This window comes from Bacillus sp. FSL R7-0685 (assembly GCF_038002425.1).
Taxonomy (GTDB): domain Bacteria; phylum Bacillota; class Bacilli; order Bacillales; family Bacillaceae; genus Bacillus; species Bacillus subtilis.
In genome coordinates this window covers 1-53,565 of sequence record NZ_JBBOCN010000002.1, presented here as the reverse complement: position 1 = coordinate 53,565, position 53,565 = coordinate 1, and the positions used below count along the sequence as shown (strand labels likewise).

General features: G+C 47.0%; 74 protein-coding genes (1 of these 74 only partly in view). 6 read left to right on the top strand and 68 right to left on the bottom strand.

Going from position 1 to position 53,565, the window contains the following annotated elements; genetic code table 11:
* The 19 genes from MKY50_RS21610 to terL all read right to left on the bottom strand — a co-directional run.
* Positions 1–27: the 5' portion of a BppU family phage baseplate upper protein gene (locus MKY50_RS21610; RefSeq protein ID WP_341117485.1), read on the bottom strand. The gene continues 1,197 nt to the left of window position 1, outside the view; the window shows 27 of its 1,224 coding nt (coding positions 1–27); its start codon is at positions 25–27; its stop codon lies beyond the left edge, outside the window.
* Between the two features lie 35 nt (positions 28–62).
* Entirely contained in the window at positions 63–1,640 is a 1,578-nt protein-coding gene (locus MKY50_RS21605; protein ID WP_341117484.1) for a hypothetical protein, read from the bottom strand.
* 11 nt (positions 1,641–1,651) lie between these two features.
* A complete protein-coding gene (locus tag MKY50_RS21600) occupies positions 1,652–3,025 on the bottom strand; it encodes a phage tail protein (protein WP_341117482.1) in 1,374 nt (457 codons plus the stop codon).
* A gap of 12 nt (positions 3,026–3,037) precedes the next feature.
* Positions 3,038–3,850 carry a phage tail family protein gene (locus tag MKY50_RS21595; RefSeq protein ID WP_259607589.1) on the bottom strand — a complete coding sequence of 271 codons (813 nt, stop codon included), beginning with the start codon at positions 3,848–3,850 and terminating at the stop codon, positions 3,038–3,040.
* A gap of 5 nt (positions 3,851–3,855) precedes the next feature.
* A complete protein-coding gene (locus MKY50_RS21590) occupies positions 3,856–6,987 on the bottom strand; it encodes a phage tail tape measure protein (protein WP_341117480.1) in 3,132 nt (1,043 codons plus the stop codon).
* A 15-nt stretch (positions 6,988–7,002) separates the two neighbouring features.
* Positions 7,003–7,176, bottom strand: coding sequence for a hypothetical protein (locus MKY50_RS21585; RefSeq protein WP_341117479.1), 174 nt, complete (start codon positions 7,174–7,176; stop codon positions 7,003–7,005).
* Positions 7,177–7,304: 128 nt separating this feature from the next.
* Positions 7,305–7,670 (bottom strand): tail assembly chaperone, encoded by a 366-nt coding sequence (locus MKY50_RS21580; RefSeq protein WP_168781820.1) that lies wholly within the window; start codon positions 7,668–7,670, stop codon positions 7,305–7,307.
* A gap of 62 nt (positions 7,671–7,732) precedes the next feature.
* Complete coding sequence (locus tag MKY50_RS21575) at positions 7,733–8,218, bottom strand: phage major tail protein, TP901-1 family (protein WP_341117477.1); 486 nt, start codon at positions 8,216–8,218, stop codon at positions 7,733–7,735.
* 17 nt (positions 8,219–8,235) lie between these two features.
* Entirely contained in the window at positions 8,236–8,664 is a 429-nt protein-coding gene (locus tag MKY50_RS21570; protein ID WP_341117476.1) for a hypothetical protein, read from the bottom strand.
* Positions 8,661–9,017: a hypothetical protein gene (locus MKY50_RS21565; protein ID WP_259607578.1), complete on the bottom strand. Its 357-nt coding sequence runs from the start codon at positions 9,015–9,017 to the stop codon at positions 8,661–8,663. The genes MKY50_RS21570 and MKY50_RS21565 overlap by 4 nt, the downstream gene beginning before the upstream one ends.
* On the bottom strand, positions 9,014–9,409 hold the full coding sequence (locus tag MKY50_RS21560) for a hypothetical protein (protein ID WP_259607576.1): 396 nt from the start codon (positions 9,407–9,409) through the stop codon (positions 9,014–9,016). The genes MKY50_RS21565 and MKY50_RS21560 overlap by 4 nt, the downstream gene beginning before the upstream one ends.
* Positions 9,410–9,420: 11 nt before the next feature.
* Positions 9,421–9,999, bottom strand: coding sequence for a hypothetical protein (locus MKY50_RS21555; protein ID WP_341117475.1), 579 nt, complete (start codon positions 9,997–9,999; stop codon positions 9,421–9,423).
* Positions 10,000–10,226: 227 nt separating this feature from the next.
* Positions 10,227–10,565 carry a hypothetical protein gene (locus MKY50_RS21550; protein WP_041056717.1) on the bottom strand — a complete coding sequence of 113 codons (339 nt, stop codon included), beginning with the start codon at positions 10,563–10,565 and terminating at the stop codon, positions 10,227–10,229.
* Between the two features lie 14 nt (positions 10,566–10,579).
* Positions 10,580–10,768 carry a hypothetical protein gene (locus MKY50_RS21545; RefSeq protein WP_341117473.1) on the bottom strand — a complete coding sequence of 63 codons (189 nt, stop codon included), beginning with the start codon at positions 10,766–10,768 and terminating at the stop codon, positions 10,580–10,582.
* Positions 10,768–11,106 carry a head fiber protein gene (locus MKY50_RS21540; protein ID WP_445662047.1) on the bottom strand — a complete coding sequence of 113 codons (339 nt, stop codon included), beginning with the start codon at positions 11,104–11,106 and terminating at the stop codon, positions 10,768–10,770. The genes MKY50_RS21545 and MKY50_RS21540 overlap by 1 nt, the downstream gene beginning before the upstream one ends.
* A 54-nt stretch (positions 11,107–11,160) precedes the next feature.
* Positions 11,161–12,282, bottom strand: coding sequence for an SU10 major capsid protein (locus MKY50_RS21535; protein ID WP_341117472.1), 1,122 nt, complete (start codon positions 12,280–12,282; stop codon positions 11,161–11,163).
* 57 nt (positions 12,283–12,339) lie between these two features.
* Positions 12,340–13,071, bottom strand: a complete 732-nt coding sequence (locus MKY50_RS21530; protein ID WP_341117471.1) for a phage scaffolding protein — start codon at positions 13,069–13,071, stop codon at positions 12,340–12,342.
* Between the two features lie 88 nt (positions 13,072–13,159).
* Positions 13,160–14,734, bottom strand: a complete 1,575-nt coding sequence (locus tag MKY50_RS21525; RefSeq protein ID WP_341117507.1) for a phage portal protein — start codon at positions 14,732–14,734, stop codon at positions 13,160–13,162.
* Between the two features lie 19 nt (positions 14,735–14,753).
* A complete protein-coding gene (gene terL, locus MKY50_RS21520) occupies positions 14,754–16,580 on the bottom strand; it encodes a phage terminase large subunit (protein WP_341117469.1) in 1,827 nt (608 codons plus the stop codon).
* A 26-nt stretch (positions 16,581–16,606) separates the two neighbouring features.
* Between terL and MKY50_RS21515 the strand changes: the two genes are divergently transcribed.
* Positions 16,607–17,158, top strand: a complete 552-nt coding sequence (locus tag MKY50_RS21515; RefSeq protein ID WP_059336177.1) for a tyrosine-type recombinase/integrase — start codon at positions 16,607–16,609, stop codon at positions 17,156–17,158.
* Here the strand turns inward: MKY50_RS21515 and MKY50_RS21510 are convergent.
* The 8 genes from MKY50_RS21510 to MKY50_RS21475 all read right to left on the bottom strand — a co-directional run bounded on the left by MKY50_RS21510 (position 17,155) and on the right by MKY50_RS21475 (position 21,314).
* Positions 17,155–17,403, bottom strand: a complete 249-nt coding sequence (locus MKY50_RS21510) for a hypothetical protein (protein ID WP_341117467.1) — start codon at positions 17,401–17,403, stop codon at positions 17,155–17,157. The genes MKY50_RS21515 and MKY50_RS21510 overlap by 4 nt on opposite strands.
* Positions 17,404–17,477: 74 nt before the next feature.
* Positions 17,478–17,810 (bottom strand): hypothetical protein, encoded by a 333-nt coding sequence (locus MKY50_RS21505; RefSeq protein WP_341117466.1) that lies wholly within the window; start codon positions 17,808–17,810, stop codon positions 17,478–17,480.
* Between the two features lie 212 nt (positions 17,811–18,022).
* Positions 18,023–18,160: a hypothetical protein gene (locus tag MKY50_RS21500; RefSeq protein WP_268273546.1), complete on the bottom strand. Its 138-nt coding sequence runs from the start codon at positions 18,158–18,160 to the stop codon at positions 18,023–18,025.
* A 114-nt stretch (positions 18,161–18,274) separates the two neighbouring features.
* Complete coding sequence (locus MKY50_RS21495) at positions 18,275–18,553, bottom strand: hypothetical protein (RefSeq protein WP_341117463.1); 279 nt, start codon at positions 18,551–18,553, stop codon at positions 18,275–18,277.
* Between the two features lie 5 nt (positions 18,554–18,558).
* Positions 18,559–18,717: a hypothetical protein gene (locus tag MKY50_RS21490; RefSeq protein WP_278071997.1), complete on the bottom strand. Its 159-nt coding sequence runs from the start codon at positions 18,715–18,717 to the stop codon at positions 18,559–18,561.
* Between the two features lie 439 nt (positions 18,718–19,156).
* Complete coding sequence (locus MKY50_RS21485; protein ID WP_341117462.1) at positions 19,157–19,543, bottom strand: phBC6A51 family helix-turn-helix protein; 387 nt, start codon at positions 19,541–19,543, stop codon at positions 19,157–19,159.
* Positions 19,544–19,976: 433 nt separating this feature from the next.
* Positions 19,977–20,984: a glycosyltransferase family 2 protein gene (locus tag MKY50_RS21480; RefSeq protein WP_341117505.1), complete on the bottom strand. Its 1,008-nt coding sequence runs from the start codon at positions 20,982–20,984 to the stop codon at positions 19,977–19,979.
* 108 nt (positions 20,985–21,092) lie between these two features.
* Entirely contained in the window at positions 21,093–21,314 is a 222-nt protein-coding gene (locus MKY50_RS21475; RefSeq protein ID WP_341117461.1) for an XRE family transcriptional regulator, read from the bottom strand.
* Positions 21,315–21,728: 414 nt separating this feature from the next.
* On the opposite strand from MKY50_RS21475, the gene MKY50_RS21470 reads away from it, so the two are divergent.
* Complete coding sequence (locus tag MKY50_RS21470; RefSeq protein ID WP_129092604.1) at positions 21,729–21,932, top strand: hypothetical protein; 204 nt, start codon at positions 21,729–21,731, stop codon at positions 21,930–21,932.
* A 105-nt stretch (positions 21,933–22,037) separates the two neighbouring features.
* A complete protein-coding gene (locus MKY50_RS21465) occupies positions 22,038–22,475 on the top strand; it encodes a hypothetical protein (RefSeq protein ID WP_341117459.1) in 438 nt (145 codons plus the stop codon).
* A gap of 41 nt (positions 22,476–22,516) precedes the next feature.
* Here MKY50_RS21465 and MKY50_RS21460 read toward each other — a convergent pair whose 3' ends face one another.
* The 3 genes from MKY50_RS21460 to MKY50_RS21450 are packed head-to-tail and all read right to left on the bottom strand — an operon-like array spanning position 22,517 to position 24,258.
* Positions 22,517–23,320: a hypothetical protein gene (locus tag MKY50_RS21460; RefSeq protein WP_341117458.1), complete on the bottom strand. Its 804-nt coding sequence runs from the start codon at positions 23,318–23,320 to the stop codon at positions 22,517–22,519.
* A gap of 49 nt (positions 23,321–23,369) precedes the next feature.
* On the bottom strand, positions 23,370–23,855 hold the full coding sequence (locus tag MKY50_RS21455) for a hypothetical protein (protein WP_341117456.1): 486 nt from the start codon (positions 23,853–23,855) through the stop codon (positions 23,370–23,372).
* 28 nt (positions 23,856–23,883) lie between these two features.
* The gene (locus MKY50_RS21450; protein WP_341117455.1) at positions 23,884–24,258 is read right to left on the bottom strand and encodes a sigma-70 family RNA polymerase sigma factor; all 375 of its coding nucleotides are present in this window, start codon (positions 24,256–24,258) and stop codon (positions 23,884–23,886) included.
* A gap of 95 nt (positions 24,259–24,353) precedes the next feature.
* Between MKY50_RS21450 and MKY50_RS21445 the strand changes: the two genes are divergently transcribed.
* The gene (locus MKY50_RS21445; RefSeq protein WP_341117454.1) at positions 24,354–24,734 is read left to right on the top strand and encodes a hypothetical protein; all 381 of its coding nucleotides are present in this window, start codon (positions 24,354–24,356) and stop codon (positions 24,732–24,734) included.
* Here the strand turns inward: MKY50_RS21445 and MKY50_RS21440 are convergent.
* The 28 genes from MKY50_RS21440 to MKY50_RS21305 all read right to left on the bottom strand — a co-directional run bounded on the left by MKY50_RS21440 (position 24,707) and on the right by MKY50_RS21305 (position 44,950).
* A complete protein-coding gene (locus tag MKY50_RS21440) occupies positions 24,707–25,669 on the bottom strand; it encodes a DNA cytosine methyltransferase (RefSeq protein WP_341117452.1) in 963 nt (320 codons plus the stop codon). The genes MKY50_RS21445 and MKY50_RS21440 overlap by 28 nt on opposite strands.
* A 37-nt stretch (positions 25,670–25,706) precedes the next feature.
* Positions 25,707–26,276, bottom strand: coding sequence for a dephospho-CoA kinase (locus MKY50_RS21435; RefSeq protein ID WP_341117451.1), 570 nt, complete (start codon positions 26,274–26,276; stop codon positions 25,707–25,709).
* Positions 26,273–27,094: a hypothetical protein gene (locus tag MKY50_RS21430; protein ID WP_341117449.1), complete on the bottom strand. Its 822-nt coding sequence runs from the start codon at positions 27,092–27,094 to the stop codon at positions 26,273–26,275. The genes MKY50_RS21435 and MKY50_RS21430 overlap by 4 nt, the downstream gene beginning before the upstream one ends.
* The gene (locus MKY50_RS21425; protein WP_341117448.1) at positions 27,095–27,241 is read right to left on the bottom strand and encodes a hypothetical protein; all 147 of its coding nucleotides are present in this window, start codon (positions 27,239–27,241) and stop codon (positions 27,095–27,097) included.
* A 15-nt stretch (positions 27,242–27,256) separates the two neighbouring features.
* Positions 27,257–27,820: a 3D domain-containing protein gene (locus MKY50_RS21420; RefSeq protein WP_341117447.1), complete on the bottom strand. Its 564-nt coding sequence runs from the start codon at positions 27,818–27,820 to the stop codon at positions 27,257–27,259.
* A 39-nt stretch (positions 27,821–27,859) separates the two neighbouring features.
* Entirely contained in the window at positions 27,860–28,690 is an 831-nt protein-coding gene (locus MKY50_RS21415) for a thymidylate synthase (protein WP_341117446.1), read from the bottom strand.
* On the bottom strand, positions 28,691–28,912 hold the full coding sequence (locus tag MKY50_RS21410; protein WP_326132359.1) for a hypothetical protein: 222 nt from the start codon (positions 28,910–28,912) through the stop codon (positions 28,691–28,693).
* Entirely contained in the window at positions 28,913–29,536 is a 624-nt protein-coding gene (locus MKY50_RS21405) for a dUTP diphosphatase (protein WP_418910712.1), read from the bottom strand.
* Positions 29,537–29,641: 105 nt separating this feature from the next.
* Complete coding sequence (nrdF, locus tag MKY50_RS21400; protein WP_341117504.1) at positions 29,642–30,607, bottom strand: class 1b ribonucleoside-diphosphate reductase subunit beta; 966 nt, start codon at positions 30,605–30,607, stop codon at positions 29,642–29,644.
* An 18-nt stretch (positions 30,608–30,625) separates the two neighbouring features.
* Entirely contained in the window at positions 30,626–30,832 is a 207-nt protein-coding gene (locus MKY50_RS21395) for a hypothetical protein (protein ID WP_341117445.1), read from the bottom strand.
* A gap of 19 nt (positions 30,833–30,851) precedes the next feature.
* Positions 30,852–32,945, bottom strand: coding sequence for a class 1b ribonucleoside-diphosphate reductase subunit alpha (nrdE, locus tag MKY50_RS21390; RefSeq protein WP_341117444.1), 2,094 nt, complete (start codon positions 32,943–32,945; stop codon positions 30,852–30,854).
* A complete protein-coding gene (nrdI, locus tag MKY50_RS21385) occupies positions 32,917–33,285 on the bottom strand; it encodes a class Ib ribonucleoside-diphosphate reductase assembly flavoprotein NrdI (RefSeq protein ID WP_341117442.1) in 369 nt (122 codons plus the stop codon). The genes nrdE and nrdI overlap by 29 nt, the downstream gene beginning before the upstream one ends.
* Positions 33,286–33,289: 4 nt before the next feature.
* A complete protein-coding gene (locus MKY50_RS21380; protein WP_046341161.1) occupies positions 33,290–33,475 on the bottom strand; it encodes a hypothetical protein in 186 nt (61 codons plus the stop codon).
* Between the two features lie 5 nt (positions 33,476–33,480).
* Complete coding sequence (locus tag MKY50_RS21375; protein WP_341117439.1) at positions 33,481–33,843, bottom strand: hypothetical protein; 363 nt, start codon at positions 33,841–33,843, stop codon at positions 33,481–33,483.
* The gene (locus MKY50_RS21370; protein WP_341117437.1) at positions 33,843–34,040 is read right to left on the bottom strand and encodes a hypothetical protein; all 198 of its coding nucleotides are present in this window, start codon (positions 34,038–34,040) and stop codon (positions 33,843–33,845) included. Before MKY50_RS21370 ends, MKY50_RS21375 begins: the two co-directional genes overlap by 1 nt.
* A complete protein-coding gene (locus MKY50_RS21365) occupies positions 34,041–34,556 on the bottom strand; it encodes a hypothetical protein (protein ID WP_341117436.1) in 516 nt (171 codons plus the stop codon). It lies immediately after the preceding gene.
* Between the two features lie 41 nt (positions 34,557–34,597).
* Positions 34,598–34,795 (bottom strand): hypothetical protein, encoded by a 198-nt coding sequence (locus tag MKY50_RS21360; RefSeq protein WP_341117433.1) that lies wholly within the window; start codon positions 34,793–34,795, stop codon positions 34,598–34,600.
* Positions 34,795–35,856, bottom strand: a complete 1,062-nt coding sequence (locus tag MKY50_RS21355) for a hypothetical protein (RefSeq protein ID WP_341117431.1) — start codon at positions 35,854–35,856, stop codon at positions 34,795–34,797. The genes MKY50_RS21360 and MKY50_RS21355 overlap by 1 nt, the downstream gene beginning before the upstream one ends.
* Complete coding sequence (locus tag MKY50_RS21350) at positions 35,857–36,564, bottom strand: 3'-5' exonuclease (protein ID WP_341117428.1); 708 nt, start codon at positions 36,562–36,564, stop codon at positions 35,857–35,859.
* Positions 36,564–38,849, bottom strand: coding sequence for a DNA polymerase (locus tag MKY50_RS21345; RefSeq protein WP_341117427.1), 2,286 nt, complete (start codon positions 38,847–38,849; stop codon positions 36,564–36,566). The genes MKY50_RS21350 and MKY50_RS21345 overlap by 1 nt, the downstream gene beginning before the upstream one ends.
* Before the next feature lie 34 nt (positions 38,850–38,883).
* Complete coding sequence (locus tag MKY50_RS21340) at positions 38,884–39,039, bottom strand: hypothetical protein (RefSeq protein WP_341117425.1); 156 nt, start codon at positions 39,037–39,039, stop codon at positions 38,884–38,886.
* A 165-nt stretch (positions 39,040–39,204) separates the two neighbouring features.
* On the bottom strand, positions 39,205–40,497 hold the full coding sequence (locus tag MKY50_RS21335) for a hypothetical protein (RefSeq protein ID WP_341117422.1): 1,293 nt from the start codon (positions 40,495–40,497) through the stop codon (positions 39,205–39,207).
* Positions 40,497–40,934, bottom strand: coding sequence for a hypothetical protein (locus MKY50_RS21330; protein WP_276353214.1), 438 nt, complete (start codon positions 40,932–40,934; stop codon positions 40,497–40,499). Before MKY50_RS21330 ends, MKY50_RS21335 begins: the two co-directional genes overlap by 1 nt.
* A 39-nt stretch (positions 40,935–40,973) precedes the next feature.
* On the bottom strand, positions 40,974–41,756 hold the full coding sequence (locus MKY50_RS21325) for a hypothetical protein (protein ID WP_341117416.1): 783 nt from the start codon (positions 41,754–41,756) through the stop codon (positions 40,974–40,976).
* Between the two features lie 244 nt (positions 41,757–42,000).
* Positions 42,001–42,519 carry a hypothetical protein gene (locus tag MKY50_RS21320; RefSeq protein ID WP_341117413.1) on the bottom strand — a complete coding sequence of 173 codons (519 nt, stop codon included), beginning with the start codon at positions 42,517–42,519 and terminating at the stop codon, positions 42,001–42,003.
* On the bottom strand, positions 42,516–42,671 hold the full coding sequence (locus tag MKY50_RS21315; RefSeq protein WP_164972495.1) for a hypothetical protein: 156 nt from the start codon (positions 42,669–42,671) through the stop codon (positions 42,516–42,518). Before MKY50_RS21315 ends, MKY50_RS21320 begins: the two co-directional genes overlap by 4 nt.
* A gap of 143 nt (positions 42,672–42,814) precedes the next feature.
* Positions 42,815–43,450 (bottom strand): hypothetical protein, encoded by a 636-nt coding sequence (locus MKY50_RS21310; RefSeq protein ID WP_341117410.1) that lies wholly within the window; start codon positions 43,448–43,450, stop codon positions 42,815–42,817.
* Between the two features lie 270 nt (positions 43,451–43,720).
* Positions 43,721–44,950 (bottom strand): AimR family lysis-lysogeny pheromone receptor, encoded by a 1,230-nt coding sequence (locus MKY50_RS21305; RefSeq protein WP_341117408.1) that lies wholly within the window; start codon positions 44,948–44,950, stop codon positions 43,721–43,723.
* A gap of 113 nt (positions 44,951–45,063) precedes the next feature.
* On the opposite strand from MKY50_RS21305, the gene MKY50_RS21300 reads away from it, so the two are divergent.
* Both MKY50_RS21300 and MKY50_RS21295 read left to right on the top strand, forming a co-directional pair.
* A complete protein-coding gene (locus tag MKY50_RS21300; RefSeq protein ID WP_129110688.1) occupies positions 45,064–45,273 on the top strand; it encodes a helix-turn-helix domain-containing protein in 210 nt (69 codons plus the stop codon).
* 52 nt (positions 45,274–45,325) lie between these two features.
* The gene (locus MKY50_RS21295) at positions 45,326–45,571 is read left to right on the top strand and encodes a helix-turn-helix transcriptional regulator (RefSeq protein WP_041056610.1); all 246 of its coding nucleotides are present in this window, start codon (positions 45,326–45,328) and stop codon (positions 45,569–45,571) included.
* Here the strand turns inward: MKY50_RS21295 and MKY50_RS21290 are convergent.
* The 10 genes from MKY50_RS21290 to MKY50_RS21245 all read right to left on the bottom strand — a co-directional run bounded on the left by MKY50_RS21290 (position 45,568) and on the right by MKY50_RS21245 (position 53,261).
* Entirely contained in the window at positions 45,568–46,581 is a 1,014-nt protein-coding gene (locus MKY50_RS21290) for a toprim domain-containing protein (protein ID WP_341117405.1), read from the bottom strand. The two genes, MKY50_RS21295 and MKY50_RS21290, sit on opposite strands and share 4 nt — an antisense overlap.
* Before the next feature lie 110 nt (positions 46,582–46,691).
* Positions 46,692–48,086 (bottom strand): DnaB-like helicase C-terminal domain-containing protein, encoded by a 1,395-nt coding sequence (locus MKY50_RS21285; RefSeq protein ID WP_341117403.1) that lies wholly within the window; start codon positions 48,084–48,086, stop codon positions 46,692–46,694.
* A gap of 265 nt (positions 48,087–48,351) precedes the next feature.
* A complete protein-coding gene (locus MKY50_RS21280; protein WP_341117401.1) occupies positions 48,352–48,747 on the bottom strand; it encodes a hypothetical protein in 396 nt (131 codons plus the stop codon).
* A gap of 128 nt (positions 48,748–48,875) precedes the next feature.
* Positions 48,876–49,676: an ATP-binding protein gene (locus MKY50_RS21275; protein ID WP_341117398.1), complete on the bottom strand. Its 801-nt coding sequence runs from the start codon at positions 49,674–49,676 to the stop codon at positions 48,876–48,878.
* Positions 49,677–49,838: 162 nt separating this feature from the next.
* On the bottom strand, positions 49,839–50,573 hold the full coding sequence (locus MKY50_RS21270) for a hypothetical protein (RefSeq protein WP_341117397.1): 735 nt from the start codon (positions 50,571–50,573) through the stop codon (positions 49,839–49,841).
* A 38-nt stretch (positions 50,574–50,611) separates the two neighbouring features.
* Positions 50,612–50,884: a hypothetical protein gene (locus tag MKY50_RS21265; RefSeq protein WP_341117396.1), complete on the bottom strand. Its 273-nt coding sequence runs from the start codon at positions 50,882–50,884 to the stop codon at positions 50,612–50,614.
* A 91-nt stretch (positions 50,885–50,975) separates the two neighbouring features.
* A complete protein-coding gene (locus tag MKY50_RS21260; RefSeq protein ID WP_341117395.1) occupies positions 50,976–51,203 on the bottom strand; it encodes a hypothetical protein in 228 nt (75 codons plus the stop codon).
* 140 nt (positions 51,204–51,343) lie between these two features.
* Entirely contained in the window at positions 51,344–51,547 is a 204-nt protein-coding gene (locus tag MKY50_RS21255) for a hypothetical protein (RefSeq protein WP_148981574.1), read from the bottom strand.
* A 317-nt stretch (positions 51,548–51,864) separates the two neighbouring features.
* Positions 51,865–52,317 carry a hypothetical protein gene (locus tag MKY50_RS21250; RefSeq protein ID WP_341117393.1) on the bottom strand — a complete coding sequence of 151 codons (453 nt, stop codon included), beginning with the start codon at positions 52,315–52,317 and terminating at the stop codon, positions 51,865–51,867.
* Positions 52,314–53,261: a hypothetical protein gene (locus MKY50_RS21245; protein ID WP_341117392.1), complete on the bottom strand. Its 948-nt coding sequence runs from the start codon at positions 53,259–53,261 to the stop codon at positions 52,314–52,316. Before MKY50_RS21245 ends, MKY50_RS21250 begins: the two co-directional genes overlap by 4 nt.
* Positions 53,262–53,565 lie beyond the last annotated feature (304 nt).

Below are 53,565 nucleotides of genomic sequence, written 5' to 3'. Positions count from 1 at the left end.
GTAAGAGCCATTTTTATAAATAGTCAATTTCGTTACCTCCCTTTAAATAGTCGCCGCGTGAATTAATTCAAATACCACTCAAAGACAATTGGGTACCAGGAATTCACATCAGGACTAGGGTGTCTTGTGGATAATATTTTAACTTTTCCGTTCGGTTGGATTTGACAAACTGCATTGTACCCTCCTGATGTTGGAATCGTAAAGGCCAACACTCTATCAGGCGACCACTCAGGATAGTAGCTTATATACTCTGTGTCCATAGTCGTTATGCCTTTTAGTTCGGCCTCTAGACGTATTTTATTTCCTATTCTTCGTATTCTTGGTAGGCGTTCTAGAGAGTAGGCAGTTGCCCCATTTAATAATTCTGTGCCCATCCATCCCGTATCTTTGCGAGATTGGTTTACGTTTACATCCAAGGAATACCCCAGCATTCGATTATGCCGTACAAGAACAACGTCGGCGTTATTCACGACCTGAACTGCAACTAAATCTCCTTTGTACACACAGCACGATTCATTTTCAAAGTTATAGTTGTAAATATTCGGAATGAAGTTAGAAAACTTTTTATTGATCGCACTAGCGAGTGAGTCTTTTGTGTAAATATAGTAATTCAAAAGCTCCCCAGTTAGGTTGTACACGGATATAGCCGGCCTCCCGTTGCTTTTACCGTGTGACATGAATAGGAACCCATCATTTAGGGTTATGCCTTGTACCTTCTCCAAGTTAGGAATATAGTCTACAGTAAAATCGGTGTATAGAACGGGATTCCCCATCTTTATCGATTCCCAAGTGTACACATAAGCATGAATGCTGGATTGATTTACGGTTATCGAAGCAAAATAATATTTGTTAGCCGCGTATTTACTACTTACATCAGCTATAATTAAATCCGAGAGCTCTCCTGTATCGTAATTAAAAATGTTATATCCAGACCTTTTTGAAGCTTTAACGATAAAGCATAAGTTACCTTGGTCATTATAAAAAAATGACAGCCCCTCAGTGTATGCGCCAGATTCTATAGGGATTGATTTTCTTTCTTTGAAACTCCCGGTATCAAGATCGCGAATTTCAATTCTCAGTTCTGTTCCTTCATTTTCTTGGGAAGCAACATAGATTTCATTTGTCAGCTCGTTTATATTTGCAGATTGCGGCCAAAATAAAGCTTCTTCCCGCGCCTTAAATGTAGTCATTGCTTCCACATTATTCAAATAGCTTAAAGCATCCTGCGAATTGGTTATTAATTCAACCGTCTTGTACATTTCTGCTAGTTGGTTCTTATTTGCTTCCAGTTGAGTCTTAATTTCTCCCTTATCTGCATCCAATCTTTCTTTCAATACAGGATACACAAAACCATCATCGTCTACGCGTGCATCCACAACCTCTTTTATGTTGGTTCCGTCAGCATTTAAAATTAAATTGTTTATTCGGTTTTTCGCTTTCTCAATTTCGTCTGAGACTGTTAATCCGTCAAAATGGATTATTTGCTCGGACGTATGGGCTGCAGGACCTTTAATGTGAGCCCTTAGATCGCCATATGCTCCGCTAATGTCTTCCGCAATATCTTCTAGATTGTCATTATAGCTGTTTCTAAAATTACGATCGAAAGCGCTGCCCGCTTTTTTGTAAGGGTAATTCGGCATTTGTCTCCTCCTTATACCTGCCCTCCGACTTCCTGTTCGAGCGCTGTCAATCTATCTAAAATCGACTGCATGTCGACTTCGCCCGAAATCGGCATCTTTATCCGTTTTAACTTTGTGAAATCTTCCGCACTCATTAACCCGTCGGTGTTGTCTGAAGCTAACGCGACTACTACTTGACCATCCGGACCGACAAGAATATTCGCCAGTTTTATGAAATCAACCGAACTCATCAACCCGTCTGAATTTGCCGATGCCAGCCCGTATTGAGGAATGTTGAGTTTCGTCGGATCGTATCCCGGATCGAATACAGTATTTCCACCGATTTTTATAGAACCTTCTCGAATCTTTCCCGTCGATGAATCAATGATTTTCGATATAGTCTTTTGAGTGCGCCTAAAATCGGAAACAATATCGGTGGACTTACGCATAATTGTTCCGAGAGTATATTTCGGAGACTTTCCTGTATCCGAATAGTCCTCCACCTCAACGACGCGGATACGTAAGTCAATATCGAAGGGCTCAATGATGCACCATACGTAATCACCTTTGCGTATATCCTGAATTCCCTGCGCAAGTAACTCGACGTATGTCAGGGAAATCGAAATATCTATACGATCGTGAAGCTCCGACTTTATCTGCGCTAGCAGGCTCGACTCATCGGTATATCTTTCGTCTCGTACCGGATCTGCATGACGTACACCAAATACATCGGCCAACGGGCTTTTATACTCCGCAGTAGCAACGTAAGTTCCGTCTTCTTTCTTTTTACCAAACCCGCGAATGTACGTTTTAAGCGAGTTTGTGTCGATATCTTTAGATGGGTTATTGATATTGAACGAGTACCGAAGTTGATTGTCGGTGTACCTTGCGATCTCTTTTGCGATGTATATTTTTTTGTTCATGCATTCATATTCCACTCCGAATTTCTCGGCGATTGAATTAAGTAATGAGAGTGATTTTGAGTCTCCGAAGTTCTCAACGGTAGTCGACTTTGCAATATCGGCGGTATCTACTTCGTAAGTGTATCCCGTACCTTTAAGTGCGAAAGCAAGCATCGTTTCAATCGAAAGGGCCTTCTCACCTTTGATGACATCGTAGATGTACATATCGGAAAGGTCGACAAACATTCGATGGATTGCAGTTGCGTCAGCTTTCAGAACGTTACCGATAGGTTTGATAGTGGAAGTTTTGATGACGTACTCCTCTTCGCCGTAGATCAAGTAATTCTCGTTTTGTACCAAAGGAAAGGCGTGCTTGTTACGATCTGTTAGAACGCCGTTCACATTGATTGTTTTCTCGTTGTTAATCGCGTTTTGTCTGACAACGTCAAAATCCGTTAACATTTCGAATTGGCCGGCAAGGCTCCGTATGAATAAATCTTTCACGCAACCACCGCCCTACAAATAGTAAAAGCGAAAGTCGAATGATATCTCGAAGCTTTCGCTTGTACCTGATAATTTAAAGTCGTTCCAACCAGGCGCTATCGTAAGTAGCTTTCGATTAGTAGCACCGAATATGCTAACGTTGTTTTTCGTTGCTCGTACTCCATTAAGAATGATCGTATCTCCCGCCGCCGTTGATCCGGAGTATTTCCAGACGTCACCCGTCGTCTTGTTTGTAATCGTCAGGTTATTAGACGCGCCCTTATACACGATGACTAACGGAAACTGGCGAGGAGTAATCGTTTCGGTTCCCGCGTTAAAAATTTCAAACGCGGTTGTTTTGTGCTTATACGTTGGAGTCTCATCAATCATACCTCCGCCGATCTGCCAGAGATTCGAGTCGAAAGTAAACGAATCTAGCGTCGTACCAATCGACTCGGCAAACGGGCTGAACGCAACAAGATCGACATCAAACATGCCGTAAATCCACTGCTGATCGATCGAATATTCAGCATTTGTTTTCACGAGCCATCGCTTACCTGGATTATATGATTCCGTAATGTAAAACGGCTGCCTCGAATCGAACAGTTTGAAAACTTCGTCACGCATTAAATAGTAGTCAGGGACATCGGCCGCTTTTAAATAGAACGAACATTTTATAATACGTGCGTCGTATGTTGTTCCGCAATCGACAAGCCCGTGCACGCCGGTAACCTGCTCCGCTTCATTGCGAGGCGAGGGGGATGACGGATTAAATTCACGGGTTGTAATTCCGATCTTTTCTAAATCATAGACTGTACCGCTTATCGTTGTGATAATCGTATTCATCCCATTCACCCCTGCATCAGATTTTTAATCGAAATTTTCCGTCCTTGTTCCGCACTTACAACACGCTCGGTTCTGCGTCCGATCTCTTCGCTATCCATCACGGTTACAAGCTCGATGTGCATCGGCTGCCCCTCGTCTGGTTTCGCCACCGACGCTTCGAAGGCGTGTTTAACCTTCGCCATCTTGCCGCCTGTCAACGCCATTGACGGATTATACGCGTAGTCCTGTGCGTCGATCATGGCCGCATTTGCCATTGCGTCTGCCGCCGACTGAACAGCTCCGATATTACGTTCGATACCGACCGCTAAACCTAGCGGTAAGAACTTACCGACTTCGTCACGGAATACACGAGAAGGCGAGTGAATACCGAAGAAGCTTTTGATTCCCTCCGTAATGCTGTCGGCAAAGTCGCCGATTTTCCCGAGAATCCAGTCCTTCACGGAGTTAATACCGTCCCATAAGCCTTTAATCAAATCGGCCCCTGCGTCGAACACTTTGCTTACGTTATCACCGATTGCGCCCGCTAAGTCCATAACTATTTCGAGACCCATTTCTAAGAGATCCGGAATTGCCTTCGCTAAACCATCGATTAGCGCAAACAACAACTGCAGACCTAAATCGATTAGATCGGGTATGAATTTTATGATAGTAGCGATAAGCTCGCCTAAAAGCGTAATCGCGGCCGAAACCAATTGCGGTAGTGCCTTAATCAATCCGTCGACTAGCGCAATAATCAAATTAACGCCTGCTTCGATGATTTTCGGTAAATTGTCAATCAGCGCCTGGACCAAGCTGACGATTAAGAACAGCGCCATTTCGATTAGCTTCGGAAGCATCGTAATAATTCCGTCGACCAAGGACGTTAAAATTTGGATGCCAGCTTCGAGTATTAACGGTAGATTCGTTGTGATCGCCTCAATTAGCGCCATAATAAGCTGGAGCGCCGCCTCGATTAATTGTGGAAGAACCTGGATGATTCCGTTAATCAGCGCATTCAAAATCTGGATGCCGGCCTCGATGATCATCGGCAGTAACGTAACAATTGTCGTAATCAACATCGTTAGTAATTGCGTTGCCGCCGTAATAATTGCCGGAAGCGCAGAAACAATTCCTTGAATCAGCGACGTGATGATTAAGATGCCCGCACCTAGAAGCATCGGCAAAAGCGTTGTGATCGATTGGACCAACGTCGTTATGACCTGCGTAATGGCCGTTAGAATATTCGGAAGCGCCTGCGTAAGTCCGGATAGAAGTCCTGTTATAATCTGAACGCCTGCCTGCGCGAGCTTCGGTAGATTCGTAGTGATCGCGTTTACGACAGAAGTTACGAGATTAACGAATCCGTTTAGGAACGTCGGCAGGTACGTCTGCAGCCCTTGCTCGATTGCCGGCAAGAATCGCATTCCTGCGATAATTAGGCCGGGAAGTCCTCCAACCAGCATACCTACGATTGTCGGAATGTATTGCGCGATAGAACTGAAGTCGCCCTGAAACGCTTTATTGACAGCGCTTATCAAATTCGTAATCGCGTTCTGTACGGCCGTAGCGCCTGCGATGATTAACTGAACGACTGATTCCGGTAATATCTGACGCAACTTATCGGCTCCGCTTGCGAAGTCGCCCGTTAAAACCGTTGCTAGTCCGCTAAATAGTGTCTTCAGTGTCGCAAGAGCCGGTGCTAGCTTTGCGCCGATCGTGTTCGCCAAGGCTTCTAGCTTAGTGCGGATGGCTTCGTTGTTTTTGATTAACAACGCGATGGCTGCGATTGCCGCGACGATGGCTCCTACTACCATTCCGATATGAGCGATAATTAGGAGCAATACCGAACTCGTAACGCCTAATTCGACAGCTACCCAACCGAATGCCGCTGCGAGCGTTCCCACTGCGGAAACGACCGATCCTATGAAGATTAAAATTGCGCCAAAAACAGCGACTAAGCCGGTAATGACTGTGACGGCCGCGCCAGCGTACGCTATAAATTTTTGCATACCCGGAGAGAGCTTGTTAAAGCCGTCGACTAGGAACTGCGCAATACTAACGAGTTTAGACAACGCCGGCAGTAACGCATTACCAACGGAGATTTGTGCCGTTTCAAAGGCTCCACTGAGCTCCTCGATCTGGCCTCTAAGGTTGTTCATCTTCTCCGCCGCAACTTCTGCCGCAGTGACCTTAGACATTTCCTTCCACATTTCCTCGGCGCCTTTTGCGCCTTCTTTCATCATGATGTTTGCAGCCCGGATAGCGTCAGTACCAAACATCGTTTTTAGCGCAGCCTGTTGTTGTTGCGACGTAAGCCCTTTAAGTTTATCCTGAAGAACTTGCGATATTTCTGCGAACGACTTAACGTTACCTTCAGCGTCATAGAACGCATTAGCACCGTCGTCCGTAGCTAATCCGAGCTCTTTCATTGTCTCGAAAGCTTCGTTTGAGCTTGGCGTTAGATTCAATAGCATCGTTTTAAGTGACGTACCGGCATCCGAACCTTTGAGTCCGTTTTGCGCGAATATAGCGAGTGCTGTAGACGTATCTTTGAACGACATCCCGACGCCTGAAGCAACCGCCGATACCATAGATAGGCCGTACTTTAATTCGTGAACGTCCGTCGCTGATGCGTTAGCCGCGCCCGCCAACATATTCGCCGCCTGCGTAACTGAAAGGCCGTCTTTCTTAAATGCGTTTAGCGCAGTCGAAGCGATTTCGGCCGCCTCTCCGAGATCTAACTCGCCGGCAACCGCCAAATCGAGCGCACCCGCTAGACCGCCGCCCATGATGTCCTCTAACGAAACGCCGGCTTTAATAAGTTCCTCAATACCTTGGCCGGCTTCTAACGAACTGAATTTCGTCTTCGCGCCCATATCGATTGCTAAATCCGTAAGTTTTTCCATCGTCTCGCCGGTTGCGCCAGATACCGCCTTAACGTTAGACATCTGCGCCTCGAAGTCCATCGCTTTGTTAACCGCAGATCCTAACCCGGCGCCTACGCCTGCCGCGACTGCTCCGAATCCTAACGCAATAGATTGGCCCATACTTTGAAGTTGCGAACCGAAGTCTCTAAGCGAGTTCTGCGATCGTTGCAATTCCGTAGTTAGGTTGGAAATATCGGCGCCAATCCGGACGATAATCGATTGATCCGCCATATAGCCCCTCCTTCCTTATTTGATGTCAAATTGCGATAGCCATTCGGAGGCCTGTTGCTGTTTTGCAATAACTTCTTGCGGGATATCGACCTCATCATCCGCTGTTTTAGGACGCTTGAATAAATCGGATTGCTTAATGCTTTTCTTGGCTGAACGAACTTTTCCGATCATCATCGCGAGTGAAGCCAAGTCGTCGTATTGATCGAACTTTTTGTCTTGCTGCGCCTGGATTAAGATGTAATACTCCCGCGGTGTAAGTGCGTAAACTTCGTCAGGCTTTAACGATAAATACCGCCAGGCATCGCGCAGTACTTGATCTATTCCAAAATCCCCGCCAGCATTTCCGCCGCTTTCGGATCTTTCTTCAGAAGCTTTTCCGCTGTTTTCTTGTAGAAAAAACTGTTCGATACAACCTCGTTCGTGATCTTAAGAATCGTATCCATATCGAGATCTTCTTTCTCGACTCCTTCTTCGATAGCTGCCCTAACCTTAGAAATCGAAATATTCTTACCGGTGTGAAAAAGCCCCGCATGTACAACGTTTACAAACGTCTCCAAATCCCCGACAAGCGCTTTACCGATTAATTCGAACGAGCCTCCTTTGTATAAACCATCAAGATGTTTAACGCTCTTGAACGTTAGCTTTAATTCGTACTCTTCTCCTTCGATTTCAAAACGTGCCATATAATCGTCTCCTTCTCGTTTTTATTCGTTAAGTAAAAAAGACACCGCGATTAAGCGATGCCTTAAGGTGTAGTCGTTCCTGTGCCTGTATCTCCGCTAGCTGGCGCTGATGAAGACGGTGCTCCTGCCGGAATTTCCGTTAGAGTTTCCTCCGTAACGTCTCCGTTCAATGCGCCTTCAAGTGAATACGTTGCGAAATCTCCGTTTCCAAATTCGCGTTCGAACGAAGAAATCATATACATACCACTTTCCGCCTCTTTAGTCCGAGTATCGATTTCGTAAATTTTGACGAACTCTTTATTTCGGATTTTCTTTTTCATCGCCTTAATAAACGGATCGCCTTCTGTAATAACGCCCTCAAGCGAGACTGATTGCGTTACCTTTCCGTAGTCACTTCCGGTTTTATCTTTCGTATCCAAGTCGATCGAGTCAGCTTCGATACTTGTTGTTCCGCTCGTTTGGTTAAACGGACGGATCATCTTTTCGCCCGCATCCGTTTCGATTACCGCTGCGTATAAAATCTCTTCTCCGCGATATTCTACCGCCAAATTAAGTCCCCCTTTTGTTATGCGTTCAATGTCGTATCTATCTCGATGTCAAAATAAACGCGATGATACTGCGTCTTATCCGCTACTTCCTCCGCAGGCAATGGAACCTCCGCCGTTAAATTGACATAAAAAAGACCGAGCGTTTGGCTCGGTTCATTTGCGTTAATAAGCGCTATTTTATCGAATAAGAATATCCGATTAAGCTGCTCCTGTACGGTTGCTCGTTCTATTGCGGTGTTTGTGTGAAGTCCGATTTGGAATCGGTAAACCATTCGCACAGATTCCCGTTGTTTCGAAACAACTGTCGGAGTGTTCTGCCTCTGCTGGACCGTAATAAACGGCTTGGTCTCCGGTAATACAACGCCATCATAGACCCACACGACCTCAAATCCGGTTTTCTTAGCGAGATGTTGGATGATCGAATATTGAACATCGATTTGCCTCATCGGCCTAACTCCCGTACTAAGCGAAGTATTTTCCCTCTAAAGACACGTTCGTTTCTCCATACAACATTCCGAATAAATCCGCTTTGAGTTTTGTGTGTGTATTCTTGGATCTTCGCATAATCTACGTCCGATCCATACTCCCACAGCGCAGTCGCAACCTTTTCCGGACTGGCTATAATACTGTTTCGAAGTTTCCCTGTTTTCACAGGAGCCTCCTCAGCTGATTCGTTTGCCATCAAAAGTGTTTGTGCTTCAGTTTCTTCGTCAACTTCTTGTACGAATTGCGTTGCGTCAAGACCACGCACAACTCGATTAAGGCCTTCGACTGAAATACGTACCTGGGATCGACTCATCTTCTCAGCCTCCCAACGATCTCGGCGCGGTTTCTTGCTCCGATTCCTTTTTTATCTACGGATAATATCTCGTAGGTCTTTCCGTCATAGATTACGCTTTTAAGAGACTCGTAAATATCTTCGATCAGTTCGATAGCAATCGAGAACCAAATATCGCCGGATTGAACTTCGATCCCATCCGCTAGATACTTATCGATCTTAACCTGCGAACTTATTTCGGTGACTACGGAGGGAACAATCCGTTTTGGCGGTTCTTGTTGTGGTAAGGGCTCGTTTGTTATCGGATCTCTTACGACTTCTCCTTCGTAAAATAAAACAACATCATGAGTTCGTCCTTGAACGACTTCTTTTCGCGCATGCTTCATAAACGCGATGTCTTCCGGTGTTATCACGCAGTCACCTCCTATTTGTATTTGTCGTATAGTTCATACGTTAAATAGCCGGTACAATTTATGTGCATCATATAAATTTCCGGATCATCCGGTTTGTACAGTCCGGCGCCCATTCCGTAACGGTCTTCGAGTTCAAGCTGTGTGCATCGGTGATCTGGCCGATTAGCCTTACCGCGATGAACACGCATTGCTTTAACGACTTGGCTTTGCTGTCCGGTGTAAGACGCCGCTACTCTATGCGCCGTATTCCCTTCGGTTACGACCAACCGCCTGATTTTCCATGCGTCGTTTTCGTATACTTTACGTACATTAGCGCTAATCTCACTAACGGATTGACCCGTTATAATTCCCGTCCGAATAGCTTTCGAAAGCTCGTCGCGCAGATCACCAGCAAATCGCCATACGCGGTCGGACAATACTAAACCATCGTCGCCTACTCGATTTACAATGTAACGAACAACGTTTTTATTGATCTTATCGAAAGCAACTCCGGATATAGCTGCGGTGCCTACCGAATCTACAAACGCCGTTTTTACTGCGTCTGAAGTCGTCGAGGCTGTATCGTCAAATATTTTCTCGAAGGCGCTCATACCGGTAGTTCGCACGAGCTTTTCAATCGTATCTAACTCGCGAAGTAGTTTGTTCAAGCGCTGCCTTTTAATTTTTCCGTCGCTGCCGCTGTACTCCGTAAGTAAGTCAACGATCTCAAGTCGGATTCGTCCAATCTCCTTTATCGCGTACTCTTGTTGGCTCGCGTTCAACTTGCGATATTGCATCGAAACCTTTTTAAGCTGGCGATCTAATTCCGTTTGGTTACTCATCGATCATCAGCTCGCTTCGGATGCATCTGGCCGCCGCTTCTCCGATAAGCTTTGCGATAATCTTTTCGGGCGTCTTTTCCGAGTTGCATATAATTAGCGAAAATGTTCGTTTTGTCTACCGATTCTTCTCCGTCTTGGAAACTAAAAAACCTTGCCGCATCACTCGCGATAGTTTCATATGCGATTGCCAGCGCCAAAAATAGGACTGCATTTTCGTTTTCTTCCGCAGTTAGACCGGACTCAGCTTCGGCTTCGGCGATCCATGCGGCAATATCGTCCGCTGTGACGCCTTCCACTCTACTTAATCGCGTTGCTAGTCGACTTGATACCGCCACATGACTCACCTCCGTTATTTTTTCGCTTTAGCAGCTTTAGGTTTAGGGTCCGGCTCATCTACGCGCTGAATAAACGGTGAAGCCGCATCAAGCGCTTTGATTTCCTTCTCGACATTCGTTTTATATACGCCGTATCCGTTAAAAACGAGATGCAAACCGTCTCTCATAAATTCGTAGTTTGGTAACGTCTTGTATTCTGCCATTACGCCATCAACCCAGCCGCTTTTAATTTAGCAAGCAACGCATTAAAGTCCGTTACAAGACCGGCAACGTCTGTCGCTGTGCTGTTCGCTTGAGCCGCCGCTTTTGATGCGGTCAATTTACCGTCCAGTGTAGTCTGTAAATTCGTGACATTCGCGATTGTATGCGTATGAGATGATGGTGGGAAAGTCGAAGGTTTTCCGGTGACGTCCGCCCATTTGACTTCTACAGTTGCGCCCGAACTTGCTTCTAATTTCGCTAATAGGTCGCCGAGTTTAAGGTCATTCGCAACCGGCATCGACATGTTAAGGCGTTGTACATCCTCTTTACTTAAAGCCATTTACGGCCTCACTCCTTTCAAATTATAATAGGGGCCATAAAAGGCCCCGTCATATTAGGAAACAGATTTAGAGATGCCGGAAAGGATTGCAACTGATTCTTTCGCGTTCTTGATCTCGAATCCAAGTTCGCCACGAATTACACGAGAGAAATAATCTGCGCCGTTTGGTGTAGCGTCTTGGTCGTATACAGGAGTTAGATAACGAGCTTTGATGTTATCGAGATCGAGTAAAACAGCGCGGTCCTTCGGCATGTTTTGGTCAACAACAACTTGAGAAACTGCGCCGCCAGGTAGGTCGCTCATGAATGACATGATTTGATAACCGACTTGACCTTCTCCGCGAGTAGTACGAATAGTGTCACCTGCAAGCTTTGTAATCTGGCGAGAAACGTTTGGAGCGCAAAGAATTGTATTAACTCGTCCGCCACGCTTAAAAGTCTCTTCGATAACGTCGTTTAAGCCTTTGGCTGTGATTTCTTTTCCGCCGAAGTCTTGATTTTTCGATCCTTGTTCTTGCGCAAAAGCGAATAATCCGCCTGTAGAGCGAGGCTGAGCCGCTGACCCTTGGTATTTTCGTCCATAAATAAGGGAGTTGTTCATCTCTCGAACCATTTCTTGAAGACGAAGGTTGACTTGATAATCGAGTTCGTCAGAAACTCCGTACGTATTAACTTGCTGCTGTGTACGAGACACGGAAGCGTAACGAGAGAAGATCTGCGAGTAGTTGAACGATACAATACGATCGTTAATCTCGTTCTTTCTAAATACGTCCTCGCCTTCTGGACGTGGACGAGAAATTACCTTTAATTCTCCGTTAGATTCAACGGCTTCTGGAGTAGTCGCATCATACCCACGTTGAACAGTGATTTTGTCGGCAGCTTCATCGACTGCTGTTACGCGTAACACTTCAAGACCGTTTTGCACGAGTGCATTTTCAGTAAATTTACGCGCATCTCCTTCAGCCAACTCGATTTCAGTTGCGTCCGCTGCGGCCGCTGCTTTAGCGACGCCAGTGTCGCTGTTCAAATAATCGTTCTGCCATTCGAATTTAGTTTGTGTAAGCCCTTCCCCTGTGCCGATAAGCCCAAAAAGAACCGGAGCCTTCGTTAAAATTAAATCTACGTTCGCTTGCATTTGGCGAACCTGTTGCTGGAAATCATAGCTAGTTGCTACCATGTGTTAATCCCCCTAATATTTTTTGTAATTAAAAAAGCCGCCATAAAGGCGACTGAATTACCGTTTGTTTTTTAAACTTAAAAGCTCATTGAATATCCGGGTTACTGTTCCGGAGTACCTACTATCCTTAAGAGCTTTTTGTTTAGCCTCTTCGAGTTCTTTTTCTTTCGCAACAATCTCCGTTTGAGTGTTGTTAGTCGAAGGATTGCTTCCGCCCATTGCGTCGGCTCCGATCGGTTGCTTAAACATCCACGGACTGGACGCCTTAAACGCCACGACTGCTTCTTCGGCTCCAACAACGTTACCTTCTTCGTCAATCTGGACCGCTGACTTATCGAGTAGCGCGAGAACTTGATTCGGATCGTTTGCGTTAAGTGACCGAGCGATAGCGCGAAGCTCCGTGTTAATAATCCGTTGATTAGCCGCTTCTTGAGCTTTTTTAGCTGCTTCCGTAGCCTCTTCCGCTTTCTTGGCCGCTTCTTCTTTTTCGACTCTTAAGCGTTCAGCTTCGGACATTTCTGCCTTTTTGCGTTCTTCTTCCGCTTCCTCATATGCTTTTAATCGTTTAAGCTGCTCTTCCACTTCCGTCTGCTTCTTTTTCTCGCGTTCAAGCCGTTTATTTAAAATCTCGTCAAGTTCGGCCTGCGTGAACGTCTTTTCCGGTTGTTGTGTTTGCTCAGTCGGTGTTGATTCCGGCTCCCCAGCCGTAGTTTGAGCGTTAGTTTCTTCCGGTTCCTGTTCCGCGAAAAATTGTAGGTTTAAACGTAATAACTTTCGTTGTACATCCATTCGTATACCTCCGTTTAAAGCCCGTCGGCTATGGATTACGCAAAACAACAACCGATAGTTTAACGACATATCGTAGGTCAAGCGTTGTTTATGCGTTAGGATCTTCGTCGTCTTCTTCTGTTTCATCTTCCGGCGATCCGTTCGCAGAATCACCGTAAGGGTCTTGCGATTGCATCTTAAGATTACGCTCTTGCAAGATCTCCATAAATTTAGCTTCCGGATTTTCTTTTCCGCTTCGAGCGATTGCGCCCTTTACGGATTCCATTTCGTTAGAAATTTCTTCGCCTAACTGCGTAATTAACGCCGCTTGATCTTCCGGTAAAGGAAGTCCGAAGATAATTTTGTTATCGTAATACTCATCGACTTGCGATAGAAGCTTACTGTCGTATTTGAATCGCGGATGTTCTTGGCGTGCTTTCATATAACGCAAGATATATTCGTTCAACGTTTGTAAACGGGACTGCCAAACGATCCAAGCCCGCTGCGTTTTCGAAATGATCGAGCCATATAACAGCTTCAGCGCCATATCGTTAATACCACCGGTATTCATGTCGGCCGTATTGACCATCGGAACTTCGCTGATTTCGTGGAGCCGCTTCTGCATCCGGTCAAGGTACGCTTCAATCGCCTCTTTAAATTTAAATCCGCTTTCAAGCTTCTTCGCGTCCGGCGTTCCTCCGTCTTGTCCCGATTCACCTAGATCCCAAATCGCGCTAGGCGAGACTTGAAACGGCTTTGTCGGATCGTATTCTACGTCAGTTAGCAACGTAATCGCGAACATTTCAAACCGAAGCGCATCTGAGTAATCCGATATTTTGCGGTCAATTTCGTCGGCCGTATCGATCAGTTTCTCGATCTCACTGTAACCTTCGCTGTGTCCCGTAAGTTTGTCCGTTGGGATATGAACAACCGGGATAAAATCGAGCCCCATCGATTTTCTTTTGACTCTCTGATCGCGCAAGGACAATCCGTCGTCATAAACGGCTTCCTCAATCTCGCAATCATAGACGCCGGTTTCTTCATCGCCTTTCCATACGAGATAGTACGAAAGTTTCCAAAGACGCGTCTGATCTTCGTCAAGCCACGCTACAAAATGAACAGCGTCTAATTGGTCGGCATCCCACTCGTTATGAACTGCGATAACTTCCGTCGAAGGATGCCACAAAATTTTAATTTCGCCGCGACGTGTATCGTAGTGCAATCGGGCGTATACGCCGGTACGGCTGATAGCGCGATCTTTAGCCGCAGCCAATAGCTTTTCATGCATCCGGTTGTCGTCCCAAACCCACTTTAATAGCCGCTCTTTCGCTTTAGCACGACTATTCTCCGCTTGCTGTTCCGCACTTGGCTCGTAACCCGGTTGCATCATTTGCGCTGGATCGTCGATTACATCAGGGGGTACTGATACTTTCGGCTCTTTCTCGAATTGCCAAGCCGCCATAGTATCGATCAACTTTCGCGGGTAGTTCATCGAAAGTGTAGTCGGTTCATATGCGATATTGTCCGGCTTAATATAGTCGGACCAAACGTTTAGGCTGCCTTCATAGCGCCGGTAAAGCTTAATCTCATCGCAAATACGTTGGAATTCGCGCGAACCGATTGCTTCTTCTACAGGTATCACGAATTGAAACGGGTTAATAAAATTCCGATCTACAATTACGATTTAAAACGCCTCCTTTCGTTTAGTAACGGTAATTACCGACATTGCCGCCTTTGCGTCTACGCGATTTAGCCGCAGCAGAAACCGCCATTTCTAACGCATCGATAACGTCATCGTGTGCTCCGGTGCCATACTGTTCGAATTGCTCCAGCAATAGCGCATGTCTCCGGTCAAACTGGATTGTTCCGTTCTCGATTGAAGGCAATAACGCTTCGATACGGAGCTCTTTACGACTACGGTGTTTTATTTTCTTAACGCGAGTATCTGCCGGATAACCGGCTTTCGTTAACTGCTTCTTAAGCTCATCGACGAAAAACTCTTGCGCTGCCTGCGCTTCGGCCGCAATTACAGTCGGCTGGTACTGAACGACCTTCTCAACGATGACTTTCATAAACTCGTCCGGCTTCAAACGCTGACCGAACGCATCAATAACGTAAATAGAGCCGCTAATCTTATCGATAGCGACCGTCGTAATTGCAGAGTAGTCTCCGCGCTCTTTCCCCATCGCGAAATCCACCGCAAGGGAAACATCATATTTCATGTAATCGATATTGCCGTTGTGGTACGTGAACTTTTCCGGATTAAAAATCATCGATTCCTCGTCGATTGGATGGTTCATGTACTCGGTATTGAACGCTTTGGAGCCGTTATCCCACTTCCAGCGCATTAATTTAAACAGCGGCTGGACTTCCGGCCATAAAACTTGGCTACCACGCAATAATTCGGCTTCATTTTCTTTATAAAACCGTTCTGCGTCGGCTAATCGGTTCGGATTTTCGCGATCAATATAAATAAGCCGGCACTTTTCCCAAAGATCGAGACGTTCCGGCTGTTTGATAATGGCGCGGTAAACTTTCGTAACAAAGTCCGACCGCTTATATAGAACGTGCATCAAAAGCGCATCCATGTGGACCGTCGTTCCCATGTAAACGAAGGCCGTCCGCTTTCCTTTCGGATCTCCTAACGGCATGACCGTCTGTGAGAACCAGTTCCGGAGACTATTTCGCTGCTCTGGCGTACTGGCGTTTCCTCCTGGGCGCGCATCCTCTAAATCGTCGCAGATAATAAGATCCGGCCGCGTACCGTTCCAGTTACGTCCACGCAACGCCTGACCTGTAGAGGCCGCTTGGACTAGCGCGAGCTGCTTTCGGCTATCTCCGTCTGGATGCCACGCGATGAACGATTCGGAGTTATCGATGATATTCGCTTGGTCTTGCGGCGACAATAATGGCCCGAAGTCGGCGCGTAATTTCTTGTTAAACTTAAGCTGATTCCGAATCCATTCCATATTCGCTTTCGATACCGAAGGCGTTTCCGAAATAATGATCGTGTATTTCCGGCGCCGATAAACGATTTCGTGAACCGGAAAGGCTTTCGATAAGTAAGTCGATTTTGCATGCGAACGTGGCGCCGCTGCCGCTATCTTTTCGTTAACCTTTTCGGAAGACACGACGTTCATAATGTCGCATATCTCTACGTGGAAATCAGGCGCTTCACTAACGTCTGTTATATCGAAGCCATCCCAGTTACCGTCATTATCCGGGTTGCGTGCGTCCGAGAAATATTCGATTGAGAACTCGAGCAGATTACCTTCGCATCGATGAATCCGTTTAAGCCGCTCAAGCTCGGTCGCTTTTTCGTAATAATCGGCGATCTCTGACGCAGGAATGTCGTCGCCGTACGTTTCATCTAACGCGTCTAAGTATTCAGTTAGAACGTTGATTAATTCAGCGCGTTCAGCCGGTTTGAACCAGCGTCCGTCAACCCATGCGATAAAGATCGCCTCCTTTTCGTTTAATTTCGTTTGACTTTCGTCATCATTTTCGCTATCATGAGTGTAACAAAACAAAAATTAAGTTACGGAGAGTGAGCGAAATGGCTAACGAAGTATTCCCGATTAAATCTAAGCGCGATTTTAATAAACTGAAGAACGCCCTAAACGGTCGCAACCGTCTGTTATTGACGCTCGGAACCGCTTTTGGGCTGCGTATCAGCGACTTATTAACGCTTAAGGTCGGGGATCTTCGCGGCCAAGATTCGCTGGTCATTACGGAGCAAAAACGTAAGAAAAAGCGTAAGATTACGTTTAGTTCGTCCGTGTTGCGCGAAATCAAAACGTATCTAAGTGACGCTGACGATAAAGACTACGTATTTGCCAGCCGGCAAGGAGGCGGCAAGCCGATTAGTCGCGTTCAAGCGTACCGGATACTCAACGACGCTGCCGAACGGGCCGGCATTGCGGATAAAATCGGCGCGATAGGAACGCATTCGCTACGTAAGACGTTTGGCTATCGGCTACACGAAAACGGCGTTGATATTACGCGCATTATGTCTATACTCGGACATTCGAGCGAGCGCGAAACGTTGAGATACATCGGAATAACGGCCGATGAAATATCGGAAGCTTACGAAAGCATCGAGGTTTAAACCTGCGGTGCTTTTTCGTTGTTCATCAGAATCCACACGAACCTAATCGCCAAAGCTCCGACATTTTCATGCAAGAAGCGAAAAACGGATTCTCTATCCAAACCGGCCGTATCCCGTTTTACTTTCGAAATGAAAGCCGCGATACTTTGACAACCTTCGAAATAAGAACGATGTAGTAATGCTCGAAGGGAGGCCGTTGCTTCAATGTAGCCCATCTGATCGCCTGCTTTTTCGATGTACCACATCGCTTCCTCCTTGCGAATCCCTTTCGCGATACACGTTAGCCCAACGCATGACCATGCGAAATCCTTACTCATTTCTAACGCTCGCCTCTATTGATTTCATCGAGAAGTTTTCGCATAGACTCACCGGCTTCTTGCGCACTAACACGACAAACTGCGGTAGGTATGAACACCCGGAGAGCCTCTTTTAGCTGCGATACATCCACATCCACGTTAGAATTTTCGAGAGATTTTTCGAGAGTACGTGCCGCCTCAGCAACGCTAATCTCCACCTGCTCCTCCCGCAATTCAGCCAACGCCTTTGTCGCCGCCTTTGCTTCGCGCTGAAGCGCTTTGAGGCCGGTAATAGCTTCGGATACCTCTACGTTTACTTTTACGTTGATCTCGTCTGATACGCGTTTGTCCGCCATTCACATCGTCTCCTTTTCGTTTCTTATTCGCTCGCGTACCGGAAGGCTCGGAAGCCTATTCCGGTCGGCCCGTAGGCTAACGCAAGCACAAAAAGACCGCCGCCGTAGGGTGCGGAAGCCTCGTTCTGATTGCGTCTATTTATCGTCTAGGCTTGCGAAAGGAAACAATTCATCCGTGCATCTCCGTAACTCTTGACCGATCTCTTCAAGCGTCACCACTCCGCATCTACGCCCGCCAAATCCATAAGCTTCTGAAATGCCACGTTGTCCAATAACGGGCCTGCCTCGCATTCATATCCGCAATCCTTTAGCTGCTCGACGATTTCTTTTAACGTTTTAAATTCGTCCATCCTTTCGTCCTCCCTTCGAAATCACACGAAATTAGCGTTTCTAACGTTTACCCTACCGAATACCCTCCGGCTGGATTAAAACGGCTGTGGCGCTTTAATTTCGTGGTAGAATCGTTATCTATTACGTAATTGTTCGATAGCCCACTCCGCTCCTCTTAAGAAATCGCTTGTCACTCCGAAATAAGGTGCGTCTGTTAGCGATATCCCTAGCGCATCTAGCGCTTCCTTTGGCGGATTGGTACCGCCGACTACTGCGATTTCAGACTCCGGAAGCTTTTCGGAAAACTTAACCGCGATAAAATAGCCGTCTGTTGTCAGGCGATCGCTTACCGTTACGTCTTCGCCTTTGAATTCCGATAAATCAGCGATAATGCTTTCGATTCCTCGTTGCATGACGATCACCTCCGTTTTGAATCGCCGATGACTACGCAAAGGTATGACGCTATTCTGGACTCTGTTTTAACGCGATGGTTATAGTCCTCGTAAGCATCTTCGTACGATTCGAATAACATCGGGTCAGCATCGGGACCGTAATCGGTAAATACTGCGTACTTCATTTTGCGAACACCTCCGTTTAGTCAAAGTGAATTTTTGGAATGCGCGTTTAAAATGTGCCTGGCGCCCGGGCTTTTCGTTTTTCCTCCCCCGCCCCTTTTCGTTTTTCATACGGTATGCACCGTTTTGCATATCGAGTGTAACATTATCGGATTAAGTTACAGTGGGTGGGCGGTGTGGTCGTTGATATGACGGCATTCATTCGTGTTTGTATTGCGTTATGTATTACGTTTTATTTATGCATCGTATGAACCGCGATATATCAACGTTTATATATATGGTAGTGATGGCGCGATATGTATAAGATATTGCATAAACGGACGGGCTTTCGTCAAAGTGATCGAGGGGTCGCGCGCCAAGGAGCCTCGGCTGATAAAATAAAAGCGCCCGTCAAACGGTGTAACCTACCGCTATCGGAACGCTTCATATATTACTGTCCGCCTATTCTTCCGTTTTACGTTGCGCCCTCAGACGCTCTATTTCCGCCTTGATATCGGCTATGTTATTACCGTCATTCTTAACGTCCACTTCCGTTCTCTCCGTCAGCATATCGTGCCACTGCATATACGTCCGTAGCATTGCGGCATTCCCATCGTTAATAATATGATCGGGTATTGACGCTATGATATCCGGCATTCTTTCGGCCGATTGCTTCTTAATTCTGCGTTTTAATTCTTCGTAAAAGTCATCGCTGTTTCGCCAGTTATGCAACGTCTGTCTTGTAACGCCTACTTCATCGGCAATCTGATCGTAAGTCATTCCGCCTCTGTTCGGCTGCGATAAAAATTCGATAGCAGCGATTTGTTTTTCGCTAAGTTTCCGAGCCATTTCCGCCCTCCTTTCCGTTAAGTTTTACGTAGCTTTACGTCCTCTATAATACATAGATAACTAACGGGGGAAATTATACGGTATTATCGTTAAGTTAACGCAATCTTTTCCGTATGTATTTAAACATAGCGCTAATTCCGGTCACTTCGTTCCCTACATACGCGCAGATATTAATTAACAATTACTTGATCGCGATAATACTGGACGAAGGCGCAGCCGAAGTTCCAGAGGCTTGTGATTCACAAGACTAAGAAGTGATTGAGCGCCTAAAATCGCTGTATCCCTTGCGGCTCTAAGCGCGAACCCACTTTTCGGTTGTGCGAATAAAGTCGTGTTTTTCGCCGATTTGTGCGAATAAAGTCGTGTTCATTATCAATTAGTTTTCCGTAATTGAGAATCGGACCATACGAAAAAAGATGACGCTAACTCAACGTCATCTCATCGATAGTATTTTCCCCGCCAAGAACAACCCGAATACCGCCTTCCGTTTTAGCATCGCCAGGTAAATCCGTCGCGCCCAGCTTTCCTCGTGCTGCAACGCTAACTCCACCGCCTTACCTACGTTCGGATGCTCGACTATTCGCTCAATCAACGCTAGCTTTTCGCGCAGCCCTTTATCGCAGCCCGGCTTAAATTCGTTCTGTATACACCCGTTCACTGCGATATAACACTTCCGTCGCGCAAGATCAACCGAAACCTTTTCGTCATACAAACCCCACCGTTTCGCGTACGTTTCTAGCGTATTGCCGTTTATGTACGAATCGAATAGCTGCGGGTTATATTTGCGCATCAAACTCTCGTCGTTTATTTGCCGGTAATGGTACAACGGTATATCGATATAGTAAGCCGTCCGGCAGTACGTAAACGCGTCCATATTAAACAACCAATCTTCGCCGAGATACTTACCGTCAGGGAACGCTAAACCATACGTATCTATTAAACTTTTGCGGATTACCTTCCATACGCCGCCATAAGAGCCGTTATATAAAAAGTCCGTCAATATTTCCGCCTTTATTTCGTCCCTATCTAACGGCGTATTTGCTTTTGCGCAATAACTTTTCGTATAGCTTTTCGTTGTGTCTTCGTAATCCCAGCATACATCTGTAAATACGATATCGGCGTTATTTTCGACGGCGTCTTCGTACATTGTTGCGTATGTTTCTCGTTCGATCCAATCGTCAGCGTCGATAAACGCAACGTATTCGCCTCGCGCTTGTTTAAGCGCATTATTGCGTGCCGTGGCCGGTCCTTGATTCGCTTGGTAGATAGGCTTAACCCGTTCGTCGATGGCTTCGTAATAACGTAATATAGTCCGCGTTGAATCGGATGAACCGTCGTCTACGATCAAAACTTCGATATTCTTCAGAGTCTGTCCGAGCACGCTATCTAAACAGTCGCGTAGGTACTTTTCGCCGTTGTATACCGGTATAATAACGCTCATTTTCGGAGTCATTTCGTCCACCCTTTCGGTTCGGGAATTCCCGAACCGGTATCGATAGGATAATTATACCAACTCGCACCTGAATTTCAAGACGAAAAAAGACGCCGATTATTCAGCGTCCTCTTCCGTTTCTTTTACTTCGAATAATTCTTCGTATTTGGCTCCGGTTGCTTTCATTATCGATGCGACATGCCAATCGTAATGCCTTTCGGAATGATCAAACCGAGATATCGACGCCTGTGGAACGCCGGATCTGCGCGATAATTCGGATTGCGACCAATCTAGCTGCGAAAGAACCGCACCAAGACGAGGTTTTACCGTAAGTTTCATTTCGATCACCTCGCGTTAATTATACGCCAGAGAATATTTTTCCGCAATTACTGTTGACGTAGTCTATACGCTAGCGTATAATAGAATTATAGAAAGGAGGGAAAACCGAATTGAACGCGGAAACGGTACTAATTATAACGGCGATAGTAAACTTCGTCATTGCGCTAACGAATTTGGCAACAGCCTGCGTTAACGCAAAAAACGCTAATCGCAAAAACGACTAGCGCCAGAAACGTTGATACGGGGATAGATGTGAGAGTCCTCCCCGTGTCTCCTATAGTACCGTATCAAAAACGAAAACACAAGGAGGCGAGCGCGCCATGTTAACGGCTTTATCAATCGTAATTACGGCGGCGGCCCTGATCGTTGCAATCGCGGGCCTGGTCGTCGCACTCAAACGGAGGCGATAACGGTATGCAGCAGCTTATGATTCGCAAAATATGGTCGGATACACCGGCACTTACACCGCAGCAGGAAGCGCAGATCCTCGATCTATACGAGCGCCCCGCCGCCAATTTCGGTCGATGTGGGCGCGCTTACCAAATTGGGATCAATTCGATGCTACAATATTTCGGCTATCGGATCGAAGTCGAAACGGAGGCTATGAACGATGATTGAATACGCTTGTAACGAATGTAATTACGCAAGGCTTGACGTAGAAATTAAACCTGACGCGTGCTGCCCTGCGTGTGGAGCGCGCCTGCAGGTCGAGGAGGAAATCGTATGAAACGTTTATTTAAATCAATCGTAATCACCGCGGCTTTGATCGCGAGTACTATCGCTTTGGCGCCGCAAGCAGACGCAGCCTGGTCGGGCTGGCAGACGGAAAATTTCGGGCATAAAGCTCGCGTATATACGGATGCGACTACGTATACAAGCAACGCAAAGTCGGTCGATTGGAAGGCCGAAAAGAAAGGCGCGGCCACGCTTTATTACACGGCCGGCGTTTATAAAAAGCGCTCAGGTGGCGGGCTGACCGATACGGGTTTGGCGCAGCGCGGAAGCTTTAAGACCGCTACGCCAATGAAGTCGTTTAGTGTGAAGTCGATTCGCGGTAAAACTGGCGCTGGAAGCTACGTGATCCAGATCGATTGTTATACGGATTCAGGCAAGCGCCATTATATCGGGACTTTCGAGTCAGCGCGTTTTAACGTGAAATAAGCGCAAAAATAAAGACGCCTTAACGGGCGTCCTTTTTCGTTTTATACCTTCTTAACGTTAAACAGCGCAATCAACGTTTTGTCCGGCGTCTTAGATTGTCGATAGAAAACGTTAGGGTTAAACGTAAAGCGCTCCGGCTCTGTACCGACTTTAATACGCGCAACAACGTACTCACCATCGAATTTCATCTGCTTAAGACGGCGTCCGAGCGTGTCTGGCGTTACTCCGATAGCCTCCGCAAGTTCCTTCCTATTAAACCACCGGATACGCTTCGGATTCTTTTCGAAAGGATTTTCGCAAAGTGCGTTCGTTTCGAAGTGAATGAACGGTAGCATACGATAAATAAGACCGATGTCTGTCGCCTTAACTTCGCTATACACGCGTTTAATTTTCGCAGTATACAGCTTAACAACGTACTGGCTACCGAAGTTTCCTTTGAAGTGGTAGCGTTCATTTACGCTATAACCGTCGTCGGCTTCCCGTATAATGTCGCGTTCAATGCATGCGGCTAAGAAATCGTAAAATGTCCGAGGCTTCTTGCTGAGCTGCAGTACGCCCATCATGTCGGATGTTGACATCGGTGTTTTGTTGCGGCTAGATTTAACGAGAACACCGTTATAGTCGACGTAGCACTGGAGAAGCATTAAATACCCGCACTGCGCCGTCGTAAGAGCGCTATAGACTTCGTGAATATTAGACATATTCGCGTTAGAGAAGTCGCGACGATCGGCCGTCTTTTCCTGCTGCTGGCGGAAGGCTTCGTCTTGGTTTCGGTGACGCAGCGTATAGCTTTCCGATAAGTCCTCCCCGGTTTCCGTGTTCACAACTCGCAATTTCTTACTCATACAATCGTCCCCTTTTCAGTAAAATAAAAAGCGCTATATAAGCGCCTAATCAATGATAAGTTTTTTCGCCAGTGGCGATATTTACGGTGAATTGTCCCGGCGCTTTTCCACTTATGAACTTGCGATACTTTCTTCGCCTGCTCTTGTTCTTCGAAAGAGACGCCTTATTCACATACGCGGACTCTCTCTCACTTCTCTGCCTTCTAACTGGGTACGAGTGGTTTTTCCCGTCCGTTCCGAAATTCTGACCGATTGACAATGGAACCTCTATACGTGGGTTATCATTTTTCTTGCGGTGCTTCCCCTCCTTTCGTCTAGCTAGCTGCTCGTCACTCATAATCGGGTATTCATTTCGCGTAACTTTATCCGGGTGTGAATCGGAAAGCTCCTCGTAAATTATGAGATTAGCCATTCGGCCAAGCGCGGTAGCGTCCGGCTGTTCTCCGGTAGAGTCATAGTAAGCGTTTACTAACGCTATAGTTTCTTCGATACGTTCCTGGCGCGCCAGCTTTCCGGCCTTAGTTCGTTGGTACATTTCCGTAACTGTTTCGTGCAACAACGCTTTATCCATCGATTCGCCCTCCTATCGTGTACCCTTCGTTATGGCTCGCCCAGTAGTAGTAAATATCCGCAATCTTTTCAACTGATCGATCTAGCGTCTCGTTAACATTCTTTTGCGTAATGCCCATCCGTTCGCCCGCCTCGGCTTGCGTTAGTTCACCGAAGTAAACGAGCTCGATCGCTTGGCGTTGGCGGTCCGTTAAATTCGCTAAATCAAGCGCCTTGTGAATATCTATAAGAATCGTAGCCGCGTCGTAATCTCCGCAACGCTTCCGGCTGACGAACTTCTGATAATCGGCGAGCAACAGCTTAACGCCTTCTGCGTTATCGAGCGCATAGGCTGCGTCGAATTCGCGTTCCTTTCGGTGTAGATCCACTTTGACCGTTCCTATAACAATCGCCCCCTTATCGTTTGACTTTCGCCCTAAAAGCGAATATAATTTCCGTATAATGTATAATCGAGGTGGTTTCCGTGGCAATTAATTGGATATCAGCGCAGAATAACGACGCATATATAACGCTTGATTCGCAAAGAAGAATTTACGTATCGTCTGGCGCTCGTAATATTATCGGCCTTCCTAACAAAGCGCCGTTTTATTTAACGCTTGGATACGACGAGGAAGCACGCCGTCTTGTTTGCGCAAAGCCTGAGAACGTAAAAGCTGACGTCGAACCGTTCAAGTTCGATAAGCGTTCGTATAACAAGTCCGCCAGTAAGGTACTACAAACCGCAGGATTCCGCGAAGAAGACTTACCGTTGCGTTTCTATATGGTCGGCGAAGGTGAAGCCGCTAAACAGACGTACATGGCGTATCCTGAAGGCGTTTATGCTTTCGAGTTAAGCCGCAGTTGATCAGCAAGCGCCCGTCCGATATACCACGCAACGCGCGAAGCAATTCCGTTTCCGACAATCCGATACTGCGCCGATAAAGAAATATCGTCTGGCAGGACGTAAGTATCTGGCGCAGATTGGATTCGAAGGCATTCACGAACGGTGAAACGTCGTGAGGCTTTCGGGTGTATTTCAGCGTGGTCCAACCTACTTGCTGTCACCGTTCTTGCGGCCTCTTTAAAATCCGCTTTATATGAACGCTGATTTGATAGAGAGTGCTCCGGTTTTATCGTAGTCGCTCTTGTTTGTACATGCGCATTTGTGCCCGTATTTACTTCCGGCAAATCCCCGATAACATCCCGCAATACTCGCGTCTGATAATCGCCTTCTAACGGCTTCGGAAACTCGAAAGTGAATCCAAGGTCTTTTCGAATTCCGACGATAAACACGCGCTCACGCTTCTGTGCTACCCCGTAATGCCACGCGTTTATTACTTTCCAACTAATCTCGTAACCTATTTCGTTAAACTTCCTGATAAGCGCATCGAATGTGGGACGGTGGCGCTTCGTTATCAACCCTTTTACGTTTTCAAACACGAAGGCTTTCGGTTGCTTGCGTTCAATGATTTCAAGATATCGCCATACGAGTTTACCGCGCTCACCGTCAGCGCCGGCGCCTTTGCCTGCGACCGAGAAGTCCTGACACGGAGGGCCTCCGAATATAACGTCTGTGTTCGGTAAGCTGTCGACATCTACTGCGTTAATATCCGCCTGTGCAACGTGATCGCCGAAGTTGTGACGGTATGCTTTAACGGCATTCTTATCGAAGTCTAGCGCCTTAACAATGTCGTAGCCGGCCGCCTTGAAGCCGATTGCGCCGAGCCCGCCTCCGCAGAATAGTTCGAGTACCGTAAGTCCGTTTGCCGGCTGTTGTGGCGTTAAGTTAAAATCGCCCATATATTCGCTCCTTTCGGTTCGTGATTCGGTATATTCGTCAAATCAACACCTCCGCCATCAACGCGTCCAGTTTCGCGTATAATTCATCGATCGTGCCGTCGTTTGCAATTTCGTAATCAACTTCGAAATCTAACAACGCAAGCTCGGTCGGATGCTTCAGCGCCGCCAAGTCGAAGTCATCGCCGGCTTTTCTCGCGCGTTCAATCCGTAAAGCTTCCGGCGCCGTAATGCGTATTAGCGTAAAACCTTCGGCGCGCAGTCGGGCGTATTCGTTTGGCTGCCGGCAATCCTCGACAAGCACGCGGTTTTTAAGCATCGGCGCTAGGCCGGCGCCACAACCGCAACCATGCCGCTCCAGGTAAGCGTCCACCTTCGTCATGGTTGCGTTAACCCAAACGTCCTCACCGAAAGCTTCTCGCGCCCACTGTCCGAACTTCTGATAATACGCGCGCGGCTTCGGCTTTTCAGGTACGGAAGGGAAAGCGTGATGGAAGGCGGCTTTGAGTTCGTCGCCGAATGCGAACGGATGGAAATCGTAATGCAGCGACAAATACCCGGCGGCCTCCGACTTACCTGCGCGTAGTGGCGCGGTTAGGGCGATCTTCATGGGCGCATCAACAACCTTTCGATAATTGCCGCCAATTCGTCCGCGGTAAATAACTTTTCGCCTTTAACTCCGGTTGTACTTTCCTTCAACCGAGCCAATTCCTCGCCGAGCGTCCGATTGTCTTTGTGCAGCGTGTCGATTTCGTCTTTTAGCGCTAAGTACCTGCGAGCGTTTTCGGATCGGATTTTCATATCTTCGTCCAAAGCCGCGCGTAGTTTTTTATTCTCGCGCTCTAAGTCCGCAACACGCGTCGCCAGATTAGATACGACGTCGATTATGTCGGCTGGCTGCGGTTCATCGGCTTCGGCTTCGACCGGGACGAGTACACGGTATTCCTCAATCGTACGATCAAAGAATGTTGAGCCCGTCACGCCGTCAGACAATTCAACCGTCCCATCGTCAAAACTCGTGTAATAATACGCTACTGAATCGGTATGACCTACCGGAAAAGTATCGCTCTTTGTGACAATAACCTTCTCGCCCACTCCCGCCTTGCGATCGGTTAATTCGTAGCGTTGCGTACCAATGTGGACGATGTCAGTCGGTTCGAGTACGCGGTATTCTTCGCGATAGATAAGCCCGCTACTGTTCGTGTCGGATGAAGCCCCGTCACTTTCTACGTCTCCGTCTGCGGGACGATACTCGCGGTCTACCGTAAAAACATCGCCGTTTTTATACCACTCCTCGCCATCAGCTTTCGTAACAATTACGATCTTATCGCCAACCTCCGCCTTCCGATCGACCTCTACGTATTCGCGCTTGATGCCGCCAAGTGTTTCGTCAGCCAGTACGTGAATCTTAGCGTTAGTTTCCGTCATTTATTCCGCCTCCTTATATTGCGATACGTTTAGGTAACTTTCGATGTCTTCGCATTCTATCCGCATTCCATTATCGAAAACTATTAAATGATCGCTCGCCTCAACAACTTTCGCGCCAATGATCGCTGCTAGTCCGTCATAAACCATCCGATCGCCCTCCCGTTAATTTATTACGCGAACCTGAACCGACTGCCGTCCGAACTGTACCGCGTCGGTTTCATTCGCAACTAATACGTCAATCTTGGCGCCCTTAATTGCGCCTCCAGTATCGAGCGCCACAGCTTCAAACGTCGTGCCGTCCGCCTGCTTTATTTCGACCGTCGAGCCCAACGCAATCACTGACGGATCGACCGCTATGATGCGCTTGCCGGCGTGGTAGATCGTTCCGGTTACGTCTATGCCGGTCGCTGTTATTCCGCTGCAACCTTCGGGGCAATCCGCCGTATAAGCCGAAGCCTCGAACGTTTGCCATACGCTTTGCTTTGCGGGTCCCTTCGCGTTTGGCTTTTCGTTAACACTTTCGTTAGGTCGCGTCTTATGTTTCGCTTTGACTTCCGCCTTCAACGTCTCCACTTCGTTCTCAAGCGCCTGTATGCGTTCGTCTTTCTTTTCCGCATCAGCTTCCGCCTTTTGCAGCGCCGCCTCTTCTTCGGTAATGCGAGGCGGGTCTGGCGGTGGAGGCTCCGGCGGCTTGGCGGTCGGGTTCGTAAGTAATTGCGTTGACATCGCTAGATTCGTTAGTATACCGATAAAATCAGTCCTTTCTTATACCGCTACTTTTCCGGTTAATTTAGGGTGCGGCTCGTATCCGATAATCTCAAAATCTTCGAACGTAAAGTCGTCGATATCCGTGACTTTTCTTTTAATACGCAACTCTGGAAGACTTCGCGGCTCTCTTGTCAGTTGCGTTTTTATTTGAGCGATATGATTCGTGTATATATGCGCATCACCAATCGTGTGAACAAATTCGCCAACTTCTAGATCGGTAACGTGCGCGATCATGTGCGTTAGCAGCGAGTAGCTAGCGATATTGAACGGAACGCCGAGGAATACGTCGCCGGATCGCTGGTATAGCTGGCATGACAGGCGTTCATTTGCTACGTAGAATTGAAATGCGAAATGACAAGGCGGTAAAGCCATATGCGGTAAGTCAGCGACATTCCAAGCGTTAACTAGTAACCTACGGCTATCTGGATTCGTTTTAATTTGCTTTATAACATCGGCAATTTGATCGGTCGATAACTCAACAAAACTATTATCGATACAATCTAGCCGATATTGCGACTCCCAATTACGCCACTGTTGTCCATATACCGGACCTAAGTCACCATTTTCGTCAGCCCATTCGTTCCATATTCGTACGCCGTTATCCGTTAAATATTTCGTATTTGTATCCCCGCTTAGAAACCACAGCAGCTCATGCGCGATTGACGGCCAGTGCAGCTTCTTTGCTGTAAGCAACGGAAAGCCTTCGCGAAGATTAAAGCGCATCTGATAACCGAACGTCGACAGCGTGCCCGTTCCGGTTCTATCGGACTTCTCAACGCCGTTCTCTAATATGTGTCGCGCTAAGTCTAAGTACTGTTTATCCGCCATTTATTCGTCCTCCAATCGTTTTAATGCTTCGCCGTTTTCGTAGATAGTTTCGTTAATTAATAATCTGCGAGCTTTCTCCTTCGTAGTTATTCGGAATGTGCAATCGTCTTTTCCGTACATCTCGCAGTTAACAACGTAATCGCGAAATAGGTCGTTCATATACTCGATGTCGCCGCATCCGTAAAGCTTACCGTTTAGAAAACACGCATATATTTGCGTCATCTAAGCGTCTTCCTTCGGTAAATCAAATGTTAGTCCGATGGATTTTAAATGCGTTTCTTCCTTCGCTAATCTTTCTAACGCGCTGCCGTTTCTTTCGTTAGCCTTTTCGTAAGACTGCGCAATAACCCCGCTACTCCCGAAGCCGCCCGCACCTCGATCGCTATCGCCGAGCGCATCAACCTCCGTAAACACCGCCTGTTCGACCGGCTTGATTAACGCTTGGGCCAGGCGGTCGCCTTTGCGGATGATGTACGTATTGTAACGATGTAGTTCTCGGTCAGTACTCGCTATAAGTCTTCCGGAGATATCCTTAACCATCCGCGAAACTGACTCAGGCGCCTGTGCGATATTATCGACAACCACGCCAACCTCGCCCGTATATCCGCAATCTACAGTACCGATCTGCACCCGCAATTTAGTCTTCAGCGTAATGCCTGATCGCGGTCGGATCTGCATTTCGTAGCCCTCCGGAATCTCGAACGCCAACCCCGTCGGCACACACGCAGTAGCGCCCGGTTCGATAATTACGTCGGCGGCCGCCACTAGGTCGAAGCCAGCGTCCGTTGCGTGTGCGTAGGTTGGCGTTTGAGCGTCCGGCGATAAGCGTTTTATATTTACGTTCATTTCGTTTCCTCCTTCGTAACGTCCTCATATATAACTGCGTATTAACTTTCCATTTGGCACATCGCCTTCATAAATAGATGCGTATAAAGTTCGGAGTCCGGACGCTTATTCCCCGAAATAAAAATCCGAATCCTTAAGCGACTCGACCGTCGCCTTCTTATAACCGTTCCCCTTCTGCGAAAAGAAGTCGTGCGATTTCGTCTTCGTGCTAAGTCCGTTCATCACGATCGGATTCGGCGTTTCGTCTTCGAAGTACGGCTCAAACGCGAGGTTTTGCAGCGCTTTATTTGCGTTATAGCGCATGAATTTTTTAACGTCGTGCGTCAGACCGACCTCATCGTAAAGGTCTTCGGCATAGGCGACTTCGTTATCGTATAGCTCCGTCAGTAAATCGACCGCAAAATCGCGTAATTCTAACTGAACGCTATAATCTTGACGGTTATAAATTTCCTGCGCAAGCAAGCCGGTATAAACGCCGTGGATTGCTTCATCGCGGATAATAAGCGATATAATTTCGCCTGAGTTCGTCAGCTTGCCTTGGCCCGCGAAATATAACGGATAATAAAATCCGCTGTAGAACAAAAAGCTTTCGAGATATACCGAAGCGACTAGCGCCTTATACAGCGAAATATCATCGCCCGGCTCAATCGCGTTGTATAAACCGACGATCCATTCCGCCTTCCGCTGCAAGTACGAATTGGTCTTAACCCATTCGAAAACTTCGTTAATTGTTTCGGTAGGCGCGAGCGTCATGAAAATATTCGAATAGGATTTCGCATGGACAGCGTTCTCCATCATCGCCATAAAATTCAGGACGGCCTTGCGTTGGTGCCCTCCGATGTGCTGCGCGATGATAGGCATTCCGGTGTTTCCCTGCTCCGTATCCAGAAGCGTTAGGCCAGCCAGGACGCGCATATACGTCGTCTGCTCGGTAGGGCTCAGCGACTTCCACGTTAAGAGATCGCCGTTTAACGAAATCTCCTCCGGAAGCCAGAATTGCTTAACGTTCTGTGCGTAGAACATTTGCGTAAAGTCGTCTTCGTGGCGCGACCAATCGGCCGCCGTGTGGATTGCGTTTGCGTTCGTCAATTATTCGTCCTCCTTCGCCGTACTCTCTATAGGTAATTCAGCCGTTTCATATCGACTGAATATCGTTGCTTTATCCGTATCCGCTGAGTAAGGATGAACCGATTTTGCTGGGAGCGTAGTTACAAACGTCCACCCTTTCTCGTTCATTTGCGCTATTGTATCTCGATCAACATACTCGTTAGTTATAACAACTTGAAACTTAATCATCTCTCCGCCTCCTCTTCGTTTAAACTACGCAACTCAAGCACGAATCCTGGCCGGTGTCTTTTGTACGCGCATAATACAACGTCTTAATGCCGCGATGATGAGCGTATAAATCAATCCGGTTCAGATCGCGCGTCGTCATCGTATCTTTCAAGAACAGCGTAAACGAAATGCCTTGGTCGACGTGCTGCTGTATCGTTGCGATCATATCGACGACCTTAAACATATCCATGTCGTACGCTTCCTTGTAGAAGAACCAATTCTGCGGCGATAGCCCCGGCATAGGATAATACGTCTTCGAATTACCGTACGTACGTTCCTCGATCCGTTCCATAATCGGCATGACCGACGCCGTAGCCGACTGCACATACGAAATTGAACCCGTTGGCGCAATCGCAAGTCTGTACGAATGGTATAGACCGTGCATCACAACGTTATCCCGTAGCGTTTCCCACTCAATTGGCGCCGGTATCGTTACGCCTTCAAATAGCCGCGCAACCTTCTCCGTTTTAGGACGGAAATCTCCCGCGACATATTTATCGAAGTAGCTACCGTCAGCATACGTCGATCCCTCAAAGCCTTCGTATGTGCTACCGGTCTGTTGCGCTAACTCATTCGAACGCACAAGCGACCAATAATTCACCAACGCAAAGAATACGTTAGCGAAATCCCGCGCTTCTTCCGATTCATACGGGATTTCGCTCTGCGCTAGGTAACCGTGCAGGTTCATCGCGCCAAGTCCAATCGAACGCATCTCCCGGTTAGCTCTTGCGACTGCCGGCGCGTTCTTGATATTCGAAGTTTCCGAGACTCGCGTTAGAGCATCGACGGACAGCTTAACGATCGTTTCGAAGTCGCCATTTTTCATTACGTTTGCAACGTTGAGCGATCCGAGGTTACACGAAATATCGAGGCCGATTTCGTCCGGTTCGCCGTAGTCGGTGTATTCGGAAACCTGAGACGCCTGAAGCACTTCGCTACAGAGGTTCGAAAACTTAACCTTCGAAATGTGATTGTTCGTATGTGCCGCGTTAACGTTGCCTTCGAACATGATGTACGGATAGCCCGATTCGGAACGCAACATAGCGAGCTTTTCGAGTAGCTTCCGCGGGTTGATTTTCTCCTTACGCACTGCCGGATTATCGACGAGCTGATCGTACATTTCTCCGATATCCATTTCGTCCAAGTGCTTTCCATACGCTTTGTATACGGTGTGCGGATAGAAAACGTAAGCCGGACGATCTTCCCGCGCTAGTTCGATGAATTTATCCGGAATGACAACGCCGATAGATAACGTTTTAACGCGCACATCTTCATCTGCCGAGATTTTCTTCGTATCGAGGAAGTCGTGAATGTCCGCATGGAATACGTTAAGGTACGCTGCGCCTGCCCCACTTCTTGCGCCTTGTTGATCCGCATATCTAAACGCGTTATCAAGGAGCTTCATAACTCCGACGACGCCTTTCGTTACATTCTCGATATCCTTAATCGATTCACCTTTCGCGCGAATCTTAGATAAGTTCAACGATACGCCTCCGCCCACTTTCGAAAGCTGCATCGAGATTCCAACGGCTCTTTCGATGTCATTTAACGAATCGCCCACTTCGAGCAGGAAACACGAAACTAATTCGCCGCGACGTTTACGGCCCGCATTCAAGAACGTCGGCGTAGACGGCTGATATTCCTGGCGCATCATTAAATCGACGAACTCGAGCGCCTTGGCTGCGTCTCCTTCCGCGAAGAACAACGCACAGCAAGCGACCCGGTCTTCGTAGCGTTCGAGGATCTTCTTGCCATCGTTCGTCTTCAGCGCATAGTCGTTGTAGAATTTGAAGGCGCTCATAAACGAAGGGAATCGGAATTTGTGCGCATAGGCCGCTTTATAGACCGCCTTGATTTCTTCGAACGTATAGGCGTCCAGAAATTCGGTTTCGTAATAATCGTTATCGCGTAGGTAGTCGAGCTTTTCGCCCAGGTCGTGGAAAAATACGGTGTTTTGATTTACGTAGTCAATAAAATAAGCGCGGACGGCTTCGAGATCCTTTTCGAATTGAAACCGGCCGTCCTTCTGTAGCATAATTTCGTTATTAAGTTCGATGTAATTCGTCAAACGCATTCACCCTTTCGATAAATTGTCGTACATCTGCGTCCGTGCCCGCTAATTCAAAGCGCCCGACCATCGGCACGCCGTATTGCGTCGCGATTATATCCGCCGCCTTTGCGTAATTATCGCCCCAGTTACGGTTACCCGACGCAGCCACGCCCGCCAAGTATGCGCTATTAGCCGCAAGAAAATCTGCCACCGGCCGTGCCACCTGACCGAAGCCGTACGTCCCAGTCACGCAAACGAACGGTTCGGCTAGCGTTAGGTCTGGCGTTATTTCAACGGCGGGCAGACCGGTCTTTGTGACGAATCGGCGTACGTTGCCAGTCCGCGAATAATAAGCGATTAGCATCCGCTCAACCCTTCCGTCTCTCGATTTCTTCTTCCAGCGCCGCTATATTCGCAAGCCGACGATCTCTTTCGATTCGCAATTCGATAAGCTGCCGTTCATGCCGACTGATTGCGTAATCATCTTCGGCAAGTCCTTCGCGATGAATCCGTAACATCTGCTGCAGCTGCGCGTCAGTCGCTGATCCCATCATACGTATCACTTCTCCTTAATCGTCATGATATTTTCGTAAAGCGACATAAACGGAACCCGGAAGCCAATCGTCTTGAACTCATAAGTCTTACCGATCTCAATCTCCGCGTACAGATCACTGGAATTAAACTTCCGCGCAAACAAGGCATCCGTATTTTCAAATACTTTTGCGTTACCTTTTTCGTCCTCTCCGAAAATTAGATACTTCGAGGAATCTTCGGTGGTTTTCGTTTCTTTGTCCGTCACCTTAATTACGTAAGTGTTTTCGTTATTGTAAGACGCGATTGTAAATAACGGCGCCACAACTACGAGAGAAATTACAGTCAACGCGATTACAGCGATCGTTCCCCATTTAATTAAGCGCTCCATTACTCCGCCTCCCTGATAGCCACGTTATCATCGATTCGATCGACAGTTTTAGTGACGTAAAAGATCGAATAGCCTTCGTGTCTAAGGGAGTTGACAAGGCTCTCTGCATCGATCTCGGAGCCGCAGCGAAGAACTTTAGCGTCCTCATAACTAAACCCCTCCGTTTTACCAGCGATTAAAAAATATCCTTGATTCATCTATTCGTCCTCCTTCGGATTATCTATTACGCCTTCGTGAATCAACCACGCAAGCCCAATCGCAGCCGCATCGCTTTCATCGAAATTAGCGAACTCGCCGGTATATCCCGTAATCCGCTGAACCGCCGCTTGCACTTCGTCTTTCTCCGCATTACCCGCCCCCGCTACCTTCAACTTGACCGTCGTTGCGGATATTCCGAGGTCGGCCGTACGTTTGCCCGGCTTTCGGAACTTATCGAACGTCAACCCGAATCGCGACGTTGCCCGTTCACACGCGTTCCATGCCGCCAGCACCGGATAGTTTGAGGTCGACGTCTTGCCAGCGAAGTCCTCTCGCACCACATAGTCGAAGCCATCCCGCGGGCAGTTTTTATCGAGAAAGACCTTCGCCCACCCTTCGATAACTTCCGCTCTGTGCGCATGTGATCGGCTGGAATTCGGCTTAACGTGCGACAGCGCCTTGATCGTAGGCTTTCGGTTGCGCACCTCGATTACCGCGACGCCAGGGCAGGTCATCGATGTATCGAACGCGAGGCACCGGATAGGCTTGGCGCTACTCACGCGTACCACCGATCGAAATCAATATTCGATGCTTCAAGCGCGGCTTCTGCTAATTCCCGCCCGTTCTCAGCACCGAGCGCGATTTCTTTTAATACATCGAGATATAATACATCTTCCATCGAGTGGGCAATTTCGTTATCTCCGGATGATTTACGAATTCTTTCGACTTTATCTAGTACATCTTCTTTCGTCATTAAACCGCCTCCCCTTTGCGTACTTTTTCGATAAACTCTAGCGCCCCGGCGTACTGCTGTTTAGTAGACGGATACACATTCGATCGCATGACCCGTGAAACTTTATCGCGAATTTCCTCTAGCTCCCCGTCCGTAAGAGATTTCGCGCATTCCGTCTTATAACTGTTAAATGTCCATCCGTTAAGGTCAATCTCCGGCGGATTTCCTGCGTTGATAGATGCCTGGATATCTGCGAATCTATCAAGAACGGAATTAATCTCGGACTCTCCGATCTCTAGTCCGAAAGCGCGAATATCCGGTGACTTTTCGAACTCACCTTCGTCATATTCCCACGCCTTCTTCGAACCATTAACGTAAAGGATTACGTAAAGATCGACGTCATACATAACCGCGTATGAGTAGCATTGTTTTACGTGCTTTTCGTCCGGCTTTTTCAGCGAGTAATAAGACGTCCGCGCCGCGCTGGTTTGCTTCGACTTGATTTCGAGGCCGACGCGTAAGACTTCTCCGTCCTCAGTTACATAGCGCATGATCCCGTCGCATGTTCCGAAAAGGTGAAACGACTGTCCATTATGTGTTACTAAGTGATTCTTTTTCGCGAAGTCCTCAAACATCGGTGTGCCATCCTTGTTACGCTCAAAACTAAACGGACATGGACGTCCGACTAACTTTTCGAAATGTTTTTCCATGAATAAAATATCGCGTTGAATAACGTCCCCAATTGCGGTACCGATTCGTTGCCAGCGTCCTTGATATGGCGGTATCTTGAATTTATCTTTCTTTCCGTACTTTGCTTTATGGTATAATTCGCGAGCACAGGCGTTAGCGGACGAAGGTGAGAAATACGGGAACTTCGGTTTTACATTCGGAGCATCCGCATACCATCGGTGTATTTGCGCATCCAATTCGTTGTCCCAAGCTTCGGGCTGCGAGTGCCATTCGTTTAAATATTCGATGAGTTCATCCGCAATCTGCTGCGCGTAAGTGGTCGGCTCGGGCGGCGCCGGCGCTAATTGGGCGCGCAGTGAGTTTGCGGCTGATCGTGCGTTTGGGTTCGTCAATTAATCACGTCCCTTCATCGTACGTGCAATTATCTCTCCGAACTTAATTACAAGCTCTTCACCTTCCTCAGATAACGCTCGCATTATAAGAAGTAATTCTCCATGATCTAACGCAACGTTCAGCGTGCTTCTTACAATCGCGTTTTTAGGGACAAATTTTAACGGACGGTCTGGAGAATCCATCACAATATTGAGGTAACTACCGAACCAAGTTGGTATTCTATTCAAGTATGTCCGAAACACTTCTATCGTCGCCTCTACGTCATTAAGCGCTCGATGATGTCCTTCAAGCGAGATACCATTTCGTTTAGCAACGTCCTTAAGGCTCGCAGACAATTCCGGCTCCACAAAACGCGCCATAGCTCGTGTACAATAGAACCGTTCAGGCTCGATTCCTCCTCGACTGATAAACGACAGATCGAACGGAGCGTTTTGCGCAACTACGACAGCATCACCGATAAATTCGTTAAGCTTTTCGAGCGCTTCGGTTTCAGTCGGCGCCCCTTCGAGATCCGCCGCAGTGATGCCGGTTAGTTTTGTAATGAATTCCGGCAGCTCGCGCCCCTCTTCCAACGCAACCATCGTATGAAAGCGATCAATTACGTTAAAGCTTTCGTCAATCTTAATCGCACCAATTTCCGTAATTTGTTCGGACTTGTAATCGAGTCCTGTCGTTTCTAAGTCGAGCACAACGTATGTCTTTTTCATCATTCAGCCTCCTTGTTTTTAAACCATTCTTCCACGGGCACACCTTCGCCCCATTTGCGCATTACTTCGATATCCGTTCCGTTTGGCACAACGTCACCCCATCGGTAAGAATTAAGCATGATATCGCGAATTTCTTGCGCTTCTTCCCACGTAAAATCTTCCGGAACTTCGAAAATGAGTTCGTCATGCACCGTTGACCACAGCGCCCAGCCCGGTTTGTTAGCGCAATATTCGTGCGCCTTAATCATCGTGACTTTCGTTTGAATAGACGATGATCCTTGTACGCGGGCATTTGTCGCTTGGCGTAAAGCGCGATTAATTCGAGAGTTGTGTTTCCTTGCGGCATCGTATTTCGGATCATTCCATTTTCCATACGGAATGTTTTTGCGGGGCAGTTTAGCGTCGGGAAGCCGACGTTTTCGCGCTTTTAAGTCCGCCCAAACATAGCCGTTCTTTTTCACAAATTCTTCGTTCTCTTTCAGCCACGCAGATAACTTCGGCATACTTCCGAATAGCTCTTCCTTGAACTCGGTCGCCTCTTTTTTATTAACGCCTAGCATATCCGCGAGAGAATAATCACTCATACCGTACAGCGTCGCTAACCATACGACTTTCATTTGCTTACGCTCTTTCGTGTCAGATCCGTCAGGTTTTTTATAAACTTCCTCGTACGGCCGCTTGTAGAAGTTGGATGCCATCATTGCGTATGGATCGCGTTCTTCTAAAAATGCGTTTATGAGAACCGGCTCGCCTGATAAGTACGCCACGCATCGGATTTCCTGTGCTTTAAAGTCGGCGCCCATTAGCACCTTTCCGGGAGGAGGACCAAACATTGGACGTGCTTCTTGTGGCTGATTCTGTACGTTGAAACCTTGCTCTGTTGTATCTTCCTCGTCCTTGCCCGAACTAAATCGACCCGTTACAGTTCCCATCGGATTGAAACGCGAATGCCAACGCTTAGTTGTCGGATTCTGCTTTGTCGGTAGCGTATCGATATATGTGCCAATTAGCTTAACGATATTTTTATACTCTAGAAGTTTCGCGATGATCTCGTAGTCGTCTTTCAACGGCTTTAATGTTTTCTTCGCGTCCATGTTCGGAATCTCTTTTCCTATCGCCTTTGAAATTGCGGGGCGCATCTGCTGGGTTGAGTTTAGATTTATTGGTGCGTCTCCTTCATGGAACGGCGCTAACTCTGCGACCAATTCCTGACGCAACTCTTCTGCGCGCCTATGAAGCTTTTCTCCGTATTCTTTCGCGAAATCCAAGTCCAAGATATACCCGTTAGCCTCTAAATCCACGATTACGTACAGCATCGGAACTTCAACGGTTTGGTAATAATCTAGAATCGTAGGCATTTTCGTCATGTGGTGACGTTGAAATTCGTATAGCTTCCACGTTAATTCGGTATCCTTCGCAGCGTAAACTAGCGCTATATCTAATGGGACTTCTTTAAATTGCGCATTCCTACCGAACAAAGCATCGAAAGTGTCTGCCGGTGTTTTTAAATATTTAGGCGCCAAGTCTTTTAATTTAAAAGATCCTGCGCCGCCCAAAGAACGGTCACGCTCGTTTTCGTTCAGCAAATGCATGGCTATCTGCGTATCCCAAACGACGCCTTTAAGATCGAATCCATGCCGCCGAAGCATCGCAATATCGAATATCGCGTTGTGTAAAACCTTGCCGATTGATTCATCGTTAAATACAGGCGCCAGCCCTTCGAGTACATATTCGCGACTTAGCTGCTCGCAATCAACGTGCTCTACCGGTATATAAACGTGCCAGTCAGCGCTTGGCAATGTCAGCGAAAGCCCAACGATTACGTCCGTATAAACATCTACGCCAGTTGTCTCGGTATCAACTGCGATTATTGTTTCGTTATCCAACGCATCGATCAGCGCCTGAAATCGTTCCTCAGTCGTAATTAATTCGTAATTATCCGGCGTGTTCTCGACCATCTGCCGCAAGGTTTCTTCGCGCTGGGCTTCCTGTAAAAACTTCCAAAGCCGGAGCGCCTCCGCCTTGCTGAACGCTTTAGGATTGCCGGCCTTATTAACACAGTCAGCCGGATCGCGCGCCAGCTTCCCCGCATCCATAGCCGCCTTGACTTCGGTGAGTCGTTTGCGGTCAACATCCGATAGTTTCATCGCGAATATCTTACGCCAGCTTTCCTCGATCGGCTCGGCGGTCTTGGCTTTCGCCTTCCGCTTGGCCGTCGCCTGGACCGCGTCCGTTTTCGGTGCCGCCGGCTTAAGCGAGTTCAAGTTTAACCGTAAGCCTTCCATCCGTCGTCCTCCTTCCTCGCGTAATAAATTCCGCTTATTCGCTCGTTATTACGTTAAGGCATCCGAATATAAAAACACCTAGAACGCACGTTACAGCAGAAAACACATCCATGTTCAATACGCTCTGTCCGGCAATGAAGGCCATTAATACACCGAACACAAACGCGATTGCTCTCGGTAATCTCTTCATAAATCGACCGCCTCCGTCCATCTTCGTTTATATTCATCGGCATTATCCGCATACCACTCCGACCAACACGCCGCGTCGCACGCATATACCTCGAAGAGCGAATCGTAAATGGCGGATCGCCCTTCGTAGAGGCTAGCGTTGCAATTGGCGCAGACGGCGGCGGCTTTAGCGGTCAAAGCGCGCCTCGACTGGCGTGATTAGGCGGAGTTTGTCGGGATCTAGGTACATCGACACTTTGTCTCCTCGTCTATTAACCGATCCTACTCGCGGCGTTCCTATATCGAATCCTACGACTTCGCCAATTCCGCTATTTCCGAACCACTCCGGATCATCGTACGCAACCACATCGCCTTTCTTATACTCGCCAACCTCGCGTCCGATTTCCGCCCATTTCTTGCGTTCGGCGGCTTCCTCTTCGGATAAAATTTCGAGTTGATCTGGCATTGCAAATCCGGATCTATCAAAACAGTCGCCGCCTTCGATTCGAATTCCTTTGCCCCTCGTCTTATGGTCGAAATTGCTATCGGAAACCTCGTAAACCTTACCGTTCTCGAATCCGTTAAGAGGATAATTCCCTCCTCCTGAAAGCAACCGCACCTTTGCGCCTTCTTTAAATTTAGCGCGTGCTGCTGCTGCGCGTTTAGCTTCGGCAACTTCTTCGTCAGTGGCGCGGACGAGTTCGCCTTCATAGAACCATCCGACACTCTTCCCGCTTAGATCGTCACAACGGAAAGGAAGACTGCCCCCATCGTCAAACGTTACTTGTACGATATCGTTGATCTCTGCTAGGTGTTCACCTGCGCCTCCGACCACCTTCGCATAATCACCGACCTTCAAGCGCTCAGGCTTCGGCTCGGCCTCTACGCTTGCGGCGCTGACTTTGCGGTAAAACTCTAATTCCTCGTCGTCAGGGCAAGCCATCAACCTTTCGCCATTATCGGCTTCGTGCTCAAAGTCTCCGTCCTCATCAACGGCCTTTATTTCGTATAACTTACCGATAGTGAAAGAGTAGTCGCATATATCAAGATAATCACTATCAATATATTTAACGTAATCACCCACCTTCGCCTCATCTGCGTCAATTCGCTTATATTCCGCTTCACCCTTCAACGCAGCCACGTCGGATTTTAACGATTCGATTTCGTCTTCCGCCTTTGCTACGCGTTCTTCTACGGACGGATTGGTGCTGGCGTTGACTTTACGAAAAATTCGAAAATACTCCAACGGATTTACTTGCGCATCGTCCGCGTCGTCCATGTACATGATTTCTCCGTACGAAATATCCGTAACAGGATAGAAGTTTCCTAACGTAGCATCCTCCGCGCTTTTAATTGCAAGCGCTAAATCACCGGCCTCCGCCTTGCCTTCTACACGCTCGTAGGTCGCAACGCCATACGCAACCTTCGTAATTTCACCGTTCACCATATCGAGAGTCTTAACGCCTTCTAATTTCGCCATCATACCGCCTCCGCTTCGTTAATTTCCGTAAACTCCACGTCTTCGCGACTGAACGCCAAGTCCATCCGTACCCAACGCTTACCTTCCTTCGACTGCGGCCCCCAATACTCGGTCAGCTCGCGATTCTCGAACATCCAAACGGCGGGCGCCGGACCCGTGCCGACCTCGACGCCGATAAAATAGTCGACTTCATCAAGCGTATAAGGCGTGCCGTCGTTCTTCCGCGCCTGGACGATCCGCTTGCCGCCGCGCTTTTCCCGTACGATAATCGTCTTCACCTGGAACGTTTTCCATTCGCCGCTTAACGGATCTTTCGCGCTAATATCAAACGCCTCTTCCGTTTCGGACGTACTGACCGCCTGCCAGCCGCTAGCCAGCAGCGCAGCACGTGCGATCAGTTCCGAATACTTGCCGGTATCTTCTGTTTTATGCGCCATAGGAGCGCCTCCTTTTCGTTTGGTTAGGTCTGGCCGCGATTAAAAGTCGAATGAATCTTCGGCAGGTGCTTCGTTATCTTCTGATCCAGCACCGAGTGACAACCCGATCAAGCTAATATCGAAGCCAGCCGCGACTAAGTTTTCGATCTGCGTCTTTTCGTCCGCTTCGAACAACAACCCGTCAAACAGCGCCGAGTTAAATTCCTTGCCGTCAAACTTGGCGAAGTTCTCGCGTTCCTTTTCGTTAAGATCCTCGTCAAAGTCGATCAGAGGAGTCAGCGCGACCTTAGTATCTTTCGCCTGTCCCGTTGCGTTCGTTTTCGTTAATTCAAACGCTAACTTGCCAAGTTTCTTTTCGTATTTCGTAATTGTTGCGTATACGTCCAGCGCTTGGTTGCGCGTTAAATCTACAACGATTTCTTTTCCGGTCGCCAGGTCAACGAAGCCCATAGCGAATCGTTCTTTGCCTCGATATTTGCGGGCCTCCTGGCTTTGCGCTTTCTCTTCCTTTTCGTTGCCTGCGTCTCTGGCTGCGAATTGAAGATCGCGGTGATACTTTTCCGCTAAGTCCCACGGAGTATGATCGCTGACTACGAAGCCCTTTTCGTTACGCGTAGAAGGATTCTTCGCAACAAACGTATTTACTTTCTTGTAAACGCCATAACCGAAATACTGCATCAGATCTTCCGTACCGAGCACGCGCACCTTATAAGAAGCACCTACGCTAAACTTTGCGAAGTCGATCGTATTTAAGTTACCGCCTTCGCTTCCGCCTGACTGTAAAGCTCCTAGTGCCGCTGCGCCTTTTTGAAATTGTGTCATTCGTTTTCCCCCTACGATTTAATATTGAGCGTTAAGCCCTCGCAAAATGCCGGTACCTGCGCCCGAAACGCCGCCAGCGCTTGGCAGTAGCGACGCGACCCGAATTACTTAACGGCCACCCCGACATTCTCCGAGGGCCTGGCGCCCTTACTGCGGGTTCTTTTCGTCTTCGGTTATTTGCCACGCCATGCCGCCGATAATGACCGCACCGATAATCGCGACAATAGGAACGATCCATACTGCGTCAGACATATGCCGACACTCCTTTCGCAGCTTTCGTAAGCTTGCGCTTCAATTCGAAGGACTCGGTAGGTAATTCATCGATCCGCATCTGAACCGCATTGATTCGCGCTTGGTACGCCATCTTTTTCGCTTTTGATCTCGTTTGTTGAAGCTCGGCCGTCAGCTGCGCAATTTCTTCGTGAAGTTTTCCGATATATTTTTCGTTATTTAGAACCGCAGCTTCAACGTTTCTTCTCATTTCGTTAAACGACGCATGTAGAAATTCTATTGCGGTATACTTTTCCGGAGGATGCACCGTAACAACATGATCGTTATATAGATCTAAAAGGATAACCGCGCCACTCCCGCCATACATGCGAGCTTCATTACCTCTAGTGTCTACGGTTATTCCGAGGTACTTAGCACGTTCTAATTTAGTCGCGATCCACTCTCGCGCTGATACCTGATCCGTGATATTGAAATGCTTCTTAAGACGTTGGCGAGCGTGATATGAAAACGTAACCTGTTCGGCCGTAATCATCCGACGCGCACCGCCTTAATGGCCGGATAGTAATCGGCCGGATCTTCGTCGTGCGGCCATGCGCCTTGGTAAATAAATTCGGTAAGTTTGCGCTCATCTAGCGCGATTAGCGTTTGGATTTCGTTAAGATTGGGTAAATTTGAAGTAGTCATAGTACGTTAGCCTCCGTTTAAATTGAGATTATCGTACTAGGTCGCGGGGATGCGTTCGTAAAGTGTTCGCTTGAATCTGTTGCCAACAGATTGTATTATAGAGGAGTAACGAACGTCCTCGGACCTAGTTACGTATTGCGTTTTTATACAGCTAGAAAAGCGTTAAGTTCGCCGTATTGAGAAGCGTCGTAGTTTTTCGATAACTTACGAATTTCTCTTGTTACGGTGTAATGGTGAACACCTAGCTTACGTCCAATTTGCCGGGCGCTAGGTTGTTCTGACGAAAGATGCTCTTTAACGATTGCCGTCGTTAAAGCATCCGAGTTCTTAGTCAGGGCCTTGATAAGTTGCCGCTTATCTTGGTCCGTTTTTATTTCTCCGGTGATTTTAGATATAACGTGCTCCTCAATTTCGACTACCTCGCTGGATTCGAATGTTGCCGCATTCTCTTCCGCTGTGTGATCGAGTGGAATACGCCTCTTCGCATAGGTTCCGTTCCTCTCACGAGCTGTATCGATGGCTTCACGCGATAGATGAAGTTTAAAGTGCTTTTCTACCTCCCGCGTTTTACTCTTATCGAAGTTCTCAACAATCCACCAAATTTTTTCGTTTAAGGCGCTGATTATCTCGTCAAAAAGTATCGGACAATTCCTTCCATATCTTTTCGCGAGATTTTTCACCAACATTTGAAATGTTTCAAATATCTGATTAAATGAATTCGGATTAGCGTTTGTCTGAAAATCATCGATTAATAATATTAAGTTTTCGTTGTTCAGCAAGTATCATTTCCCCTTTCAATATTAACTGCGTATCGATTAGACATTTGGCACAGCTTTTTTTAAAAATTTTATAAGTTTTTCTTCCATGTCCATATATTAGCATGATTAGTCTTTGAATTTTCTGAAAGTGAACAAGGTTTAAATTCTCTATAATTGTTCACACGTGTATACATTTATATATGAAAAAAGCCGCCTTTCGGCGACTCTTAATGTTAACCTCCTATAATGTTTATTGCCAATTCCTCTGACTTTGTTTCAGCAGATAAATGATTAAGCGCTGACCCTCCTGCTACAAGAATTCCTAACACTGAAACAACTAATAAAATCTTTTTCAAATAAAACCTCTCCTTTTGAATTGTTTTTTCTCAAATTCGCAAGAGATTTAATGAAATCAGAATTCTCTCCGGCCTCCATCAAATCCCTTACAATTATAACTGCGTAATAAAGGTTTGAATTGGCAACGAAATCATGAAACTTTTTGTACAAATTCTCAACTTTTTTTTCTTTTTTGCTTCTCAGGTAATCAAGAAGATCTAAATCTCCAACCTTTTTTACCTTCGCTTCAGCCTCATCATAAGGTATTTTACCCTCTCTGTAATCATGTACAGCAACAATTGACTCGTCAGCGTCTTCACTTAATTCCTGAGAAAGCAATAATTTTGCCATGTCTAAGTTGTATTTGGCTACAGTTAAAATTAATTCTGATCCAGTTTCTGCCGCTTTCTTGCAGCTCTTCTCTAAGTAATAGATACACTCTTGGTGATTATTCATGAGGTAAGACATTCCTAAAACATAATACGCGTCTGACTCCGCTCTTTTATTTATGTTGGCCTCTAATATAATACTAGCATACCGCCTAGCATCTTCCAAATTGTTCAAAAACAAATTTGTTAGTGAGAGGACTTCAGACAAACGGAAAAGGAAGCACTCTTTTAAGAATAGTCTGGTTTTATCACTTAGGTTCTTTATCTCCTGCTCTACGCAAGCAGCTTTATCAATTAAGTAAGAAAATTGACGCTTATGCAGTAGACCGATGCACTTGTAAATATCAATTAGTATTTTTAGGGAAGAATCATTGATGGACTTTAAATCTAAGAGCGCTTGTTCCATTTTATTGAATTTCGTTTGACCTGTCATGTACTTATAAATAAATGAATAAACTCGTACATATTGGCCTATAACACCTTTTTCATACTCGTGCTTGTCCAGTAAGCTCTTTAGTAATTGTACATCACGGATTACTGCTGCGTACTCAAATGCGTTCTTTATGCAATCGTCAGTCTGCAGTCTTAGGCACCAGTCTTTCATTCTAATTCTGTAATTTTCCGAATCAACGAGTAGGGCGAGTTTCAAAATATTCCTAAAAGTAAGATATCTCTGTCCACTTTTTAAATAATACAACTGTCTTGTAGATATCCCCAAAAAATCAGCAACTGTTCTGTCATCCAAGTCATCTCTATCCTCAATTTTGTTAAACAAGAATTCTCTTACATCTTCCATGTAATTCACCCCGAATTTAATTAATGAATGACTTTTATTCCCCGATTAAGTATAATTGAAGTATAATAAAAATGTTCAGACATGTAAACATTTTTCTAGGAGGATTTTTAAAAATGGTCGATTTTTCACCCTTATTCAAGACTTTAGAAGAGAAAGAAATGAAATTAAGTGAATTAAGGAAAGTCATTAGTCCTGCAACGCAGGCAAGTATAAAAGAAAACCATAGACAATCTAATCTAAAGATGTACGTCGGCACAATTGAGAAAATATGCCTTTTCTTAGATGTACCGGTTGAGAAAGTCATTAAGATTGTCAAGGAATAAATATTGGTAATTGATTCATTCATAAGTTAAAATGTTACGGACACCTTTACGAATGGAGGTGTTTATTACGTTTAAGGTCGGCAAATGCCGGATACCCGAATTATGCAAAGATATCGGAATTGAACACGCACAACTCGCAGCCAAGGTCGGACTAGATAAATCGCGTATTTCCGATTACGCCAGTCTTCGCAATATACCGAATATCGAGCTCGCCTATAATATCGCTCGTGCACTCGGCTGTAGACTCGAAGACTTATACGAATGGGTAGAGGTATCCGGCGACGAAACGGAGGGCTAGAACCTCCGGCCGACCTGAAGTTCGGAAATTCCCGAACCGACACGTAATGTAGGACGTACGCCCTCCGCACGATCATAAACGTTTCTCAACGCCTCTGCACCGCGCTTTACCAATAGTTCATTAGCGTCTTTCACCTCCGTTATATAACCGTGCGCAAGCCGCACCTTTCCGTTTAAATAACGCTCAATCGCCGCACGTAATTTATCGCCAGCTTTGTCGTTATCTGTAACTACCGTTAAATATTCGATAGGTGACTGTGTAATTATGTCCGCCTTTTTCAAATTAAATGCACTGCCGCCGGTTCCAATCGCAGGTACCCCCACCGAACGCCACGCCATAGCATCGATTTCCGCCTCGCAGATCACCGCGTGCCTTAGCCGCTGCGCATAAACGAGGTCCATTCCGTAGACTAAATCGCGAATAGGCCAGCCGCCTTTTACGTACCAAAAAGCCTTGCCGCGCGTTGAACGATATTTCACGTTAGCGAGACGCCCGTTCGGCAACCGCCACGGAATTGCGACCGCATTACCTACAAGACCCACGCCGGCCTCGCGCTGTACTTCAGCCGCTATACCGCGTCCGGTTAGATAATCGTTAGGTCCGACCTGAACGTCCACCAGCAAAGATTCCGGTAAAGGTTCCGGTTTGGTTACGACCTTAAGTTTCGGAAGACGAAGCGTTAGGCGCCCGTCTTTAGCCGTTGGTGCATACGTTTCCAATAAGTAATCGATAGTCTCTTCTTCGGTTTCAGCGCGGAGGAAAGCGAGTAATTTAACGAACCCACCGCGCGCAAACTCGGCATCATACGCGCCTGAATCGCCCCAGTAGCCGGCTTTTGCTGACGATGTGTCTTCGAGATAAACGTAGAAGCTCGGCGTACGATCGTAACGGAACGGACTGGCTGCGAGCAACCGATCTTCCGTCCATGTAGGCCGCGTCCATTCGAATTGTTCGAGTTCATATCGGATATCTACGTCGACGTGGCGTCCGTTTAGTATTAAAGTCGGCATGCGAACACCTCCTAAAGATGTATTTGTAAAACATATTACACGAATGTTACATTTTATACAGTCGTAATTTGTCGAAACTATTCAGAATTTTATATGAAATTCTTTCCAGTCTAGAAATCGAACTGTGCGGCCGCTGCTTCTCCGGCTTCTGGCTGCTTTACGACGCCGATTTGCGGTAGGTAGATGATCTCCGCGGACTCTCCTTCGCCGCCATCGCGCCCTTTATTTAAGCCGATCATGCCGCGCCCTTCCTTTGCGTTCGTATCAACCGCGATCAATAGCGCAGCATCTTCGAGCAAGGCTTTCGTTTTCTTAACGTCCTTACGCTGCGATAGTTTAAGTTCTCGCTCGCCATCTTCGCCCGCCTTTTCGTCTTCCTCGTCCGCCTGGGTAAGAGCAAATATAGTCGCCTTTGTATGGCCCGCTAAACGGCGTAGCTTTTGCGAAGTATTGGCCGCATCTCCGCCCGCCGTCTTTGACGTATTGGCTTCGTAGTCTAAATAATAAAATGGATCTACGAGCACAACGTCGGCTTTCGTTTCGATAATGTCCGATTTCAGATCGCGCAATGTTCGGGAGCCAAAATCTTCGTCATCTACAGCGCGTACCGTAATGTTGCCCGGCAGTATATCGTTAAGCTGTCCGAGGAATTCCATAAAGCCCGCTTCGAATTCTTCGTTCAGGTTACCTTGGCGGACGTCTCGCGAATTAAATCCGGCTTCCATATTGACGCCGTTAAGAGTCGCAGTCGTAACGCCAAGGCTTCCGGAAATTGAAACGTACAGGCGCACTAGGACCTCGTACCATCCCATCTCCATCGACCAAATAAGAACGTTCGCGCCTTGCATCGCACAGTTAACGACTTCCTCTAGCGCAATGGCCGATTTACCGCGCCCCGACTTACCGTAAATAACGTAGACGTTAGACGATACATAGCCGCCCATAGCCCGATTAATAAAGTCGAACTTACTCCGCCAGATCCGGAAGGACTCGCCGGCCTTGCGGTTTTCGTATTCGGCTTTGAATTTATCGATGTCGCGCTTGATGTCCGTCCCAACCGAATTTCGAACGTTTGTTCTCATTTTAAGACTTTCTGACTGCTCCGTCAACCACTCGAAGAAACTTCCCATATCGCCGCTTTTTTGCGCTTCAATAAATCGTTTTTCGAGTTGCGGTTCCTGCACTTGGCGGCCAGTTTCCGGATCGATCCGACCGCTAACAAGCTCGATAAATTGGCGTTCTGCCGCCCGGTCCTTAAGGTTTTTCGCGAGATAATCCCAGCTGGCCTCGATACTAAAGTCCGGTTCGAATTCCGGAACTTCATGCGTAACCATTTCGGCAGTCGGCGCCTGACCTCGGTGCTGCTCGGCGTATTGCATGACATACCGGAAGGCTTTGCGTTCGCCTTGCGTTGGTAAGTCGTTTTCAGCGATATTGAAGCGCAACAGAGCGTTCGGGTCGTTCGCTTCGATGGCTTTCGATATTAGTAAAGTTCCGTAGTTCATGGGCGATCCTTCCTTCCCCATCGTATAGTTATTTGTTGAGGTCTCGCGATAAACCAAAAACCGTCATGACTTACGTGATACCCTCGTTCTCGCAATTCTTTTATTAATTCCGTCACTTCTTCTCGAAATAGATGTGATACGAAATAGTAACATGCCTTATGTCCACTGTTAGATATGCGCTCGATTCTCTTATAAACAGTCTTTCGCGATTCAGAGATAATCTGTTCTCGTACCTGATTTGATCGATCTAGCGCTTCCTTCGCATTCATTGGCCCGCCTCCCGTCTCAATTTCGTCATCACACCGTCAGCCTTCGTTTTATACTCCGCATCCCCAAACGTCTCGTACAGGCGCATGTTATCGTTATATTCGTCCAGCAGCTCGTCAGTCTTCCGTCTATGTTTCGCCACCTCTTGCGCACTTGCTGCCCGCGCCGTCTTCGGAGTTTCCTTCGGTTCTTTTGCCATCCCAACCGCCTCCTCTTTCGTGTAGCCTATCCCGAGAATATAACCATCCGTAAAGTGCTGCGCCGTGCTCGTCGGCTCCGGATAGTTCGTCATGTCATACGTCATCAAGAAATCTTCCGCATGTGCCTTCCGACAGACCAAACGCAGATCATCGCTATCGGCTTCCAGCCATTCGCCGTTAATCGCGTCGGTCAACTCGAACTCGACGTATTCACTTACGCCCCACTCCTCGGTTCTCTTTATTTCGCTCCAAGACTCGACGTAGAAAATCCGATCTTTGTAGCCGTCTACTGCGACAATATCTCCGATAGCGAATTTCGGCTTCATCTACGCATCCCCCTTTTCGATTCGCCTACGAATTCAATCTCGCGGCACAGGTCGCCAATACGGTCGGCCAGCCGCTTTTCCTTGAAAACATCCGCCAACGAATCGAGCGCAATATTACTCGTATATATAGTCGGTAATTGATTCGTTACTCTTGCGTTTATTACGGCGTGTAGATAGCCACGAAATGCGGGCGTACAGTCTCGCACCCCTATGTCGTCTAACACCGCGAATGGCGCTGACATAGCGAGTTTCATCTTCCGTTGAAATTCCGCCATACCTTCGTCGTCATTCGCCATAGTCGCCAAGTTAAACTCTGTCTGCCATTCGTTAACATCGAGGAAATATGCCGGACGCTGTAACGGCGTTAAGTCCCGTCGCAATGAGCCGCTGTAGTGGACGCGCATCCATTCGTTAAGGAGCGCCGCCGCTGTCGTTGTTTTGCCAGTTCCGGTCTTTTCACTTACGAGGTACAGCGATTTGATGCGCTCGGCTGGCGATATTATTCCGGTCTCCTGGTCGAATTGGCGCTCGAAAGATTTAACGTAAGCTTCCGCCATAGTCGTTACGCTTTCTTTTATAACGGACGGCTTTCGTTCCTTTATATAAATGGAACCGCGCGCCGGCGAATTCTGTAGCGTCACGAGCCGATACTCACGCGGAAGTCCTGCCGCCGCCGACCGACCGCCGTTTCCACTGACGCCGTGCATTGCGATGAAATACGGACAGTGTTGCGTGCAGGCACCGCCGCCCGCCGCTTTGCATCCGTTAGCAAGTACGCAATTATTTTCGTTAGTCATATTCGCGGACCTCCTTTCGTTAGTTCTCAATAACGTTTATTACATGAATCTTTCCGGTTTCGCTATCTACGATAAGGTACACGGTGTAGTCCGAATCCTTTACGACACGTAGCGTTCCTTCGACGAAATCAAGATCGGTAGATACCTTCGCTGGATCGAAAATCATTCGCCCACCTCTTCGCGTGAGTCGTCGATAGTTCTACCGCCGTATTTACGCGCATCTTTCAAATATATTACTGAACCCCCGGAAAAAGGCGGCCAACTATCGTCTTCAATAACTAGTGCTTTGTTAACCCCGCTAACATCCGATATAAAATCGCCCACACGAACCTCAGTCGGCTGTGGCGCGTTCAAGTATTCGTCCGGCACCGCCAAGCCTAGCGCACGTCTTAGCGCGATTGCTTTACCGATATGGACGTTGAAGCAATCGGACGGTGCGGCTTTGGCGATTCCTTTTGCGTAGACATTCCCGGTGCGGACGCCTTTTAATAGCGCAACAACTGTCCGCTTATATCGATTTACTACGAACTCAACGTTACAGGTTGCGGAAGACCACTCTTCTATTTCATATCGCACGCCATCGCCGTAATTAGACAGCGCTTCAACATCCACCTTCGCCTGCTCAACGATTTCATCACGGCGGGCTTGGGCGGTCTTTTCCGGCTGCCATAAACGTTCCTCTAGCGTCGTACAAACCGGAGTCGTTACCGTATTTACATCGCCAGGGATAATAACAACGTCTTGATTCGTTTTTGCGTAGTGAACTACGAATCTATAAGAATATGCTCCGCCAATAACGATATCTCCAAAACGAGATTTATAACCGAAATATTTATCGTCCTTCTTTTCAAATACCGTATTCGCATTATTGATTACCGTTTGATTTACGCTTTTCATTTCGTCAGCCTCCTCGTTTTTAATTTCGTTATTTTCCGTCAAAACCACGTATTATCTACGCCCTCATTGCGCTCGGCTCTTTGCTGTTCGGCTTTTAATTCGTTAACAGCCCGCTGCAAGTTCCGTCCCATCCACTTTCGCATCCAACCGAAGCTGACGCCCGGCCATTCTAACGACGGTTTGTATTCCGCGAAACATAAATCGATAAAACGTTTCGTAATTTCCGGTCCATGTTCGCCTGGATTGCGTTTAGTTCCGACCCAACGACCGAGCATTCCCGCCTCCGCCTTCCATGGATCGCGAGTAGGCATCGGAACATAAGGGACGCCGTAGAGCCGTTCGTGCTCCGCTTTGAGGTACGCCTGGAAATCGCGCGTATTCCACTTGGCGACCGGTTTTGATTCATACGTTGTCATCTTCGTCACCTTCTTCGTGAATAAATTGACCGACATCGTCGTATAGCGAATTGATGGCACCGAATCGAATGTTACCTAGAGCGTCTTCTACCCGATCAAGAATTAAAGTTGCTTCGGCAAGTTTTCGTTCAAGCTGCGCAATGTGTTCGAGTAACGCCGGAATGTCTTGGCGTGCGTTTGCAATGAAGTCTGCGTATACATTTCCGCTAGTCATACAAACCGAATGAACTTCACAAGATCCCGGTGGATATTCGTAGGACACGTCTGTTCTATCCGAAACAAACCACCGCGCACCCCCAACCGCCTCAGTACGTTTACGGATTTCTTCGAGCTGTTCCTTCGTGATTGTCGGCTTCATTTTAGCGCCTCCTTTAAGTCATCGAGTGTTTCTTTCGCAAAGTATCGCCACTCCGGCATTGAGTCGTCCATTAGCGATATGTTTAAAGCAAGTGATCGCGCAAACAGCCCGGCCAGCTTCTTCCGATCTTCTTTCAACCGCTCATTCTCGCCAATCAAATCCGCCACAGCACAACGCAATCGTTTAACTTCTTCGGTCATGTTTTCGCCGCCTCTCCGCCGTTTTATCGTCTACCCTACCGATTGCCCTCGACCGTCAGTAACGCCGCTAATTCGGATCGATACGCACGTTTATTCGTGAGTATTTTCGTTATTAATAAGACCTAGCAATCGTTCGCTTTAGCTCACTCTTGCAGATATTATTTATCGCGATAAGATTCTATTGATTAATAAGTATCTGCGCGAAAGATTTTTAATTGAGCGCTATTATTTATTCTTTTTAAAGATATTCTTTTTAAAGATATTCTTTTTCAGTTACAGGATAGAAGGTTTATATATACAGAGCTGTAAGGTTATATCTACGCTTCTGTAAGTTTAGCTCGGAACTCTTTACCGAAAAGGGATTCGGCTCCTTCCGTTTCTTCTGCGATCTTTTTCAACGCTTCCGCAATTTTCGGCTCAGCCCACCGGAATTTCTCCCGATCTAACGGGTCATTGACGATGTAAACGATTTTGTCACGCCCACGACCGCTCGGCTTCGTCTCTATTTCGACTAGCCCTGCCTCTTTTAGTATCGTGTCGAGTATCTTAAGCGTCGAATACGAAAGGTTAAATTTTTCAGCAACACCTTTCCGGCCGCGCCACGACTTTCCATACTCGGAATCCTCGCGATTGTGTCTATAGCGTAGCAGAAACGTATAGTACAGCGTTGCCTTATCGCCTATATAACCGTGGTACAGATCGAATAGTTCGTGGTAAACCATCGAAAAGTTTTCGCGTGTGTTGCCGCTTCGTATGAATACGTTTGTCATGCCGCATCGACTCCTCTCTTCATTTTTATTTCCTCGGATTTTAGTTCCGCCAAAAACGAGTTTAATCGAGAAACCAGTTCGTTGTTTCCGTTTTTCAAAAGCGCCGGGATAAACTCGCTGATGTGTGTAAGAGTAACGTTAGGATGTTCGAAATTCCCTTCGGATTTTTTAGCGTAAATAATCGTAAGATGATCCGTATAGCGCAAATACTTGTCGATCGTTTTACTAGCGCGATTAAATGCGGTATTCTCGCTTAACTTAGCATCGATCCATTTAGTTCCGTCAACAATGAAATCCGGGATGCAGTCATAAATTCGCTTTTGTTCCTCGACCGATCCGGGATGTAGCGCCTTGAGAACTTCACCAACAAGCAACTCAAATTTGCGTCCCTTCGTTATATAGAAAGATGCGTAAGATTCGTTGATAAGTTCGTACGACAATCCCCATTCTTCGCATAATTTCCTAACACTATGGCCGTAATATTTCCGTAAGTAAGTTTCGATGTGCCACAGTTTATTTTCGTAAATATACTCACGTCTCAAACCGTATGGAAACGTATCTCTAACGTAGGCATCCAGCGCTTCCTTTTCGAGATTTTCAAGAACCCCTTTTCTGTATTCGCGAAACTTTGTATCCGAAATGTTGTACAATTCTTTTACTTCTTCGGAAATAAATTTGTTCTCGGATACGATATACTCGTCGTCGATGTAGAAACATCTTTCAATTTCCAGATAAGAAGGTTCTGCGACTTGTTCGTAGAGACCGTATGCAATTAGAGCGTTTTGCAAGCTACCGAAACATCGTTGTAGGTGTTTCATTACTGCGTGATAACTGTATTTTGAGGATTTCAATATCTCCTTTCTTAAATTAGTCACATCTATACCATCATCTATTAAGTTGTCTATAAGTAGTAACGCACTTTCTTGCTTCTGTGTGATATCCATCTTTTTCACCTCTCACCTATAACTGCGTATACACTTCCAGAATGGCACATCTTTTCTCGAAATTTATTCCCTCACTTATAGATGCGTAGGAACTTCGAAAAATGGACAAAAAAAATAACCGCCCAATATATGGACGGCAAAATTATTTGCGCTATAGCCTGTTTAGTAATACACTTATTTTGTAAGAACTAGTCAAATTCATCGCTATTGTGGCGAAAAATTCATCGGAACCGCAATGAATTAATTATCGGAATCGACGACAATTCATCGATCAATTCAACGCGATAAACGCCGTAAATTCAGC

Excerpts from the sequence above, each read along its gene's own strand:
- nrdI (WP_341117442.1), bottom strand. The coding sequence starts at position 33,285 with ATGCTAATCGCTTATTATTCGCGGACTGGCAACGTACGCCGATTCGTC.
- MKY50_RS21500 (WP_268273546.1), bottom strand. The coding sequence starts at position 18,160 with ATGGACGAATTTAAAACGTTAAAAGAAATCGTCGAGCAGCTAAAGGAT.
- MKY50_RS21510 (WP_341117467.1), bottom strand. The coding sequence starts at position 17,403 with ATGTGGTACATCGAAAAAGCAGGCGATCAGATGGGCTACATTGAAGCA.
- MKY50_RS21555 (WP_341117475.1), bottom strand. The coding sequence starts at position 9,999 with ATGAGCGCCTTCGAGAAAATATTTGACGATACAGCCTCGACGACTTCA.
- MKY50_RS21285 (WP_341117403.1), bottom strand. The coding sequence starts at position 48,086 with ATGAACTACGGAACTTTACTAATATCGAAAGCCATCGAAGCGAACGAC.
- MKY50_RS21580 (WP_168781820.1), bottom strand. The coding sequence starts at position 7,670 with ATGGCACGTTTTGAAATCGAAGGAGAAGAGTACGAATTAAAGCTAACG.
- MKY50_RS21435 (WP_341117451.1), bottom strand. The coding sequence starts at position 26,276 with ATGAAGATCGCCCTAACCGCGCCACTACGCGCAGGTAAGTCGGAGGCC.
- MKY50_RS21320 (WP_341117413.1), bottom strand. The coding sequence starts at position 42,519 with ATGATTACGGCCGAACAGGTTACGTTTTCATATCACGCTCGCCAACGT.
- MKY50_RS21605 (WP_341117484.1), bottom strand. The coding sequence starts at position 1,640 with ATGCCGAATTACCCTTACAAAAAAGCGGGCAGCGCTTTCGATCGTAAT.
- MKY50_RS21340 (WP_341117425.1), bottom strand. The coding sequence starts at position 39,039 with ATGAAGAGATTACCGAGAGCAATCGCGTTTGTGTTCGGTGTATTAATG.
- MKY50_RS21270 (WP_341117397.1), bottom strand. The coding sequence starts at position 50,573 with ATGAAAAGCGTAAATCAAACGGTAATCAATAATGCGAATACGGTATTT.
- MKY50_RS21540 (WP_445662047.1), bottom strand. The coding sequence starts at position 11,106 with ATGGCTTTAAGTAAAGAGGATGTACAACGCCTTAACATGTCGATGCCG.
- MKY50_RS21440 (WP_341117452.1), bottom strand. The coding sequence starts at position 25,669 with ATGGGCGATTTTAACTTAACGCCACAACAGCCGGCAAACGGACTTACG.
- MKY50_RS21405 (WP_418910712.1), bottom strand. The coding sequence starts at position 29,536 with ATGAACGTAAATATAAAACGCTTATCGCCGGACGCTCAAACGCCAACC.
- MKY50_RS21420 (WP_341117447.1), bottom strand. The coding sequence starts at position 27,820 with ATGTCAACGCAATTACTTACGAACCCGACCGCCAAGCCGCCGGAGCCT.
- MKY50_RS21485 (WP_341117462.1), bottom strand. The coding sequence starts at position 19,543 with ATGGCTCGGAAACTTAGCGAAAAACAAATCGCTGCTATCGAATTTTTA.
- MKY50_RS21415 (WP_341117446.1), bottom strand. The coding sequence starts at position 28,690 with ATGGCGGATAAACAGTACTTAGACTTAGCGCGACACATATTAGAGAAC.
- MKY50_RS21460 (WP_341117458.1), bottom strand. The coding sequence starts at position 23,320 with ATGAGTAAGAAATTGCGAGTTGTGAACACGGAAACCGGGGAGGACTTA.
- MKY50_RS21425 (WP_341117448.1), bottom strand. The coding sequence starts at position 27,241 with ATGGTTTATGACGGACTAGCAGCGATCATTGGCGCGAAAGTTGTTGAG.
- MKY50_RS21275 (WP_341117398.1), bottom strand. The coding sequence starts at position 49,676 with ATGACTAACGAAAATAATTGCGTACTTGCTAACGGATGCAAAGCGGCG.
- MKY50_RS21255 (WP_148981574.1), bottom strand. The coding sequence starts at position 51,547 with ATGACCGAAGAAGTTAAACGATTGCGTTGTGCTGTGGCGGATTTGATT.
- MKY50_RS21305 (WP_341117408.1), bottom strand. The coding sequence starts at position 44,950 with ATGGAAGATGTAAGAGAATTCTTGTTTAACAAAATTGAGGATAGAGAT.
- MKY50_RS21565 (WP_259607578.1), bottom strand. The coding sequence starts at position 9,017 with ATGAGTCGATCCCAGGTACGTATTTCAGTCGAAGGCCTTAATCGAGTT.
- MKY50_RS21350 (WP_341117428.1), bottom strand. The coding sequence starts at position 36,564 with ATGAAAAAGACATACGTTGTGCTCGACTTAGAAACGACAGGACTCGAT.
- MKY50_RS21470 (WP_129092604.1), top strand. The coding sequence starts at position 21,729 with ATGCAGCAGCTTATGATTCGCAAAATATGGTCGGATACACCGGCACTT.
- MKY50_RS21475 (WP_341117461.1), bottom strand. The coding sequence starts at position 21,314 with ATGAAACTTACGGTAAAACCTCGTCTTGGTGCGGTTCTTTCGCAGCTA.
- MKY50_RS21295 (WP_041056610.1), top strand. The coding sequence starts at position 45,326 with ATGGAGGTGTTTATTACGTTTAAGGTCGGCAAATGCCGGATACCCGAA.
- MKY50_RS21335 (WP_341117422.1), bottom strand. The coding sequence starts at position 40,497 with ATGGCGAAATTAGAAGGCGTTAAGACTCTCGATATGGTGAACGGTGAA.
- MKY50_RS21455 (WP_341117456.1), bottom strand. The coding sequence starts at position 23,855 with ATGTACCAACGAACTAAGGCCGGAAAGCTGGCGCGCCAGGAACGTATC.
- MKY50_RS21260 (WP_341117395.1), bottom strand. The coding sequence starts at position 51,203 with ATGACTAGCGGAAATGTATACGCAGACTTCATTGCAAACGCACGCCAA.
- MKY50_RS21495 (WP_341117463.1), bottom strand. The coding sequence starts at position 18,553 with ATGCAACGAGGAATCGAAAGCATTATCGCTGATTTATCGGAATTCAAA.
- MKY50_RS21300 (WP_129110688.1), top strand. The coding sequence starts at position 45,064 with ATGGTCGATTTTTCACCCTTATTCAAGACTTTAGAAGAGAAAGAAATG.
- MKY50_RS21530 (WP_341117471.1), bottom strand. The coding sequence starts at position 13,071 with ATGGATGTACAACGAAAGTTATTACGTTTAAACCTACAATTTTTCGCG.
- MKY50_RS21365 (WP_341117436.1), bottom strand. The coding sequence starts at position 34,556 with ATGACCTGCCCTGGCGTCGCGGTAATCGAGGTGCGCAACCGAAAGCCT.
- MKY50_RS21395 (WP_341117445.1), bottom strand. The coding sequence starts at position 30,832 with ATGATTAAGTTTCAAGTTGTTATAACTAACGAGTATGTTGATCGAGAT.
- MKY50_RS21375 (WP_341117439.1), bottom strand. The coding sequence starts at position 33,843 with ATGGAGCGCTTAATTAAATGGGGAACGATCGCTGTAATCGCGTTGACT.
- MKY50_RS21315 (WP_164972495.1), bottom strand. The coding sequence starts at position 42,671 with ATGACTACTTCAAATTTACCCAATCTTAACGAAATCCAAACGCTAATC.
- MKY50_RS21595 (WP_259607589.1), bottom strand. The coding sequence starts at position 3,850 with ATGAATACGATTATCACAACGATAAGCGGTACAGTCTATGATTTAGAA.
- MKY50_RS21250 (WP_341117393.1), bottom strand. The coding sequence starts at position 52,317 with ATGACAAACGTATTCATACGAAGCGGCAACACACGCGAAAACTTTTCG.
- MKY50_RS21545 (WP_341117473.1), bottom strand. The coding sequence starts at position 10,768 with ATGGCAGAATACAAGACGTTACCAAACTACGAATTTATGAGAGACGGT.
- nrdE (WP_341117444.1), bottom strand. The coding sequence starts at position 32,945 with ATGCGTTTGACGAATTACATCGAACTTAATAACGAAATTATGCTACAG.
- MKY50_RS21465 (WP_341117459.1), top strand. The coding sequence starts at position 22,038 with ATGAAACGTTTATTTAAATCAATCGTAATCACCGCGGCTTTGATCGCG.
- MKY50_RS21410 (WP_326132359.1), bottom strand. The coding sequence starts at position 28,912 with ATGACGCAAATATATGCGTGTTTTCTAAACGGTAAGCTTTACGGATGC.
- MKY50_RS21370 (WP_341117437.1), bottom strand. The coding sequence starts at position 34,040 with ATGAATCAAGGATATTTTTTAATCGCTGGTAAAACGGAGGGGTTTAGT.
- MKY50_RS21325 (WP_341117416.1), bottom strand. The coding sequence starts at position 41,756 with ATGACACAATTTCAAAAAGGCGCAGCGGCACTAGGAGCTTTACAGTCA.
- MKY50_RS21590 (WP_341117480.1), bottom strand. The coding sequence starts at position 6,987 with ATGGCGGATCAATCGATTATCGTCCGGATTGGCGCCGATATTTCCAAC.
- MKY50_RS21380 (WP_046341161.1), bottom strand. The coding sequence starts at position 33,475 with ATGATGGGATCAGCGACTGACGCGCAGCTGCAGCAGATGTTACGGATT.
- MKY50_RS21330 (WP_276353214.1), bottom strand. The coding sequence starts at position 40,934 with ATGGCGCATAAAACAGAAGATACCGGCAAGTATTCGGAACTGATCGCA.
- MKY50_RS21345 (WP_341117427.1), bottom strand. The coding sequence starts at position 38,849 with ATGGAAGGCTTACGGTTAAACTTGAACTCGCTTAAGCCGGCGGCACCG.
- MKY50_RS21430 (WP_341117449.1), bottom strand. The coding sequence starts at position 27,094 with ATGACGGAAACTAACGCTAAGATTCACGTACTGGCTGACGAAACACTT.
- MKY50_RS21360 (WP_341117433.1), bottom strand. The coding sequence starts at position 34,795 with ATGACGAAAGAAGATGTACTAGATAAAGTCGAAAGAATTCGTAAATCA.
- MKY50_RS21490 (WP_278071997.1), bottom strand. The coding sequence starts at position 18,717 with ATGAAGTACGCAGTATTTACCGATTACGGTCCCGATGCTGACCCGATG.
- MKY50_RS21505 (WP_341117466.1), bottom strand. The coding sequence starts at position 17,810 with ATGGCGGACAAACGCGTATCAGACGAGATCAACGTAAAAGTAAACGTA.
- MKY50_RS21290 (WP_341117405.1), bottom strand. The coding sequence starts at position 46,581 with ATGCCGACTTTAATACTAAACGGACGCCACGTCGACGTAGATATCCGA.
- MKY50_RS21265 (WP_341117396.1), bottom strand. The coding sequence starts at position 50,884 with ATGCCTACTCGCGATCCATGGAAGGCGGAGGCGGGAATGCTCGGTCGT.
- MKY50_RS21480 (WP_341117505.1), bottom strand. The coding sequence starts at position 20,984 with ATGAGCGTTATTATACCGGTATACAACGGCGAAAAGTACCTACGCGAC.
- MKY50_RS21245 (WP_341117392.1), bottom strand. The coding sequence starts at position 53,261 with ATGGATATCACACAGAAGCAAGAAAGTGCGTTACTACTTATAGACAAC.
- MKY50_RS21570 (WP_341117476.1), bottom strand. The coding sequence starts at position 8,664 with ATGAGGCAAATCGATGTTCAATATTCGATCATCCAACATCTCGCTAAG.
- MKY50_RS21535 (WP_341117472.1), bottom strand. The coding sequence starts at position 12,282 with ATGGTAGCAACTAGCTATGATTTCCAGCAACAGGTTCGCCAAATGCAA.
- MKY50_RS21515 (WP_059336177.1), top strand. The coding sequence starts at position 16,607 with ATGGCTAACGAAGTATTCCCGATTAAATCTAAGCGCGATTTTAATAAA.